The organism is Pseudoalteromonas nanhaiensis (assembly GCF_051235485.1).
In the GTDB taxonomy this organism is placed as follows: Bacteria; Pseudomonadota; Gammaproteobacteria; order Enterobacterales; family Alteromonadaceae; genus Pseudoalteromonas; species Pseudoalteromonas lipolytica_C.
The window spans coordinates 1-57,671 of sequence record NZ_JBPNYQ010000004.1 but is presented as its reverse complement, the minus strand read 5'-3'; the positions used below and the strand labels follow the sequence as shown (position 1 = coordinate 57,671).

At 39.7% G+C, this 57,671-nt stretch carries 58 protein-coding genes; 16 read left to right on the top strand and 42 right to left on the bottom strand.

Annotated elements, in window-relative coordinates; translation table 11 throughout:
• Positions 1-42: 42 nt before the first annotated feature.
• Positions 43-861 (bottom strand): DUF6279 family lipoprotein, encoded by an 819-nt coding sequence (locus ACSFVZ_RS05570; RefSeq protein WP_435558308.1) that lies wholly within the window; start codon positions 859-861, stop codon positions 43-45.
• 582 nt (positions 862-1,443) lie between these two features.
• Here ACSFVZ_RS05570 and ACSFVZ_RS05565 point away from each other — a divergent pair.
• Complete coding sequence (locus ACSFVZ_RS05565; RefSeq protein WP_135926527.1) at positions 1,444-2,166, top strand: tetratricopeptide repeat protein; 723 nt, start codon at positions 1,444-1,446, stop codon at positions 2,164-2,166.
• 71 nt (positions 2,167-2,237) lie between these two features.
• Here ACSFVZ_RS05565 and ACSFVZ_RS05560 read toward each other — a convergent pair whose 3' ends face one another.
• The 15 genes from ACSFVZ_RS05560 to ACSFVZ_RS05490 form a co-directional block, all read right to left on the bottom strand.
• Positions 2,238-3,650, bottom strand: coding sequence for a coniferyl aldehyde dehydrogenase (locus tag ACSFVZ_RS05560; protein WP_421966525.1), 1,413 nt, complete (start codon positions 3,648-3,650; stop codon positions 2,238-2,240).
• Between the two features lie 139 nt (positions 3,651-3,789).
• Entirely contained in the window at positions 3,790-5,220 is a 1,431-nt protein-coding gene (locus ACSFVZ_RS05555) for an SLC13 family permease (RefSeq protein ID WP_235403882.1), read from the bottom strand.
• A 57-nt stretch (positions 5,221-5,277) separates the two neighbouring features.
• Complete coding sequence (locus ACSFVZ_RS05550; RefSeq protein ID WP_435558307.1) at positions 5,278-6,237, bottom strand: porin; 960 nt, start codon at positions 6,235-6,237, stop codon at positions 5,278-5,280.
• A gap of 213 nt (positions 6,238-6,450) precedes the next feature.
• Positions 6,451-7,821: a sigma-54-dependent transcriptional regulator gene (locus ACSFVZ_RS05545; protein WP_135926524.1), complete on the bottom strand. Its 1,371-nt coding sequence runs from the start codon at positions 7,819-7,821 to the stop codon at positions 6,451-6,453.
• A complete protein-coding gene (locus ACSFVZ_RS05540; protein WP_435558306.1) occupies positions 7,818-9,557 on the bottom strand; it encodes a sensor histidine kinase in 1,740 nt (579 codons plus the stop codon). The genes ACSFVZ_RS05545 and ACSFVZ_RS05540 overlap by 4 nt, the downstream gene beginning before the upstream one ends.
• Before the next feature lie 23 nt (positions 9,558-9,580).
• Positions 9,581-11,563 carry a TonB-dependent receptor plug domain-containing protein gene (locus ACSFVZ_RS05535; RefSeq protein ID WP_435558305.1) on the bottom strand — a complete coding sequence of 661 codons (1,983 nt, stop codon included), beginning with the start codon at positions 11,561-11,563 and terminating at the stop codon, positions 9,581-9,583.
• Positions 11,564-11,738: 175 nt separating this feature from the next.
• Positions 11,739-12,008: a CBU_0592 family membrane protein gene (locus ACSFVZ_RS05530; protein ID WP_135926521.1), complete on the bottom strand. Its 270-nt coding sequence runs from the start codon at positions 12,006-12,008 to the stop codon at positions 11,739-11,741.
• Between the two features lie 158 nt (positions 12,009-12,166).
• Positions 12,167-12,634, bottom strand: coding sequence for a hypothetical protein (locus ACSFVZ_RS05525; RefSeq protein ID WP_295511934.1), 468 nt, complete (start codon positions 12,632-12,634; stop codon positions 12,167-12,169).
• A gap of 1 nt (position 12,635) precedes the next feature.
• Positions 12,636-13,061, bottom strand: coding sequence for a hypothetical protein (locus tag ACSFVZ_RS05520; protein ID WP_295511936.1), 426 nt, complete (start codon positions 13,059-13,061; stop codon positions 12,636-12,638).
• A gap of 51 nt (positions 13,062-13,112) precedes the next feature.
• Positions 13,113-13,364, bottom strand: a complete 252-nt coding sequence (locus ACSFVZ_RS05515) for a hypothetical protein (protein ID WP_055021979.1) — start codon at positions 13,362-13,364, stop codon at positions 13,113-13,115.
• Between the two features lie 41 nt (positions 13,365-13,405).
• The gene (locus tag ACSFVZ_RS05510) at positions 13,406-13,810 is read right to left on the bottom strand and encodes a DUF1761 domain-containing protein (RefSeq protein WP_135926519.1); all 405 of its coding nucleotides are present in this window, start codon (positions 13,808-13,810) and stop codon (positions 13,406-13,408) included.
• A 153-nt stretch (positions 13,811-13,963) separates the two neighbouring features.
• Positions 13,964-14,497, bottom strand: a complete 534-nt coding sequence (locus ACSFVZ_RS05505; protein WP_138558287.1) for a response regulator transcription factor — start codon at positions 14,495-14,497, stop codon at positions 13,964-13,966.
• Positions 14,494-15,705, bottom strand: a complete 1,212-nt coding sequence (locus ACSFVZ_RS05500; RefSeq protein ID WP_435558303.1) for an ATP-binding protein — start codon at positions 15,703-15,705, stop codon at positions 14,494-14,496. The genes ACSFVZ_RS05505 and ACSFVZ_RS05500 overlap by 4 nt, the downstream gene beginning before the upstream one ends.
• Before the next feature lie 17 nt (positions 15,706-15,722).
• Entirely contained in the window at positions 15,723-16,127 is a 405-nt protein-coding gene (locus ACSFVZ_RS05495; RefSeq protein WP_295511941.1) for a nuclear transport factor 2 family protein, read from the bottom strand.
• 8 nt (positions 16,128-16,135) lie between these two features.
• A complete protein-coding gene (locus tag ACSFVZ_RS05490) occupies positions 16,136-17,446 on the bottom strand; it encodes a metal-dependent hydrolase family protein (protein ID WP_435558302.1) in 1,311 nt (436 codons plus the stop codon).
• 151 nt (positions 17,447-17,597) lie between these two features.
• Between ACSFVZ_RS05490 and ACSFVZ_RS05485 the strand changes: the two genes are divergently transcribed.
• Both ACSFVZ_RS05485 and gloA2 read left to right on the top strand, forming a co-directional pair.
• A complete protein-coding gene (locus tag ACSFVZ_RS05485; protein WP_138558284.1) occupies positions 17,598-18,671 on the top strand; it encodes a ketoacyl-ACP synthase III in 1,074 nt (357 codons plus the stop codon).
• 75 nt (positions 18,672-18,746) lie between these two features.
• Complete coding sequence (gene gloA2, locus ACSFVZ_RS05480; protein ID WP_135926513.1) at positions 18,747-19,133, top strand: SMU1112c/YaeR family gloxylase I-like metalloprotein; 387 nt, start codon at positions 18,747-18,749, stop codon at positions 19,131-19,133.
• Between the two features lies 1 nt (position 19,134).
• Here the strand turns inward: gloA2 and ACSFVZ_RS05475 are convergent, their stop codons facing one another.
• Entirely contained in the window at positions 19,135-20,496 is a 1,362-nt protein-coding gene (locus ACSFVZ_RS05475) for a leucyl aminopeptidase family protein (RefSeq protein ID WP_135926512.1), read from the bottom strand.
• Between the two features lie 88 nt (positions 20,497-20,584).
• The gene (locus ACSFVZ_RS05470) at positions 20,585-20,995 is read right to left on the bottom strand and encodes a hypothetical protein (protein WP_135926511.1); all 411 of its coding nucleotides are present in this window, start codon (positions 20,993-20,995) and stop codon (positions 20,585-20,587) included.
• Positions 20,996-21,101: 106 nt separating this feature from the next.
• Here ACSFVZ_RS05470 and ACSFVZ_RS05465 point away from each other — a divergent pair, with 106 nt between their 5' ends.
• From ACSFVZ_RS05465 to ACSFVZ_RS05455, 3 genes are all read left to right on the top strand, one after another.
• The gene (locus ACSFVZ_RS05465) at positions 21,102-21,257 is read left to right on the top strand and encodes an oxidoreductase-like domain-containing protein (protein ID WP_138558283.1); all 156 of its coding nucleotides are present in this window, start codon (positions 21,102-21,104) and stop codon (positions 21,255-21,257) included.
• A 286-nt stretch (positions 21,258-21,543) separates the two neighbouring features.
• The gene (locus ACSFVZ_RS05460; RefSeq protein ID WP_435558301.1) at positions 21,544-24,129 is read left to right on the top strand and encodes a TonB-dependent receptor plug domain-containing protein; all 2,586 of its coding nucleotides are present in this window, start codon (positions 21,544-21,546) and stop codon (positions 24,127-24,129) included.
• Between the two features lie 144 nt (positions 24,130-24,273).
• Positions 24,274-25,758 (top strand): tetratricopeptide repeat-containing sulfotransferase family protein, encoded by a 1,485-nt coding sequence (locus tag ACSFVZ_RS05455; RefSeq protein WP_435558300.1) that lies wholly within the window; start codon positions 24,274-24,276, stop codon positions 25,756-25,758.
• Here the strand turns inward: ACSFVZ_RS05455 and ACSFVZ_RS05450 are convergent.
• The 6 genes from ACSFVZ_RS05450 to ACSFVZ_RS05425 form a co-directional block, all read right to left on the bottom strand.
• A complete protein-coding gene (locus ACSFVZ_RS05450; protein WP_435558299.1) occupies positions 25,691-26,593 on the bottom strand; it encodes an alpha/beta fold hydrolase in 903 nt (300 codons plus the stop codon). The two genes, ACSFVZ_RS05455 and ACSFVZ_RS05450, sit on opposite strands and share 68 nt — an antisense overlap.
• 1,018 nt (positions 26,594-27,611) lie before the next feature.
• On the bottom strand, positions 27,612-27,896 hold the full coding sequence (locus ACSFVZ_RS05445) for a hypothetical protein (RefSeq protein WP_135926506.1): 285 nt from the start codon (positions 27,894-27,896) through the stop codon (positions 27,612-27,614).
• Between the two features lie 142 nt (positions 27,897-28,038).
• Positions 28,039-28,437 carry a FosG/FosC2-related fosfomycin resistance glutathione transferase gene (fos, locus tag ACSFVZ_RS05440; protein WP_135926945.1) on the bottom strand — a complete coding sequence of 133 codons (399 nt, stop codon included), beginning with the start codon at positions 28,435-28,437 and terminating at the stop codon, positions 28,039-28,041.
• A 125-nt stretch (positions 28,438-28,562) separates the two neighbouring features.
• Positions 28,563-28,982 (bottom strand): hypothetical protein, encoded by a 420-nt coding sequence (locus ACSFVZ_RS05435; RefSeq protein WP_138558990.1) that lies wholly within the window; start codon positions 28,980-28,982, stop codon positions 28,563-28,565.
• 117 nt (positions 28,983-29,099) lie between these two features.
• Complete coding sequence (locus ACSFVZ_RS05430; RefSeq protein WP_135926504.1) at positions 29,100-29,303, bottom strand: hypothetical protein; 204 nt, start codon at positions 29,301-29,303, stop codon at positions 29,100-29,102.
• 178 nt (positions 29,304-29,481) lie between these two features.
• Positions 29,482-29,649 carry a hypothetical protein gene (locus tag ACSFVZ_RS05425; protein ID WP_421966538.1) on the bottom strand — a complete coding sequence of 56 codons (168 nt, stop codon included), beginning with the start codon at positions 29,647-29,649 and terminating at the stop codon, positions 29,482-29,484.
• 386 nt (positions 29,650-30,035) lie between these two features.
• Between ACSFVZ_RS05425 and rlmF the strand changes: the two genes are divergently transcribed.
• Together rlmF and ltaE are read left to right on the top strand one after the other, a co-directional pair.
• On the top strand, positions 30,036-30,941 hold the full coding sequence (gene rlmF, locus ACSFVZ_RS05420; protein WP_435558297.1) for a 23S rRNA (adenine(1618)-N(6))-methyltransferase RlmF: 906 nt from the start codon (positions 30,036-30,038) through the stop codon (positions 30,939-30,941).
• Between the two features lie 10 nt (positions 30,942-30,951).
• Positions 30,952-31,959, top strand: a complete 1,008-nt coding sequence (ltaE, locus tag ACSFVZ_RS05415) for a low-specificity L-threonine aldolase (protein WP_435558296.1) — start codon at positions 30,952-30,954, stop codon at positions 31,957-31,959.
• Here ltaE and ACSFVZ_RS05410 read toward each other — a convergent pair.
• The 10 genes from ACSFVZ_RS05410 to ACSFVZ_RS05365 all read right to left on the bottom strand — a co-directional run bounded on the left by ACSFVZ_RS05410 (position 31,942) and on the right by ACSFVZ_RS05365 (position 41,099).
• The gene (locus ACSFVZ_RS05410) at positions 31,942-32,526 is read right to left on the bottom strand and encodes a thymidine kinase (protein ID WP_135926501.1); all 585 of its coding nucleotides are present in this window, start codon (positions 32,524-32,526) and stop codon (positions 31,942-31,944) included. The two genes, ltaE and ACSFVZ_RS05410, sit on opposite strands and share 18 nt — an antisense overlap.
• Before the next feature lie 108 nt (positions 32,527-32,634).
• On the bottom strand, positions 32,635-33,102 hold the full coding sequence (locus tag ACSFVZ_RS05405) for a methylated-DNA--[protein]-cysteine S-methyltransferase (protein ID WP_435558416.1): 468 nt from the start codon (positions 33,100-33,102) through the stop codon (positions 32,635-32,637).
• 2 nt (positions 33,103-33,104) lie between these two features.
• Positions 33,105-34,454: a DNA-3-methyladenine glycosylase 2 family protein gene (locus ACSFVZ_RS05400; protein ID WP_253040102.1), complete on the bottom strand. Its 1,350-nt coding sequence runs from the start codon at positions 34,452-34,454 to the stop codon at positions 33,105-33,107.
• Positions 34,455-34,529: 75 nt separating this feature from the next.
• On the bottom strand, positions 34,530-35,144 hold the full coding sequence (locus tag ACSFVZ_RS05395) for a superoxide dismutase (protein ID WP_435558295.1): 615 nt from the start codon (positions 35,142-35,144) through the stop codon (positions 34,530-34,532).
• 15 nt (positions 35,145-35,159) lie between these two features.
• Positions 35,160-35,666, bottom strand: a complete 507-nt coding sequence (locus ACSFVZ_RS05390) for a DUF2753 family protein (RefSeq protein WP_435558294.1) — start codon at positions 35,664-35,666, stop codon at positions 35,160-35,162.
• A gap of 122 nt (positions 35,667-35,788) precedes the next feature.
• Positions 35,789-36,274, bottom strand: coding sequence for a GNAT family N-acetyltransferase (locus ACSFVZ_RS05385; protein ID WP_054552102.1), 486 nt, complete (start codon positions 36,272-36,274; stop codon positions 35,789-35,791).
• A 127-nt stretch (positions 36,275-36,401) separates the two neighbouring features.
• The gene (locus tag ACSFVZ_RS05380; RefSeq protein WP_435558293.1) at positions 36,402-39,512 is read right to left on the bottom strand and encodes an efflux RND transporter permease subunit; all 3,111 of its coding nucleotides are present in this window, start codon (positions 39,510-39,512) and stop codon (positions 36,402-36,404) included.
• Between the two features lie 9 nt (positions 39,513-39,521).
• A complete protein-coding gene (locus tag ACSFVZ_RS05375) occupies positions 39,522-40,646 on the bottom strand; it encodes an efflux RND transporter periplasmic adaptor subunit (RefSeq protein ID WP_435558292.1) in 1,125 nt (374 codons plus the stop codon).
• 58 nt (positions 40,647-40,704) lie between these two features.
• The gene (locus ACSFVZ_RS05370; protein ID WP_435558291.1) at positions 40,705-40,884 is read right to left on the bottom strand and encodes a hypothetical protein; all 180 of its coding nucleotides are present in this window, start codon (positions 40,882-40,884) and stop codon (positions 40,705-40,707) included.
• Positions 40,885-40,907: 23 nt separating this feature from the next.
• Positions 40,908-41,099: a hypothetical protein gene (locus tag ACSFVZ_RS05365; protein WP_435558290.1), complete on the bottom strand. Its 192-nt coding sequence runs from the start codon at positions 41,097-41,099 to the stop codon at positions 40,908-40,910.
• 169 nt (positions 41,100-41,268) lie between these two features.
• Here ACSFVZ_RS05365 and ACSFVZ_RS05360 point away from each other — a divergent pair, with 169 nt between their 5' ends.
• The 6 genes from ACSFVZ_RS05360 (at position 41,269) to bfr (ACSFVZ_RS05335) (ending at position 47,142) form a co-directional block, all read left to right on the top strand.
• Positions 41,269-42,129, top strand: coding sequence for a cation diffusion facilitator family transporter (locus ACSFVZ_RS05360; protein ID WP_062567993.1), 861 nt, complete (start codon positions 41,269-41,271; stop codon positions 42,127-42,129).
• 64 nt (positions 42,130-42,193) lie between these two features.
• Positions 42,194-43,264, top strand: coding sequence for a PepSY-associated TM helix domain-containing protein (locus ACSFVZ_RS05355; RefSeq protein WP_435558415.1), 1,071 nt, complete (start codon positions 42,194-42,196; stop codon positions 43,262-43,264).
• 26 nt (positions 43,265-43,290) lie between these two features.
• Positions 43,291-43,626 carry a DUF3703 domain-containing protein gene (locus ACSFVZ_RS05350; protein WP_435558289.1) on the top strand — a complete coding sequence of 112 codons (336 nt, stop codon included), beginning with the start codon at positions 43,291-43,293 and terminating at the stop codon, positions 43,624-43,626.
• Between the two features lie 221 nt (positions 43,627-43,847).
• The gene (locus ACSFVZ_RS05345; protein WP_435558287.1) at positions 43,848-45,983 is read left to right on the top strand and encodes a TonB-dependent receptor; all 2,136 of its coding nucleotides are present in this window, start codon (positions 43,848-43,850) and stop codon (positions 45,981-45,983) included.
• 209 nt (positions 45,984-46,192) lie between these two features.
• A complete protein-coding gene (bfr, locus tag ACSFVZ_RS05340) occupies positions 46,193-46,666 on the top strand; it encodes a bacterioferritin (protein WP_130052506.1) in 474 nt (157 codons plus the stop codon).
• An 11-nt stretch (positions 46,667-46,677) separates the two neighbouring features.
• Complete coding sequence (gene bfr / locus ACSFVZ_RS05335) at positions 46,678-47,142, top strand: bacterioferritin (protein ID WP_062567995.1); 465 nt, start codon at positions 46,678-46,680, stop codon at positions 47,140-47,142.
• 57 nt (positions 47,143-47,199) lie between these two features.
• Here bfr (ACSFVZ_RS05335) and ACSFVZ_RS05330 read toward each other — a convergent pair whose 3' ends face one another.
• Positions 47,200-47,673, bottom strand: coding sequence for a mechanosensitive ion channel family protein (locus tag ACSFVZ_RS05330; RefSeq protein WP_135926491.1), 474 nt, complete (start codon positions 47,671-47,673; stop codon positions 47,200-47,202).
• A gap of 59 nt (positions 47,674-47,732) precedes the next feature.
• Positions 47,733-48,188: a hypothetical protein gene (locus ACSFVZ_RS05325; RefSeq protein ID WP_435558286.1), complete on the bottom strand. Its 456-nt coding sequence runs from the start codon at positions 48,186-48,188 to the stop codon at positions 47,733-47,735.
• 183 nt (positions 48,189-48,371) lie between these two features.
• Here ACSFVZ_RS05325 and ACSFVZ_RS05320 point away from each other — a divergent pair, with 183 nt between their 5' ends.
• Positions 48,372-48,803 carry a DUF2541 family protein gene (locus ACSFVZ_RS05320; protein ID WP_062567998.1) on the top strand — a complete coding sequence of 144 codons (432 nt, stop codon included), beginning with the start codon at positions 48,372-48,374 and terminating at the stop codon, positions 48,801-48,803.
• Positions 48,804-49,257: 454 nt separating this feature from the next.
• Here the strand turns inward: ACSFVZ_RS05320 and ACSFVZ_RS05315 are convergent, their stop codons facing one another.
• From ACSFVZ_RS05315 to ACSFVZ_RS05290, 6 genes are all read right to left on the bottom strand, one after another.
• Positions 49,258-49,815 (bottom strand): YbhB/YbcL family Raf kinase inhibitor-like protein, encoded by a 558-nt coding sequence (locus tag ACSFVZ_RS05315; RefSeq protein ID WP_435558285.1) that lies wholly within the window; start codon positions 49,813-49,815, stop codon positions 49,258-49,260.
• 75 nt (positions 49,816-49,890) lie between these two features.
• On the bottom strand, positions 49,891-50,703 hold the full coding sequence (locus tag ACSFVZ_RS05310) for a helix-turn-helix transcriptional regulator (protein ID WP_435558284.1): 813 nt from the start codon (positions 50,701-50,703) through the stop codon (positions 49,891-49,893).
• A 294-nt stretch (positions 50,704-50,997) separates the two neighbouring features.
• On the bottom strand, positions 50,998-51,360 hold the full coding sequence (locus ACSFVZ_RS05305; RefSeq protein WP_435558283.1) for a hypothetical protein: 363 nt from the start codon (positions 51,358-51,360) through the stop codon (positions 50,998-51,000).
• 26 nt (positions 51,361-51,386) lie between these two features.
• The gene (locus ACSFVZ_RS05300; protein ID WP_135926485.1) at positions 51,387-51,779 is read right to left on the bottom strand and encodes a hypothetical protein; all 393 of its coding nucleotides are present in this window, start codon (positions 51,777-51,779) and stop codon (positions 51,387-51,389) included.
• Positions 51,780-51,868: 89 nt separating this feature from the next.
• Entirely contained in the window at positions 51,869-52,279 is a 411-nt protein-coding gene (locus tag ACSFVZ_RS05295) for a GFA family protein (protein WP_135926484.1), read from the bottom strand.
• Between the two features lie 153 nt (positions 52,280-52,432).
• The gene (locus ACSFVZ_RS05290; protein ID WP_135926483.1) at positions 52,433-52,915 is read right to left on the bottom strand and encodes a GAF domain-containing protein; all 483 of its coding nucleotides are present in this window, start codon (positions 52,913-52,915) and stop codon (positions 52,433-52,435) included.
• A 69-nt stretch (positions 52,916-52,984) separates the two neighbouring features.
• On the opposite strand from ACSFVZ_RS05290, the gene ACSFVZ_RS05285 reads away from it, so the two are divergent.
• The gene (locus tag ACSFVZ_RS05285; RefSeq protein WP_435558282.1) at positions 52,985-57,610 is read left to right on the top strand and encodes an ATP-binding protein; all 4,626 of its coding nucleotides are present in this window, start codon (positions 52,985-52,987) and stop codon (positions 57,608-57,610) included.
• Positions 57,611-57,671: the final 61 nt, after the last annotated feature.

The window sequence follows — 57,671 nt, the reverse complement described above, 5'->3', positions numbered from 1 at the left end:
AGTTATTTATTAAAAATACGACTATGAGCGAGGTGTGATTATTTAGTCATTCATTAAATCTGTAACATCATCGATTAGATCATCAAGCTCTTCACGAACATTTCGACGCTGTTTGTCTGTAAGAGTTGGTTTTAAGGCAAGCAGTAAGGTTACGTAGTCATCTAGATTTTTATCGTCAGCTTTGATTAATTCATCACTCATAAAAGCCAAACGATTATTAATGATCACCGCTAACTGTTGATCAAAATCCGCAGGCTTAGTTTTTTGCATAAACAAAGATTTTAAAGCATCTAAGCGCTTTTGTTTGTACTGCATCCAAAGTAAAAATGTACTAATGCGAGTGTTAGATGCCGATTCGATCAGTGCTTTTTGTTCAGCTGATAACTTTGAGCCAAACCACTCTTTATAATTCTCAAGATTTTCATCTAGACGTTCTTGTTTGTGCTGCTCAGCAGATTTTTCTTGATGCTCTAAATATTCTTCATTGATTTTATCTTGCAGTGCCGCTACAAATTCAACTCGTTGTTCATAACTCAATGCGTTAGCTAAATCGATCAATTCTGGTTCTAGCTTATCAACTAGTGTTTGCCAATGTTGCTTTGCTTGGCTGAAATGCTGTTTTAATTGAGCGTGATTAACGTCAGTTTCTAACATTAGTTTTAAACTTTCTAAGTCCTGTTTATAAAGAGGCAGTTGAGTCTCTCGATGCCAATCACGGCTGGTTTTAACTATATGTTCAAACTTTTCAGCTTGCTCATTGTTTAAGTCAACATAATCATCAATCCAGAATCCTGACAGCCAACCTAAATTGTTATAAGTGAAGCTAGGAGAACAACCAGCAACTCCTAAAAGTAAACTCAATGTGATTAAACACTTTGCTATTTTTTTCATCATGCTCAATTTATTAATCTAATTTTAATTAGTACCTTATTAAGTTAACACTGAGAATAAATAATCAGCAACACCCTCTAAATGAAATTAATTATCATTTAAGTATTGATGCCCACGTTAATCTAAGTAATAATCGTTATCAACAAGTTCAGGTAGGCTATTAATCTCACAACAATATCAATGTCTATAAGGCTTTGATGGTGTTTTTCTGGATTTGTTCAAGATTTAACACTTGATTGTTTGCAGCTTCCTCGACCCAAGCAGCGACATAAAACGTTACACTTTACTTGCTACATTGCTCATATCGGTGACGGTAGATATGACACTAAAAAGCCCATCATGGGCTTTTTTTATTTCTTTAATTTTTCTGTAAAATCTGTATCTTGTGTCTACTTTTTTAATTATGTACTTGCTATTGCCTTCAAATTGGGCATTTAATACTGTTGGGTCTAAACTAAAAATAATGTTTTGCCCTTTTGCGAGTTTGGCAATGCATTTATCAATATCTAAGTTTGTAGCTGTTGATAACTAACACACATTTGGAGGCAGACAATGATCAAGCCTAACTTGAAATCACTATTGCTTACTAGCGCATTAATCCTCTCACCTTTTGTACATGCTAGCCTAGAAGATGCTCAATTGGCGGCTAATGAAGGTCGCTTTGAAGAAGCATTAAAAGAATACAACTATTTAGCAGATCGGGGCTTTGCGCCGGCAATGTATGAACTTGCTAAAATGTATGAAGGTGGTTTTGGTGTACAGCGTAACTACCAAAAAGCAGCTGAGCTTTATCAACAAGCCGTAAAAAAAGTTCACGCTGATTCGATGTTTGCACTTGGAGTTCTTTACCAAGAAGGCAAAGGTGTAAAACTCGACAAAGAAAAAGCTATTTCGCTGTTTGAGATGGCAGCTAAGAAGAATCACCCCGCAGCTCAATATAACCTAGGTGTTATGTATGCAAATGGTGAAGGTGTATTACAAGATTACCGCACTGCACTTAGCTGGTATCAAAAGGCGGCAGCTAATAATTTCACACTTGCCCAGTTTAATATGGCTCTGATGTACTATGAAGGCCTTGGCGTTCCAAAAAACCTTGAGAAATCTTATATTTGGAATACCATTGCTGAATACAACGGCAACATGGATGCAAGCCATAGTCGCAAGCTTGATGAACGCAGTATGTTACCTGCAGAAATTGAAGCCGCAAAAGAAAAAGCTGATGCAATTTACGCAAAAATTCAGGCAGGTTTATATGCCCCTGATGGCCGCTTATAAGTGTAACTACTTGCTTAGTTCAGTGATAACTAGTTAGCTAAAAATGAGCATTAAATGTTTTGTACTTGCCCCTAAGGGCGCAAGTACATCCATTTTAATATCTTAATAAGCCACTTATTCTGCTTTAATAACAAGTGTGTGCGTGGGTTGAATTTACCCGAAACCAAAGTATTGCGCGCATGACTGAAAGTTTTAAACCCTTCAATACCGTGGTAATTACCCATTCCAGACTCACCAATTCCGCCAAACGGTAATTGATCAGCTGTCACCTGCATAAGTAAATCATTAATTGCTAAAGTTCCACTGCGAATAGATTGACTGACTCTTTTGATTTGTTCTTTATTATGGCCAAAAATATACAGGGCTAAAGGTTGAGAGCGGTGATTGATGTAATCTATGACTTGCTGCTCTGTTTCGTAGGTCATAATTGGTAACAGAGGGCCAAAAATTTCATCCTTCATAACTTGCATATCGTCATTCACTTGTGTGATTAAATGCAAACCCATACGATGTTTTAAGTCATCATGTTGATCATCATCAAGTGGGCTAAACAGTTGCGCCCCCTTTTGCTCTGCATCGTGTAGGTATGACTTTAAACGTTGATACTGAGCATCTGATATTATTGAAGTTAAGTTTTTGCCCTCAACACCTTGCTTATAAACTTTTTTATACAGTTCACATAGCTGCAATACCAACTGGTGCTCAAGCTTTTTAGGTACAAACACATAGTCTGGGGCAACACATATTTGGCCTGCATTGTTGAGCTTTCCAAATAACAGTGTTTTTGCCGCCATCTTAATATTTACGTCATCGAGAATAACAACGGGTGATTTTCCGCCAAGCTCTAAAGTAACAGGTGTCAAATGCTTACTTGCTGCTTGCATGACTTTACGACCAACAGAAGTTGAACCTGTAAATAACAAATGAGCAAAAGGGATATCACAAAAATTTGCGGCGACTTGGGCATCTCCTTCAACAACAACGCAGTGCTGTGCTAACTCATCAGTCATTATTGATTTGATTACCTGGTTAGTGTGGGGTGTAAACTCACTAACCTTTAACATTACCCGATTACCTGCTGCTAAGGCACTTATCACAGGTACTAAAGATAATTGAATAGGATAATTCCACGGTGCTATTACCCCTACGACACCTTTTGGCTGGTACTGAATATGTGCATTTGAAGGCCATAAACTAATACCAACTGCACGCTTTTCGTTACGTGACCATTTAGGTAAACGTTTAATTATGTCGCTAATTGTTTTAACCGTTGGTAATAAATCACCAAGTACGGTATCAAAGGAAGTACGATAACCAAAATCTTTACTCGTTGCAGCGACCAATGCTTGTTCATTTTCAATAAGCCGAGTTTTAATTTGTTTTAACAGCTTAATACGACTGGCGATAGGTAAATAAGGCTGGGCTAAAAATGCCTCATCAAGTTGTTTAAATTGTATTTGCAAAGGTACATCTGTGTCAGTCAAAACGTCATCTCTTTCAAAGCGATTTTATCAACTATAACCAGCAATGCATGTATGGGCAACATTAGTCGTATCAAAAAAAACAGCGCTCACTAGGAGCGCTGTCGGTGGTTGGAAAATGGTTGAGAAAATAATCTAGTTATTAAAAACCAAATACTGCTCCTGCAATTGTCATTGTGACAAGAGTGATCATAACAATCGCAATAATATTCAGTGCAAAACCAGAACGAATCATATCGCGCATTTGAATTTGCCCAGAGCCAAAAACAATCGCATTAGGCGGTGTCGCAACTGGCATCATAAACGCACAACTACACGCAATCGCTGCCGGAATAACCCACACAAGCGGCGTACCAAATACAGATTCAGCTACCGGGCCTAATAGTGGTAAGAAACCTGCTGCTGTTGCTGTGTTACTAGTGATCTCAGTTAAGAAGGTAATTAAGGTAGCCACTGCTAGTACACTTAAAACCAATGGAATTGCACTTGCCCCTTCAATCATATGGGCAATGTATTCCGCAAGGCCTGATGATTTGATTTGTGCAGCCAGTGTTAAACCACCACCGAATAGAAGTAACACACCCCATGGCACTCTAGCTGCGCTTTCCCAGTCAAGAATACGCTCACCATCACCTTTGTTTGCTGGTAACACAAATAATAATAAGGCTGCTGCGATAGCAATACCGGTGTCAGAAATTTTTAAGCCAGAAAGATCAGCCAGTAACGGTCTGAAGATCCAACAAACAGCTGCCAAAACAAATACTATTGCTACACCTTTTTCTGCACGCTGCATAGCACCGAGCTCTTGTAACTGTGATAAAAATAGCGATTTAGTATCTTTACTCGCTGCTTTTGCACATTGTGTATCTACTTTATAAGCAAATTTAGTTAACCAAACCCAGCATAAAATAAGCATAACAGTCGCAAGTGGTACACCTACTTTCATCCATTCTGCAAAACCAATATCAATCTTGTAGCTATCTGATAAATACGCAGCCATAAGTGCATTTGGTGGCGTACCAATTAGCGTTGCAATACCACCGATACTTGCGCCATAAGCGATTGATAATAACAATGCTTTACCAAATTGGTCATTGTCAGGGTTAGACTGTTTAACCAACATAGTAATCGACATAGCAATAGGTAGCATCATTACTGCTGTTGCAGTATTTGACATCCACATTGATAAGAATGCTGTTACTAACATCATGGCTAAAATTTGCAGGCTAGGTTTAGTTCCGGCACGAAGCATAGTGTTAAGTGCAATACGCTTGTGTAAACCCCAACGCTCCATCGCGATTGAGATCAAAAAGCCGCCTAAGAATAAAAAGATCAAAGGGTGTGCATATGGTGATGCGACCCCTTTGATTGCTGCAATATCAGCAAGAGGTGATATTACAAGTGGCAATAATGAAGTCGCAGGAATTGGCACAACTTCACTGACCCACCAAGAAGCCATCCAAAATGCAAGGCCTGCGGTACGAAGTGCAGCTACACTCATACCTGCAGGAGGCTCAATAATACAGGTTAATAACATCACTAATGGGCCCAGAAGTAACATTACTGTGCTCATTAATGGGCGTGGCTGTGAGCCATCTTTTGTTTGATTTACTAATGACATACCGACTCCTTAGAACTTGTATTTAAGACCAATTGCAACGCTGTTGTCTGATTCAAGTTCTAAATCTAAATCAGTATAGAATAAGTATGCTGTGGTTTGTTTATCAAAATTATAGTCAACACCCGCTGTCCATTGTTTACCTTCTTCAGCATGGCGAATTTTTGAGTCATCTTTAACGTATTGCAGTTTAGGTACCCATTTATCAATTGCATAGCTTGCACTGAGTACATAGCCATTGCCTTCTTTCGTGCCATCTGTTGACTCGCTGCGCTGGAACAAACCCGCAAGCTGGAGGTTTTCAAGTTTCCATGCTGCAACCACACGGCTTGCCGTCAATTTGTTAAGTGCATCGACATGGCTAATAGCAACATAGTAGTCTTTTGATTTTAATGCACGGTCACCATAAATAACCGTTGCCGCAAAACCATCTTCATCGTTGCTGCTGTCATCTTTTGGTGCATAAGTCAGCGCAAGTGATGCGCCACCGTATGTTTTTGAGCTATAGGTAATGGTATCGCCGATACGGTCTTGACCTGGGATCAGCTGAGCGATATCTGCTTGTGTTTCATTAAAGCCGTCTAGTTTACCTTCAGAGTATTTAAAACGAGTGTCGTTACGACCCACAACGACCTCACCAAAATCTCCAGCAAGCCCTAAATAAGTATTACGCGCTGAAAATGGCTCGTTTGTGTCATCGTGCTCAAAGCCTTTTACTTGTACTTCATATTTAAATACCGCTTTAAGCGATTCTGTTAGTTTGTGGCTGCCTTTAATACCAATTCGCGAAAAAGGTGCCTCAATTTGTGTACCTTCGTCAGCATAGCGCATAACGCCGGTATCTGTGTTTGCTATTTGAACTTCTGCTTTACCGTATACAGCGTACTCTGCTGCCATTGCTGAGCCTGTTGTGCTCGCTAAAATTACAGCCGCTGCTACGCGTGTTTTTGTATGAGTGAATATTGTTGTCATTATGCGCCCCTTATTAGGTTCAAATTGTTGTTCCTAACAAGTAAGGCAAGTTGGTTGCCAACTTAGTTAATTTTATAAAAACTAATAAATAACAATACGTTAGACTTATTTATCTATATAAGACTGGCTTTTATGGGTGGATATCCACACATTTTTAAAAACATGCTGTCACCAGTTCCACCCATTGTGAAGAGTTTAATCTGAGAGGGTTGTTTAGTCTTTGAACATTTCGCGATTAATACCGTATTTGGTCATCTTGTCGTAGAGAGTTTTACGTGCAATTTGTAAGGTGACCATGGTGTCTTTGATGCTACCGTTGTTACGCTCAAGGGCTTCTTCGATGAGTGATTGTTCATAAAAGCTAATTTTTTCGGCTAGGCTTAAGTCCTGAGCAAGTTCGTTCTCATTATTTGAATCGCTGTATGAGGCAAAGGCTAGATCAGAGCCCAGCAATACAGCACGCTCGGCTTGATTTCTAAGCTCTCGCACATTGCCAGGCCAATCATAAGCAAGTAGTCGTTGTTTTGCCTCACTACTCAACGGTGCCGGTGGTTTATGAAAACGTGTAGCCGCTATTGAGCTAAAATGTTTAAAAAGTAATGGAATATCGGCTTTTCTGTCGCGCAATGCCGGAATACTCACTTTTACTAAATTTAGGCGGTAATAGAGATCGGCTCTAAACTCCCCTGCTTCGACCAGTGTCATTAAGTCTACTTTTGTGGCCGCAACTATGCGCACGTCTAAATCAATGGCGTGGTTATCACCTACAGGCGTTACTTTTCGCTCTTCAAGCACCCTCAATAACTTGACTTGTAAGCTTGCAGGTGTTGACTCTATTTCATCTAAAAACACAGTGCCGCCTTTAGCAAATTCAAACTTACCTTGGCGAGATTGCGTTGCACCAGTGTACGCGCCACTGGCTGCACCAAAAAGTTCACTCTCAATGAGTTGCTCAGGGATAGCGCCGCAGTTTATGGCAACAAAATTAGCCCCAGAACGATTACTTTGATCATGCAAGTAACGGGCAACTAACTCTTTGCCTGTGCCTGTTTCACCTTCTATTAAAACATCGGCGGGAGTGTCAATTACCGCATTGAGTAAATGCATCATTTGTTGCATTTGCTCTGTTTCACCTAAAATACGCACACCGGGCGCAGAGGTTTTCTCTACTGCTATTTTTAACGCGCGGTTTTCCATCACTAGAGCACGCTTTTCTGAAGCGCGAGCGATACAATCTAACAACTGCTCTGTTAGAGGCTTTTCAAATAAATCATAAGCGCCAAGCTGCATAGCTTTCACGGCAACAGATACATCAGCAAAGCCGGTAAGAAAAATAACCGGTAACTCGCTATCGAAGGCTTTAACTTGTTCTAAAAATGCCAAGCCATCCATTTTTGGCATGTTTATGTCGCTTAATACAATCCCCTCAAAACGACGACTCAATTTTGAAAGCGCCGCCGTTGGCTCACTAAAACACTGAACTTGATAACCTTCAATCTCAAGGAGTTGCTTTAATGAATCGCGGATCACCGCTTCGTCATCAATAACGATTACCTGATTACAGGTCGCTGCAACTACACTCATGATGGTTCCTTATTTGTTTGTAAGGTTATTATAAATTGTGCGCCGCCTTCAGGGCGGTTGTGCGCAGATAATCGACCGTTAAATGAGTCGATAATTTGCCGTGAAATCGATAAGCCCAAACCCAAGCCATTGCTGGTTTTAGTACTGTAAAATGGCTCAAAGATGTTACCTAACGCGTGTTGATCAATACCCGGGCCCGTATCAAGAATAGAGAGTTTTACGCGGTCATCGAAAAGTTCGAGCTCAAAACTCAATTCGCGTTTTTCAGATTCACTCATTGCTTGGCTGGCATTAGTGATCACATTTACCAATACTTGTTCAAACTTAACGCTGTCAACCCACACGGTTATGTGTGCGTCAATATCAGCAGCTTTTACCTCGATATCGTCTTGCTTTAACTGGGCGCTGGCGATCATTAACGCATTTTTTAACATGCTCGCTAAGCTTTGCTGCCTAAGTTGGGTTTGTGCGGGTTTACTAAAATGCTTAAGCTGAGCGACAATTTTGTGAACACGCTCTATTAGGGATTGCACCAGCACTAAATTTTCGCTGGCTTGCTCAATATTGCCTTTAATAAGCAGCCTCTTTGCACTTACTAAATAAGTGTTCATGGCACTTAAGGGCTGATTGATTTCATGGTTAATGCCCGCACTTAATTGACCTATCGTTGCAAGCTTGGCTGTTTGGATCAGTGCTTTTTGCGCTTTTTCGAGCGCTTGGGTTCGTTCAATTACTTCTTGCTCAAGGCTATGTCTTGAAAACAAGAGCTTTTTGTAGCCCGCAAAGCGCACCATCGCCATATGAATAAGCACAACAGCAATAGCATAAAACACACTAAACCAAAGCAGTCGAGGTATTTGCGCAAGCTCCACATTAGTTACATCCACCAGCACACTGGCTTTGGCGTTTATAATGTCTATTGTTTCTGTGGCACTGATAAAGCGCGCTTCTTTGCCATCAAGTTGAATACTTTGCTGAGCGGTTTTTTCACTTAATGGCTTGTTGGTGTACATGAGCAAACTTGGTTTATGTGATAAGTATCGGCGTGACTTAACCAAAGCGGCCATTTGTTGATCACTTAGTGTATTAAGTGACTTTAAACGCCAATCGGCGACATCCGACATCACAATCACGCTATCTTCTAGCGCGATATAAAAATGGGTGCTGTCTGATGCATTAAGAAGCTGGCGGTCTTGTTCAAACTTTTTAGCATTCACTTTTAACGTGACAACGGCAATCACTTTGCCCTTCTCTATAACGGGCTCTGAAAAGTAAATGCCCCGCTCACTTGAGCGCATACCTAAAGCAAAATAAGCAACTTTTTCACCTTGCTTGGCTAAATAAAAATATGGCCGAAATGCAAAATTACTGCCCAAAAAGGTGTAATCAACTTGCCAGTTACTACTTGCCACGACCGAGCCTGTTAAATCCATTAAATAAACATCAGATGCACCGCTGGCTCGTTGAATATCTTCGAGGTAATAGTTAACAGCCTGTTCGCCAGTACCTTTATTAACCAAAAATGATTTAACCAAATCATTGGCGCTAACTAAGGTAGGAATAGTTTTAAAGCGGGCTAACTCGCTTGAAAAATAATGACTTAACTGAGTAGCTTGAACACGACTTTGTTGCTCTGCTTGTTGATAATCGTGAGCACGTCCAAGGTAAAAAACTAACACAAGCAACAATAAAAGCATTGTACCTGCAAAAACTAACTTTTTACTTAATGACGACATTCAAACCTTTGAGATAAGCGCAACTAGAAATTGAACTGGTAGTGTAACGATAAATCTTCAGTTGTACCAGCAACTGCGCCATTGTCCATGCGTGGATCAAACACGTTATATTGTTTGCCTAACAGGTTTTCTGCCTTAAGCATTAGCTGGCTTTTGGCATTTAGCTGCCACTTTAAGCTACCGCCTAGCAAGGTGTAGGCTGACTGTTTAAAATAGGCACCACTCACCGAGCTCACCTCAACTTTGTCTCGCCACAATACATTTAAACTTAGTTGCCAACTGTCAGATAAGTTATAACTAGTTACTAAACTTGCAAACCGCTTGAAACTTGCATTAATTGGGTCTTCAAAGTATTGAGTATAGGTGCCTGTTACAGAGAACTCTTTATTTGATTGCCAAGTACCATCAAGTTCAATACCGCTGTTTTGGCTATTAAAGGAGTTTGCAAAGGTAAATAAGGCATCATTAGATTGTGTAGGTTCAATGTTTATAAAGTCGTTTAATTCATTATAAAAAAGCACTGCATTAGCTTGTAACTCAGATGTTTGAAAATGCCAAACCAGCTCAGTGGTTTTTACTGACTCAGAGCGAAGTGCCGGGTTGCCTACTGTGACATCATCATTTGAAAAAAGCTCGTTAGTAACAGGTGTTCTGAATGACTCGCCATATTGTAACTTAACGGTATGCTCTGGGTTTATGACATATACACCAGCAAGACGAGGCGAAAGTTTGCTGTCGATGTTGTTCACATCGTCATAGCGTGCTCCAACATATAAAGTAAATGCTTTTGTGTAAGGGATTTTTAGTTGCCCATACGCACTATATGTTTCAAAGGTGTATTTGAGGGCCGCAAACTCAGGAAAATCCATAACAGTAACAATACCTTGCTGATAATAGCTAGGTTCTATAATTATCAGACCTGATTGGTCGTCGTAATAACTGGTGCGAACTCCAGCTTCAACTTGTTTAGCCTCTGAGTACTCTACTCCTGCAGCAAGCTGCCATTGATTATTAAATTGATAACTCAACTCAGTTTCAAACTTACTATCTGTAGTTTGCCAAGCTGGGCCAACTAAAAAGTCAGGCATATCATCAAATGCAACGATTAAACCTGCGCTAGAAATATTATGCTCAGTGTATGAATAACTTGAGTCAAGCTTTAGCTTATCGTTATTAACCCAGTTATATTTAATACCAACAAAGGTGTTATCACTAGTATGTTGGTTTTGCTTTGAGTAGCCAGCAAGGTTTAAAAACTCATCGAGTTCTGTTTTGTTGTAACGAGCACTTAGTTTGAGCTTTTTGTAATTGACACCCGCTTCGAGATAAATTGCTTCAAGTGGATCTTTAACCCCTTGCGGATAGCTTTCACCGTCTTTTTGATCATAAGAAAATGTCGCATATACAGCGGTACTGTCATTAACAGTGCGGTTAAACTGCCCTGTTGCCCCATAGCGACCATTATTGCCAACCACGAGTTGCATAGCATTTCGCTCTTTAGAGGTAACAATATTCATCACCCCTAAAAACGCATTACTACCATAAATCGCTGAGCCTGGACCGCGGATAAACTCTATTTTTTCGATGACTTCAATAGGAATATAAGGCATGTAAACAGAGGCTTTGCCAAATGATGACTCATTAACTCGCTCACCATTGATCATCACTAATACATTACCGCTATCAAGATAAACGCCTCGTGCATGGTCTTTAGGCACGGCGCCAACCCAGTCTCCACGAGTTGATTGCATACCTGGTACGAAGTTCATTATCTCATACGCATTATCGATACCAAGTGCTTGAATTTGCTTGCGGTTAAACACCGTCATAGTAGAAGGAACTGACGACAAGGTCTCAGTAGTTTTAGTTGCCAGATCAACATGTACCTCAAGCAAGTCCTCAAAACTTAAAGAAAATAAGTCTTGTTCTTCAGCTGAATGAGCAACCGAAGAGATGGTTGAAGCAACTACAATTGAAAAAAGTGCTGAACATCTTAATAGCTTCACGCTGCGAGATACCTGTACTAATAGCCCATGCTGCAAAAGCAACACATTGTTTACACTATTAATACAAAAGATTGGCAAGCTTGCAATGTTTTTATAATTTTAGTTGAAGAGTTCTCGAAAGTAGATACAAAAAAACCCATTTTAAACTAAAAATGGGTTTTAATATGAAGCTTAATTAAGCTGTTTCAATATTACCTGTCCGCTTTGCTTTGATGTACTTATATAAACCAATAAGTGACGCTGCTATCCAGAAAATTTCGATAACAAAACTAGCAAGGTTAAAGTTATAACAAAGACTAATCAGTAACAGAATTGCCCCTGTTAAGTTCATCATGTTATACACAAGGCCGGTTGGCGATGCTTTATTCAATTGTAATAAAAAGAAAGCACCAACCACTAAGAATGTGCCTGTCATGCCAATAATATCAAATAAAAGTGCTATCACGTGCGTGAATCCATTTTGTTCATGTGTTTATACCCATACAACTGGCCCAATCCCTGGGGAGGGTTGTTTTCATTCATTGAAACAGCAAACCGGTCAATATTATCAGAGCATGAGGGATAAACGAGGATAAATGTCCGTATTTTAATTACAGTTAATATTTACTCAAAGCAAATACTCAGATCTTCATGGTTAAGCTGCTCTAACTTTGTCAAAGATGATTGACAAAATTCAGTGGTATACATGGTTTTAAACTCCGCAGGCACTTCATTTACCCACCAAGAGGCTTGATCAGCAATAGACAAAGAAAGGTAAAAAACATCAAACTTTAGACCATCTGCCACATAAAAGGATGATTTGCCTAAATGAGTAGTGTCACTTTCTATTTTCAGTTTGCTGTTTGGGGACTCGACAGTAATCCAATCAAATTGGACGACATTAGCTTCATTTTCTAAAGGTTCAAGTCTAAATGCGCCATATTTGTATAGGTTATCGCTCGGGTTTATTGCTCTTACGAACACATATTCATTGATGTTTATTTTTGTATGAGTAGCTACCTCTCCACATGAAGTCAAAATGGGCAAAACGCCAAAAATCATAAACAAAGCAGCAAATGCATGTTTAACCAAATTAATCTTTTCCTTCTTGATTATGTTTCCAGTAAGGCCCATCCACAGCAATAGTATTAATACTCGGCTTAAATTTTTGATTGCTGACAAGTAATTCCGGTAGGTTCGGATAGGTAGCAGCGATCTTATCTGTTAAGTGCTTTGTAATTCGGTACTTATCCTCACAGAAATCTGTATATTGTAAATAAATAAATTCTGAATTTTCTCCCTGCACTGCAGAACTAGGAGGAGGAGTAGAATGACCGTAAATTTCAGTATATTCTGTTACGAATGCATTCATGAAAATTACAATGACTCGGTTTTTATCTCTGTTACTTTCAGCTAGCCAAATAAACTCAATCCGCGATATGCAGTATTCTTTATTTTCTATTTGATCACTACAGGCACTAATAAAAATAAGTGCAAAAAATAAAAATACCTTCTTCATCCGTGAATAATTTCCTTTAAATTAAACATCAAAAATGTGGCAAATACTAATCTACTTATGCGTTACCTTACCACCGATGATTTTTAGAGCAGGTGCGCCACGGATCATGGTCTCGCGGGCAAATTGACGTTGGCAGTCAGGGCAAATACCTGTTTCATTGGTAAAGTCTTGGCTAATACGCTCAACAAAGCATTTAACCAAGGCCCCTTTTCCACCTTTGCGATATTTAAATAATTGGCTTTTACATTGTGAGCAAAAAATATCGACTGTTTTAGTTGGACCTTTTTTATTTGGTTTAGCCATTAACTACCCGATTTTACTTCTAAAAGGCTGATCCTACCATGTTAAGACCACAGTCCCAAAACAAGGCCAATAAGAGAAAACTGTAATATAGAGTAACTTGCATTCACCAAAAAAAGCTTTAATGGACGCTGCTCAAAAATATAACCAATCCCCAAGGCACAGCTAACCCAACATAAACCAATAATAAAGCCAGTACCTACTGCCACTCCTACATTGACGTGCGAGCCAATGAATAAGGATAAACTAAAGGCGATTATGCAGCATAAAATAAAACTACCACCAAAGACTTTAATTGGATTGATACTTTGTAAATCAAGCTCTGTTAAACCACAGCTTTCCATCCAAATTCGCTTAAATAGCCAAGGTGAGTACCACAGCGCGCCTAGAAGAAATGAGGCAAGGCCAGCAAAAAAAATAGCAAAAAAATTAAGTTCTGAAAAATGCATATTGCAAACTCATACAACGAACAGTACTAATTTGACTGTAGTTAAGGATCTGCGATGCAGCAAACCAAAAAGACTTAGATTTATACCTGTCTATATCAAAATAATACTTTAGGATGTCACTTAACACGCGTTCCCACCAAGGAAACAGCTTATTTATTGTTGAACTGGTTTTTTTTGTAATTTTCGCTGCAAAGTTCGCCTGTGCATATTGAGTTGTCGTGCTGTTTCGGAAATATTGCCATTATTACTATGGAGTACATGTTGAATATGCTCCCATTCTAATCGCTCTGGTGACATAACTTGGCTCGGCTTTGTATCTTCTAATGATGGGTTTGCTTCAGCGTCACCCAATAATGTTTTTAATAATGAATTAAAATCAACAGGTTTTGGTAGGTAGTCGTTAGCACCTAAACGAATTGCTTCAACAGCACTAGCGATACTAGCAAAACCGGTTAATAGCACAATGCGAGCAGTTGGAAACTGTGTTCTTATCGGTTTAATTAAGGTTAAGCCATTGTCGTCACCAAGTTTTAGATCAACCAAATAGTGGCTCGCATCAACAGCGTTTAGTTTTTGCATTGCTTGCTCTTTATTATGGGCAAGCTCACATGCAAAGCCATGTTTTGTAAAACGCCTTGCCAGTGTGGTGGCAAGGTTTACATCATCTTCGATTATTAACAGTTTCATACGATCTTAAGACTTACGGTGGCAATTGCACCCAGCTGTTGGTGATTACATAGCGTTAATGAACCATCTAAACGCTCTAAAGTTACATTTGATAGCAGTACTGCCATACCCATACCGCTTTTGCTAGGCATTAACTGCCCTCCTAGTGCGGACATTTGTTGCTCACTAAAACCTGGCCCAAAATCTCTTAAAGAAAGCGACAGTTGTTGGTTATCTATTTGCCAGTTAGCTTCTATGGTATTTTGTTGGTTTTTTATATTCGCTAAAACTGCATTTTGTAACAAGTTCAAAATTGCTGGTAATAACATAGCATCACTCAAAATGGAGCACTGTGGCGCATCATTGAGCCACAGTAAGCTTTGCTCAGGAAAATGCAATGTCATGGCATCTTCAATTGTATGCTGTAATGTTTGAGCGCTGATCACCTTTTGTGTTTCACCGGTTCTTAAGGCATTTGATAGTGCCCTAAAATGTTCAAGTTGCTGTTTACACTGTGCCAATGGCTTAGCCATTTCTTGCACAATGGGATCATCAGCTTGTTGTTCTTGCAACTCTTCAAATAAAAGCTGCAAATTTGCAAGAGGTGTTGCTAATTGATGCGTAACTTGCGCGGCAGCACCGTCGAGTGTTAATAGCTGCTCATGCCTAAGTTGCTGTTCACGGGCCTTTGCAATAGTAGCTTCTCTGGCCCTTAACGTGCTATTTAATGTGCCAATAACAAATGCGATAACAATGGCGCTGATAACAAAATTAATCCACATGCCAATAAAATGATGAGTCATTTGCATTTGGTGCATGGTGTGTTCAGGCATCTTTATCAATAAAAAGCTATAAGCTGCAATTGCCAGCACAGCGGTATAGGCAAGTCCTTTGGCATTAACAGATACCGCAGCTATCATAATTGGTAACAACAATAACGACACAAACGCGTTAGTTGCCCCACCACTCAATGACAAAAGTATCGTCAAAAACAATAAATCAGCAGTTAACTGCATTAATACAGCAGAAGGTTTCGCTTTTGTTACTTTTCGATAAGCAAATATGCTCAACAGCTGAAAAATAGCTTCAATTAGAATAACGGATAGTAAAGGCAGTAAGGCAATTTGATGTTCAAATAAGAAGTACACAACCATTACAGCAATAAATTGCACTGCAATTGCGGCACTTCTTAACACCAGTAAGCGGCTAAGAGCCGGATCAGTTTGCATAGCAGAGGTGTTAATGATTATTCATCATCCATAGAAATTGTAAAAACAGCACATGGCGTGCCTTGATGAAACACCATTTGCCATTGTTTACCGTTAAAACGCCACAATGACATACGAATTGAATAGTTAAATTCTGAGCGAGCAGAACGTCTAAAGGCCGCCTGATAGCTCAATTGCGCTATGTTCTCGCTAAGCATACGGCCTTTAAAATGTTGGTTGTAAAACTGCGGTACCACCTCAGTCGGCAAACGGGTTAATACTTGGAACTTATTAAAAGACGTGCCATCTGCTGCAATTTCGATGAAGTCATCATCTAGCAAAGCATCAAGTGCTTCTGCAGATTGTCTTACCTCAGGCTCTAACAACTGCCTTTCGGCATCAATCAAATGATTAAATAAAGTTTCTTTAATTTTGCCGCCCATAGTAACCCTTACTGTTTGAGCACTTTACCGCCCTTCATAACAAAGTTAACTTGTCTAAGTTCACTAATGTTATCAAGCACATTCATATTAACGCTGATAATATCTGCTTGTTTACCAACACTCAAGTCACCTAGGTTATCACTTTGGCCTAATAGTTTAGCAGCTTCAACAGTTGCGGACTTAATTGCCTCTTTAGGTGTCATACCGTATTTAACCAGTAATTCAAATTCTTTGGCATTATCACCATGCTTAGACACCCCTGAATCAGTACCAAAAGCAATTTTCACGTTATTTTTAAGCGCTAACTTAAACGATGCTTCCATCTTGGGCGCTACAACTTCGACTTTATCAGCAATTGCTTTTGGCATATTTGGGTTATTCTGCACTTCTTCTTTTACTGTTGCGCCAGCGAGTAAGGTTGGAACTAAATACGCGTCTTGCTTTTTGAAAAGCTTAACCGTGTCTTTATCTAAAAAAGAGCCATGTTCGATTGAATCAACACCTGCTCTAAGTGCTGCTTTTATACCTTCTGTGCCATGAGCATGAGCGGTCACTTTGCGGCCTAAATGATGAGCAGTGTTAACAATGGCACTGAGCTCTTCATCAGTAAATTGTTGATTCACACCCGCTGCGGTATTACTTAACACACCACCTGTCGCGGTAATTTTAATCACATCGGCACCACTTTTGATAACATCGCGTACCGCACGAGTACAATCATCAGCACCATCACACACACCCAAGCCACCGCCTTGTGTTGCTTTGGTAATATCACGACGATAGCCATGCATGTCACCGTGTCCACCGGTCGGTGTGATCATGTCTCCTGCAGCAAAAATACGCGGACCAACAATGTCGCCACGTTCAACAGCTCGCTTTAATGGGAAGATAACTTGATAGCTGCTACCAAGGTCGCGCACAGAAGTAAAACCGGCATCGACCGTGTGCTGTAAATATTTTAGAGAACGAAGTGCATAATCTGCTTCGTATTCAGTTGCCCATTGGTGTGGGTTACGCTTTGCATCACGCTCAAAGGTAACATGAACATGCATATCAATCAGGCCTGGTAAAACCATCTGATTTTTTAAATCAATAACATCTGCATTACTAAGGTTTAACTGCTGTTTTGTTAAATAGCCTGCTTTAATTGCAGTAATTTTGGTATCGTCAATAACCAGTGTTTGCTGCTCTTTGACATCTTGCTCTGTGCCTACCAGCATTTTTCCAGCGTGAATAATGGTGGTTTGTGCATTAACCGTAAACGAAGATAATAAGGACAGTACCGATAATGTGCTTATTTTTAAGTTTATTTTTTTCATAATCGCCTCTTTTTTATACTAGGTTTAACTTAAATATCGAACAAATGCCATTATTTGCGACGCAGTAAAGCGTTAAGCTAGTGTTGAGAGGTGATTTTTGGTATAACTTTGAAAAATTTTAACAAGTCTGACCACATAAAGAGAACACATTATGTCTTATGCCCAAATTACTGGCTGGGGTAAATGTATACCACCCGCTAGCATTAGCAACGATGAAATAAGTAACATTGTTGATACCAACGATGAATGGATCACTACACGTACAGGCATTAAATCTCGCCGTGTCAGCCATGTTTCTACTGCTGAACTTGCTACTGTTGCTGCAAAACATGCTCTAGCTTGTGCTGGCGTTGACGGCAAAGACATAGACTTAGTGTTATTAGCAACCTGTACACCATCAACGATGGTGGCAAATACTGCTTCATTAGTGCAAAAAAACATTGGCGCTGTTGGCGCTGCAGCAATGGATACTAACGCTGCATGTTCAGGCTTTTTATACGCTTTACAAGCTGCCACAGCACAAATTCGTGCCGGTATGATTAAAAAGGCCGTGGTTATTGCTGCTGAGCGCATGACTTGGTATGTCAACTGGTCACGTCGAGACAGTGCTGTACTGTTTGGTGATGGTGCGGGTGCCGTTGTGTTAGAAGCCTCAGATACGCCATCAGGCTTACTTGCGACTAAAACAGGCTGTGATAGTGAAGACCGCGATATCCTGCATATTGAGAACTTTGGTAGCGATTTAAATAAATATGAACCAATTGGTCCATCAAATTTATTATTTGAAGGTCGTGAGATATTTAAGCGTGCAGTTAAAGGCATGAGTGAAGCCTGTGATGACGTGCTAAACCAAGCGCAATTGCAACTTGATGATATTGATGTATTAGTTCCTCACCAAGCTAATTTACGTATCATCCAAGCCATTCAGCAACGCTTAAAAGTAGCTGACGACAAAGTCATGGTGAACATTGCCGATTACGGTAATACGTCTGCAGCGACAATTGCAATTGCAATTTGTGAAGCTGTTGAGCAAGGCCTCATCAAGCCTAACTCAAACATTATGTCAGCAGCCTTTGGTGCTGGTTTAACTTGGGCTGCAAGTTATATTAAATGGGGCGATCGTGTGACACCAATTGCGGTATCTGATGCTGCTCTACCTGAGTGTGATAAAACAGGTCTTGAACTTGTTGCACCAGCTGTTGCGGCATGTAAAGCGGCAGAGTAATACCCTACACTCATTAATAGAAAAGCGCGGCTTAGTCCGCGTTTTTTTATGAGCATAACATAAAAGGATTAGACCATGGAGTTATTAGGCATACATCACGCTGCAATCATCTGTAGCAACTATGAAAAGTCAAAGCACTTCTATAGTGAAGTTTTAAAACTGCCGATTATTCACGAACTATACCGCGCTGAACGTGACTCGTATAAATTAGATTTAGCGCTTCCTGATGGCAGCCAATTAGAGTTGTTTTCGTTTCCTGGCGCGCCACAAAGACCAAGCTACCCAGAAGCTCAAGGACTTCGCCATTTAGCGTTTAAAGTTGCCGATATTGCAAAATCAAAACACTATTTAGAAACACAAGGTATTAGCGTAGAAGAAATAAGAGTGGATGAAATCACCGGGAAGCAATTTACATTTTTTGCCGATCCCGATGATTTACCGTTAGAGCTATATCAACTCTAAATTATTGAAAACGATCTTGTAGATAATTAAACACGGCACGAATGCCCAATGCTTCACCGCCTGCTGGACGACCCGGCAATGAACGAACGTTCCAAGCCATCACATCAAAGTGAACCCAAGGCGTGCTTGGTTCAATAAACTCTTTTAAGTAAAGCGCGGCAGTGATTGCACCACCAAATGGCGTTGAAGCACAATTGGCGATATCTGCTACATCACTTTTTAATAATGCTTTGTATTGATCAAATAAAGGAAGTTGCCAAACAGGGTCATGACAGCTTTCGCCTGCATCTATTAATTTGTTCGCAACATCACGATTATTGGCGAAAAAGCCCGGTAATTCAGTACCTAATGCTACTCTACAAGCGCCTGTTAGGGTTGCAAAGTCTACGATTAGATCTGGATTATCGTTTTGTGCTTCAGCAAGTGCATCACACAGAACTAAACGGCCTTCGGCATCGGTGTTATCAATTTCAACAGTGATCCCTTTACGTGTTTTGATCACATCACCTGGTCTAAATGCATTTCTAGAAACCGCATTTTCAACCGCAGGTACCAATACACGTAAGCGAATTGGTAAGTTGGCAGCCATAATTAACTGTGCAAGGCCAATAACATGCGCGGCACCGCCCATGTCTTTTTTCATGTTACGCATGCCAGAACTTGGTTTTAAATCTAAACCGCCAGAATCAAAGCAAACACCCTTACCAACTAAGGTAATCTGCGGAGCATCTTTTGCACCCCAACGTAAATCAAGTAAACGCGGTTTGTTTTCCGAAGCACGACCAACCATGTGAATCGTTGGGTAATTTTGCTCTAATAATTCATCACCCACCCATTCGCTGAACTCACCATCAAAGGTGTCAGCTAAATCAGCCATCACTTGTGATAAATGTTGTGGCATCATATCTGCAGCAGGTGTATTGACTAAATCACGCACTAAATTAATTGCGCTGGCATGCTCAGTTAAACGCTTAACTAGGCTCTCATCAGCAATAGCAAGCTGCGCTCGCGGTGAAGCTTTTTCTTTATATTCACTAAACTCGTACCCACCTAACACAAAACCAAGTGCAACTTGCTCAACGAAAGTGTCATCACCCTGGATTTGATAGCAACCTGCAGGAAGCTTCGTAGATAGGTCGCCTGCTAACCAAAAGTCATTAAGATCATTGACTAAGCAATAAACATGCTCCAATGAACCCGACTCACTATCAGCAATAAGGGCAATGCCTTTATTTTTAAAATCACAGTTTGATAACCAGTTTTGAAGTGATTGTGGTTGCTCAGTTAACCAATCGGTAAGATTTGCTTTTGCAATAAAAGAAAGGGGAATACCCGTTGAAGAATGGCGAATTAATGCACTCATTAAACGACTCGTTATAAAGAAAAGATAACTAAGCATACCAATATCTTGGTACAAAAGGTATAGGCAAAATCAGATTGCCAAACCCAAATCAGTGTTTGTTTTGCTTCTCTTTTTCTTCTTTTTCGACTTGTTGGTCTAGCTCTTTAAGTGACTTATTAATATTGAATGAACTTGGTAATACATCAACACCAACCCACTGCCCTAACTTAACAACAAGGGGGATGGTAATGGGTGCAAATGGCAATACAGCAAATACACCCAAACCTAAGCCTTTCAAGATATCTAAGAATTGTTCATTAGCAGTATGTAACTCTTCTTTACTAGCTAGGCCTTGAGTGTACCGCCTATATATATGAAGCATTTCTTTGGTTTCTTGCTTTTCTTGAGCAAGCGCGATTTTAAGTGCTACCATAGCGCGCTTAAAACGTAATGTTTGACGCTTTTTGGTAATTTTGGCTACTCTGAATGGAGCCCTATGAATAACTTTGTATAATCGCATTTAGGTATTTTCACACAGCATACGAAGTTCACAAAGCATAATTTACTTATATTAGTTTTTGACTTATCCTTAGCACTCTATTATTAATTATTTTTCATTAATTCAAATGAATCAAAAACAACTAAAGGACGAGCAAAAACCAACAAAGCCCGCTTCTGATGAATGTTGCGGTGGTGGTAGCTGTTGCCCATGCGTGTGGGATGAATACAAAGAAAAGCTTCAACAGTGGCAACTACTGAACGATAAGCAACAAACAAAATAGACCGTTCCAATTCCTTTTTTGCCTACATTTCACTCAAAACTTTCTGTTTTTAAAATTTTTTTAGATATTTTATATAAATTTTCACAAAAAAATGAATCGCAAAGAATAAATTATCCCCTTAAAATTCATATACATAATCCAAATAAAGTGAATACCAGAATAACCAACACAACCAAAACAACATTAAATTAACAATTTGCAAATTATTTTCACAGTCTGTATAAGTTATTTACACCAATTTAGAGTTGGTGACCTAATCATAACTATTCTAACTGGGGAAGTCAGAATGAAATTCAAAAATAGCGCGCTGCAACAAGCAATTAAATTTGCTTTAGCAACAACAACTGCAGGTCTGTTTGTATCTGGATCTGTAATTGCGGCAGAAGAAGCAACTGAAGAAACAAAGGTTAATAAAAATGTAGAGAAGATTGCGGTAGTTGGTACCCGCTCTGCACCTCGCTCAATCGGTGACTCACCGGTACCAATCGATATCATCGGTGGTGAAGAGCTAGACAAAGGTGGTAACACCGATATGCTTGAGCTACTAAAAGGCTCTGTACCATCTTTTAACGTTCACCAAAACCCAATCAGTGATGCTGCATCACTTGTTCGTCCAGCAAACTTACGTGGTCTTCCTTCTGACAGTACACTTGTGCTTGTTAACGGTAAACGCCGTCACCGTGCATCAGTAATCGCTTTCTTAGGTGGTGGTATCAATGATGGTGCTCAGGGTGCCGATATCTCAGTTATTCCAAGCATTGCCTTAAAGCAAGTTGAAGTACTTCGTGATGGTGCAGCAGCTCAATACGGTTCTGATGCAATCGCCGGTGTAATGAACTTTGTATTAAAAGATGCCTCAGAAGGTGGCTCTTTCGAAATTCGTCAAGGCGAATACTATGAAGGCGATGGCGATACAACGCAAATTTCAGGTAACGTGGGCTTACCATTTACCGATAGCGGCTTTGCTAACTTAAGCTTCCAATATAAAACAGCTGACGCGACAAGCCGTTCAGTTCAACGCCCAGATGCTGCTGCACTTAACGCAGCGGGTGTACCAGAAGTATCTCCTCTTGCGCAAGTTTGGGGTGCACCTGAGGTTGATGACGATATCTCTATCTTCGGTAACATCGGTTTAGATATAAGCAACACAGCGCAATTCTATATGTTTGGTAACTACTCTGAGCGTGATGTACGTGGTGGTTTCTACTATCGTAACCCACATACTCGTCCGGGTGTTTATTCAAATGATGGCGGTGAAACACTACTTGTTGGTGATTTAACTGGCGATATGAGCGGTAACTGTCCTACCGATATCATGATTGATGATAACGTTTTAGATAACCAAAGATACATCGATCTAGTTGCTAACAACCCAGATTGTTTTGCGTTTAACGAAATGCTTCCGGGTGGTTTTACACCTAACTTCGGTGGTAACATCACAGATACTGCACTAACAATTGGTACTAAAGGTGAAATCACATCTGGTTTCCTTGAGGGTGCATACTATGACTTAAGCGGTACAGTTGGTTACAACGAATCACGCTATTTCATTTATGACACAATCAATGCGTCATTAGGCCCAGACAGCCCGCGTGACTTTAGCCCTGGTAAGTACTCACAATTAGAGAAAAACTTTAACGCTGATTTATCAAAAGGTTTTGACTTTGGTTTAGCGTATGACGTTAACGTTGCTGGTGGTCTTGAATGGCACGAAGAAACGTTTACAGTTGTATCTGGCGACGTAGCTTCATTTACTGCGGGCCCACTAACAGAGCAAGGTTTTGGTATCGGTTCAAATGGTTTCCCTGGTTTCAAACCATCTGATGCAGGCGAATATACACGTCGTAACTATGCAGCGTACGTTGATGTTGAAGCACCATTCACTGACGACTTCCTAATGGGCTTAGCGCTACGTTATGAAGATTACGATACATTCGGTTCAACAACTAACTATAAGTTAACGGCTCAATACCACTTAACTGAAGACCTGAATATTCGTGGTTCAATCAGTACTGGTTTCCGTGCTCCTACAGTTGGTCAAGCTAACGTAAGTAACGTACAAACTAACTTAAGCAGTGGTGTACTAGTTGACTCAGCACTATTACCACCAACAAACCCAATTGCTGTGCAATTAGGTGGTACAGAACTTCAACCTGAAGAATCGCAAAGCTACACTTTTGGTGCTGTATGGACAATTGGCGACTTATTCTTCACTATTGATTACTACAACATCCAAGTTGATGATCGTATCAGTCAATCAGACAAAATTGAGTTAAGCCAAGCAGACAAAGACACGCTTGAAGCGGCTGGTGTACCAAACGTACAAAACTTAGCGCAAGTAAGCTTCTTCACAAATGACTTTGATACAACAACACAAGGTGTTGACGCTGTTGCAAACTATTCAACTGAATTATTAGGTGGTAGTTCAACATTCAGCTTAGCGTATAACTGGAACGACACTGAAGTAACTAAGTCGAGCCCAATTACAGGTGAATTTAAAGTAAGCCGTTTAGAAAATGACTTACCAAATCACCGTGCAACGCTTAGCTGGGCACAACAGTGGGAGAACTTCTCTGCATTTACACGTGTTAACTACTATGGCGAATACCAAGGCGTTCACGTAGATTACGATGCAACAGCTAAAACAGCTGATGCAGCAGTAACAATTGATGCAGAAGTTACTTACTTCCTAACTGAAGAAATTAGCTTGTCAGTTGGTGCGACAAACTTATTCGACCAAGAAGCAGAAAAGCTTGATTTCTTCGACCGTACTGGCATCCCTAATAACAACTGGGGTGGTAAATACTACGAGACTTCACCATATGGTATTAACGGTGGCTTCTATTACGTGAAAGCTACATATACTTTCTAAATAGAGGTGCTTTCTAGGTTGAGAGATCAACCTAGAGAGTCTATACCCCAGACTTTTCTGGATATTTATAGTTAATCAAGGCGAAAGACATTTCGCCTTTTTCGTTTTATAGTAAATAAAAATAATCAACATCGCCCCATCATTATGCTGTTAGAAAAAGCGAATCAACTACTTGCTGAAAACAAACTAAAAGAAGCAGAGTTTCATTTTAAAACGATTCTTGATGCTGAACCCGAAAATGGCGAAGCATTATTTGGTTTAGGGCGAATCGCTCTGCGCCTAGAACGCTATGATGCGGCAGTATATCTATTACAGCGAGCTTGCGAGCGACTGCCGCACATGCTCGAGCCACTGCATGCCTTAGCGGATGCTTTTAATGGCGTTCACTCACCGCAAGATGCAGTGACTGTACTTGAATACGCAAAATCAATTGCCAGCCATAACCCTGAACCACATTATTACTTAGCCCAACACTATTTGACTTATGGCGAACTCGATAAAGCCTATAACATCTTAAAACATGCGCTAACTATGGGTAACTACCCTGTAAAAGCTTATATTTTATTTGAGTTGGTACAGTTTGCTCGGTTTAACAACGAACAAAACTACATAAACGAACTCCACCACTTCTTAACGTTAACCGATAACGTCCGCTTAAAAATGGTCTGTTACTACGCCCTCGGCAAGAGTTACGATGTACTTGGTGATACACAACAGGCGTTTGATTATTACAAGCTTGCAAATAAGTTTCAGTCTAAATTGACGCAATTTAAAACCGCTGAGCTAGTTCCATTTTATCAACGTGTTATTGAACAAAGTCACGCCCAATTAATTGCCTCACGCGATAAAACTTTTAAAGGGACAGTTACACCAATATTCATAATTGGTATGCCACGTAGCGGCTCTACACTCATAGAGCAAATGCTAACAAGTCATAGTGACTTTGCGAGCCTCGGAGAAGATGCCAGTATCAGTAATCAGGTTGTTGCTTATATTGAACAAAAAACTCAGCGCCCCTACCCTGATTGCTTAGCTGAATTAGATCAAGGGCTTATCAACACAGCCCGAAATATTTATATTGAACGCTTAAAGCAAGCACCAGTGGTGCGCCCCTTTATGATCAATAAGCTACCTTCAAACTATCAATCACTTGGGCTAATTTATTTATTGTTTCCAAACGCTAAATTCATCAATATGCAACGGGATTACAATGCCATTGCTTGGTCGGTGTTTAGCAACTACTTCGCAGAAAATGAACCCTACTTTTGTTCTCTACCCGAGTTTAAACAATACTATGATTTATATCAGCAGTTAATGGCACATTGGCACAACGTAATGCCAGAAGCTATTTTTGATTTAAGCTATGAGGAACTAGTGAGTGAAAGCGAACAAACATTAACAGCGTTGTGTAAATTCTTAAACATTGAGTACAACAAGCAATTTTTAAATTTTTATAAATCGAAAAAACCAGTGGCAACGCTCAGTAAAACGGCTGTAAGACAGCCGCTTAACGACAAAGCAATTGATAAATATAAACGCTACGAGAGCGCTATACACACACTTATGAATGAGCCTCAAACCAGTTCAGCAGATCAACAAACTGATCAAAACGCGCCTGTGGGTGAGTAAGCATATTTATGTGATCATAATCGACCTTATGGCCAAACTTACGGCCATAAATGGTCATGGTTTGCTTGCCAGTGCCCGACTCTTCCATAAACTTTGCAATATCAATTGGCTGACATAGTGCTTTATCTTTGATACCCGCAACGTGCATGATAGGTGGTAGCGCTTTATCGGCTAATGCTTTGGCGTAATCAAAGCCATCATCGGTGTCGACCCAAGGTTTACGTTTAGCCCATTGCATGCTTTGGTAATGCGATTTACGGGTTTCATCATCACTGCCCCACTTCAGCTTTTTAGCCGGAACAAAGCCATGCTTACGGGCAACTAAGGGTGCCAAGCCATACCAAATTAAATTACCTTGAATATACTTACTAGGATGATGATTATACAAAGACCGTTTAGAACCAAAATAGCCGCAAGCTTTCACATCATTAATCAACTCGGGAAAACGGGCAAACACACTGTTCATCAACACCCCGCCCCATGAGTGAGCAACCCAATAACGGGCAGGCTCGCCTTCAAGCTGTTTAATTTTATCTAGAAATGCAGGAATATCTTCTAAAATGGCCTCGGTCTGACCATACTTTGCATGCTTTGAAATCGCAGGCTTACTCTCACCACGACCGCGCAAATCAGCTACATAGCAAACATAACCATGCTCAGCTAAAAATGGCGCCAAGCCTTTATTGCTGTGGGTGTAAAAGATTTTGCCATTTTCAACTGCACCATGCATAAAAAACACCGCAGGGCCTTTCGCATCAGTCTTACTGATACGACGTAAATGTAGAGTTTGGCTTTCGGCGAGTTTAATAAACACCGATTCTTGTTTAATCGTCACGTTTGACCTTTTTATTCTTATAGACTCATCGTACCAGTATTAAGTTACGCCAGTCTATTAGGCAAAGCAAGTGTGAATGTGGCGATTGCCATTCAAATTGAGAATCTCAGGCACGATGAGATTTTGACTAAATTGTAACACCAGTGCAGAGCCATTATTTATCGATGTTAGAAGTTCGACTTGCAGGAGCCTTTGGCTAAATGAGCGCTAACAAAAAGGCTATGAAATGTGCTGAAGTCTTTATAGCTAAAGGGACAAAATTTTATGTAGGGAACACCAAAACAAAACGTGAGGGCATGCCTCACCAACAAACATTTTTCGTGGGCTTCACTTATAAGTTCTAGCAATCATGATGCACAATAAAGTAGGCATTATATGCTTTATTGCTTGCTTTATTAGGCATTATTTAGGTTTATTAATATCTTTAAGCTATCAAAGTTTGGTATTTCCTTTACTAACCAGTAACGATTATTTCTGACGAAAAACTTTCTCTAATAGGCTTTAAGACCTTCATCAATATTATGGAACAATGGAGCATTGAACCAAAAAATCAAAATGTTATTTTAGGCCTAGATATTCAAAACATACTGAACGAGAAAGCTTCTGGATTTAAAATAAACTTACCGGAGCCTTTTTAATTCGAACTTCTCATCGCATCCGAATATACAAATCAATACGAATTATTTTCCGTCCAGTACATCAAGCAAATACCCTTCGGGCTATGGTACCAAGAATGTAGAGAAGCAACGTGTGCACACAAAGATTTTGATGAAGGTCGTTCCGTAACAAAACGCTCAAGAGGGAACCTCAATGTTTAGCTACCTCTGAAGAATAGATCCTTAGAGCATTTACGTTAACTCGCTTTGTGGCAGTTATATTTATAACCCATCTTTGGACAAAAACACGTTAGAGTATTTAATCAATAACGCCCACAATAAGGGGCTGATTAATAGTTTGCTAAAATGTGATGCGGAGAGGAACCGAGCAAACTTTTAACAGTCCCGCTTTATTTGCCTTGTTATGTTGCTATTTTAAACCGCTCGTATTTTGTAGCATGTTCAGGTCGGTTCATTAAGTTTGCGGCATTAATCATATGCTCCCAAAACAAAACACCAGGGCTGATGTTGTTTTCCATTACACCATCTAATTCTTCCATAGCCAAACGAAGCTCGTTTACTGATAAGTAATGTAAAAAATCTTCTTTACTGTAACCAAAATCAGACTCTTTAATATCTGAGGGCAAAAGTTTATACGCGGCTAGTAACTCTTCTGATATTAGCTTCCACTTCTCAGTAGTACTCATAACTCTCCTAGCAACATAACGCCCTTGCTAAGTGGCTGACAACGCATAGCTACTCTACTTGAACAAACCACCGTAAACACTGTATCAAACTAGAATCAAAATTGCCGAGCGTTGACAGTCCATCTTGAGCAGTTTGTTATGTTTAAAGCCAAACAAGCCCACTATATGGTTTCGTTCTTAGAGATTCTAACCTGCTTTCCAGCGAACCTGAATGTATCTCTAGCTTGTGGCCATCAGGGTCTAAAATGTACAGTGATTGCCCTTCACTTTTGTTCTCTTTCCAAACATCTACCCCCAATGAAACGATGCGCTTCGCAAAGGCGTCAAATTCTTCAGATGCAATATCAAAAGCGACGTGGGTATAGTCGGCTTTTAGGCAAGGTTCATCGAGTGAAAGACAAAACCAGAGTTCACCTACAGATAAGTAAGCTCCCTTGTCCCATTTAGCATGAGCAGTGAACCCCAAAATATCTCTATAAAACTCAAGAGAGGATTCCAAGTCACTAACTGCAATAGTGATATGATTTAGTCCTAAAATCACCGCTTTCTCCATTAAACATAACGCCCGCATAATGGGCGGATAAAGCTTGGCTAAAATCGCGAAGAATGAGCGCCAGCCAAACTTTAGACGTCCATTTTTAATGCGCTTGTTAGGTGTACTTACACTCAAATGTTTTGTGTATATGCATTAATACCAATTAATTCGGAAACACCATTACCCGATTTTAAAGCGAAATTTATTGAAGAAACAAACATATCCAATGATAAAACTTCAAATTGAACCGTAAATTTTGCTGAATTCGATTCGCCATCTGAAACTGAAATAAATACAGCAGTATGGCCAGCAGAATCGATGCAATAAAACTTAAGAAAACAGTGTCCATAAGATGAGCCGACTTCACCTACTTCGAAGATTATTTCATCCGAATTAGACTTGGGAAAACTAGACAAATTTTCTGCGAGATCACGCAGCGATTGAGCATTAAAATACTGCTCCGTTTCTCCTGCGAATCGCTCATTGCATGCCTTAACCCATATTTTGGATGGATCATCTTGCAAAAACTCGAGCTCTAATCTGGGTTGCATCTATATGTACACCTAACATGTTTATAGCGAGCTAATCGCGCGTTTTTCTACCACAGCGTAGCTCGTTTTTCTTATTAGATTATTTCTAACAAACTTGTTAACTAATTACCAGTGTTATTAAAATTTAGGAGTTCTCGCTTTTACCTCAGGATAAAAACGAGCGATTGGGTCGTTTTTCTGACTATGCAAGCAATATATTTTGACAAAATAGAAAAGCAATTGCGGACGTTCGAAGCCCGCTTTTTTGAGAAATTCGCCAAACACGTCTTGGGGCAGAAACAAGTTAGCTTTTTCATCTGTCCGCTTTTTAAAATCAGACAAAATAGTACCGCGCGATCTAAACTTTATGTTACATAACACCCTTATTGCTCAATTACTTGTACTATTTTCTTTTCTGCTTCCTTCATAGTTTAAACTAACGTCTTACTCAAAAAGCATTATTTAACGCAGCGGCTGCTGTTTCGTATTTATAATATTAATCAGCTGTCACTTACCTCAATTAGTCTTTACACTCAAAACCTTTAGAGTCAACTTTGGCAATGTTGTCTTTATTGCCACACGCTTTAATTGCCATTTCAGTGTGATTGCGCTCATTGTATTGTTTAGCAATTGCGCCAAGGCTTAGCAAAATTACTACAGCTATCACTATTTTTTTAAATTTAGACATAAACATTCCTTTGAAAACAGACTACTTAAAACACAACGATTTTGCTCTTTTGATGGGGCATAGAGGCTCACATTACCAGTTGCTTAAGACGTAAAAGGTAAAAGAACAAAGAAAAATACTATTAGTCATTTTTTATAAGCTTCCTTGTTGTTTTTAATATTCAATTAAAATACACAGAAGCTCGATTCCTTCGATTGTCTTTTACAAGATAAAGTGCTTCATCTTCATTTTTAATTATTTTTTCTAACTATTTCAAGTTAAAAATGATTTTTGCATACCATGTTATTAATGAGACTAAGCAAAAATATCCACCGCAAACTAACTCAGAACAAAGATTTATTTGGTACAATCAGCCTTTGATATGGCTAACAGATAGGTTTTCCTTAATGCATCCGCGAAATCGCCACTTAAATGGCTACGACTTTACTTTGCTATGCAAAGATACTCCTGCCCTAACACCTTATATAACGCAAACGCCAGCGGGCACTGATACCATTGATTTCACCAATGCATTAGCGGTTAAAACCCTCAACCAAGCGTTATTAAAAAGCCATTATAAAATCGATTTTTGGGATTTGCCCGACAACTACCTTTGCCCACCGGTTCCTGGCAGAGTGGATTACATTCATCACTTGGCCGATTTATTAGCAAACGATAACCAAGGGCATATTCCGACGGGTAAGCAAGTAAAAGTGCTTGATGTAGGCACGGGTGCAAATGTGATTTACCCGCTTACTGGTAATCACGAATATGGCTGGCACTTCACAGGCTCCGATATTGATGCCTTGTCTGTTAAAATTGCCAAACAAATCGTGCAATTCAACCGCCTCAAAATTAATGTTAAGCAGCAAAACAACGCCGATAAAATGTTTAAGGGCGTGATATCGAATAAAGATGTTTTTCACCTAACTTTATGCAACCCACCGTTTCATGCCAGCGAGCAACAGGCCAAAGCAGGTACTGAGCGTAAATGGAAAAACCTTAACAAAGCGCCACAAAAAGCGCTTAATTTTGGTGGCCGCCAAAACGAGCTTTGGTGTGAAGGCGGTGAACGCGAATTTATCAGTAAAATGTGCATTGAGAGCCAAGATTTTGCAGAGCAATGTATTTGGTTTACATCACTTGTTTCAAAGTCTGACACTTTACCGCATATAAAAAAGTTACTTAGCACACTTGATGTGAAAGAATTAAAAGTTATAAAAATGGCACAAGGCCAAAAAATTAGTCGCTTTATTGCTTGGAGCTATTTTGACCAAGCTGACCGCGAAGCCATTCTTAACGAACTAGTATAAGGATAATAAGATGATCGACTTTCGTTCAGACACAGTTACAAAACCAACAGCAGCTATGCGCGCGGTCATGAATGACGCCCCAGTAGGCGACGACGTTTATGGTGACGACCCAAGCGTTAATCAACTTGAACAATTTGCTGTTGAGCGCCATGGCTTCGAAAGCGCCCTTTATTGCAGCTCTGGCACGCAAGCAAACTTACTAGCATTGATGGCACATTGTGAGCGTGGCGACGAATATATTTGTGGTCAACAAGCGCATAACTACAAATTTGAGGGTGGCGGTGCTGCTGTATTAGGTTCTATTCAACCACAACCAATTGAAAATAATGCCGATGGCAGCCTAGATTTAAACAAAGTTGTGGCTGCAATTAAAGCTGATGACTTTCACTTTGCTAAAACCAAACTACTTAGCTTAGAAAACACCATTGGCGGCAAAGTTCTCCCGCTAAGCTATCTTAAACAAGCTAGAGAATGTGTTGATAAACATAACCTTGCTCTGCACTTAGACGGTGCCCGCGTGTATAACGCTGCGGTTAAGTTAGGTGTTGATATCACTGAGATCACCCAGTATTTTGATTCAGTATCTATTTGCTTATCAAAAGGACTCGGCGCGCCGGTTGGCTCACTATTATTAGGTAGCAAAGCACTGATTGATAAAGCGCGCCGCTGGCGTAAAGTACTTGGTGGTGGTATGCGCCAAGCGGGTATGCTGGCAGCTGCTGGCCAGTATGCACTTGAGCATCACGTAGCAAGGCTTGCTGAAGATCACGATAACGCGGCGTATTTGGCAGAGCAGTTAAACACGTTAACTGGTTTTGATACGTCAACTTTTCAAATCGATACCAACATTGTTTACGCAGATGTTGCCGAACATATCGATTTAAAAGCAGTGGCACATGCGCTCAAAGAGCAAAACATGCTGTTTTCACCGGGTAAACCACTGCGATTAGTGACCCATTTAGGCGTCACTAAGCAAGAAATTGATAGCTTTATCTCGGCATTAGCGGCCGAGATTTAACGCTTCTTTATAATGTTTGCGGCACACCGATACATATCGGTCGTTGCCGCCAATTTCTACCTGATTACCGTCTGCAATCGCTTTGCCATGCTCATCAGTACGCAGTACATGGTTAGCTTTACGACCGCAATGACAAACTGTTTTTAACTCAATAAGTTTGTCAGCCCAGGCAAGTAGGTATTGTGAACCACTAAATAGCTCACCTCTAAAATCGTTACGTAAGCCATAACACAGCACCGGAATACCAAGCTCATCAACCACATCTGTTAATTGCATTACTTGCTCTTTTGATAAGAACTGGCACTCATCAACTAAAATACAATGGCGCTTTTGCTCTGCGTTTAATGATTTGATCAATTCAAATACATCGATATCAGCATCAAAAATATGGGCATCAGCTTGTAAACCAATTCGTGAAGACACCTTGCCAACACCTGCTCTATCATCAATAGCCGCAGTTAAAATAACCGGTTCCATACCACGCTCGCGGTAGTTAAATGCAGATTGTAAAAGTGTGGTAGATTTGCCTGCATTCATTGCAGAATAATAAAAGTACAGCTGTGCCATGATGTTGCCCAAATTTTAAAGTCGCAATATGCTACCCTAATCGCGCGGCAACATCATCTATTACCTTACTCTTATTACTTGAAACCTTGTCCCAGTAAAATTGCTGTTTTATAACAAGCCTTCGTGCTTCAGTAACCACTCTTTTCTTTCAAGGCCACCCGCATAGCCTGTGAGTTTACCGTTTGCGCCAATAATCCGATGGCATGGCACAATAATACTAATGGGGTTTTTACCATTTGCAGCCCCCACTGCACGCACCGATTTTGGGTTATTAATCGCAAGTGCAATATCTTGGTAACTCTTGCTTTGACCAAACTCAACTTCTATCAGTGCACGCCATACTTGCTTTTGAAACTGGGTACCTCGGGTATCTAGCGGAACAGTAAAACGCCTACGCTCGCCGTTAAAGTATTCATTAAGCTCACTTATACATATTAAAATGGGTGTAAGGGTGTGCTCATCAACAACCTCTGTTTGCATCTCAACCACCGGGTAGAAGCCAACGTAACTGACGCCTTTTGACGTACTTTGAATGGTAATATCGCCAATCGGGCTTGGCATAATAACTTGTTGCATACTCATAATTGTTGCCATAGTTGAAAAGTTAAATAAGAGCGAAATGGCGCACAGTGCTCGCTATTAAATTCGCTTATTCCAGCGAGGGCTTTTTTAACCCCTAAGTCGCCTGCCAATAAAATATCGGGGTGGCTTTGACCGCGTAGTTTGGCGTAATTAACTGTCCATGGGCCAATGCCTTTGAGCTCTAACCAATTATCAAGCTCTTGATTATCTGGGTTTTGCTGACAATAAGCACTTAAACGACGTAGCGCATCTTTGCGTGATTGTGGCATTTTAAAAAAATCGAGTTCAGAATTGGCAACCCATTCAGGGCTTGGAAAATAGTGGTTATTACTTTGCTGATTAAACTCATTTACAAGCTGTGTTACTAGGTTATGAGCCGCTGTAACACTCACTTGCTGACCAAGTACCGCACGAATACCGGCTTCATACTCAGACCAAATTCCCGGCAAACGAAGCCCAACACAAAGCGGCATTGCGCCTTTTAGCTCTGCATTTAAATGCTGTTCAATAGTGTGCGTGTCGGCATCTAAATCAAGCACACGACGAATGTTATGGATCACTTGCTGTAAATAGCGGGTGTTATCGATATCAATAACCACTTTAAAATGGTTTTTATGCTCAACAAAATGCGCGGTAAATTGCCCTTGGCAATATTTATCTTTAAAAGTGCGACCATAGCTCGTTGCGCTTAGCCATTCTAGACCACTAATTAAGCGGCGCTGTAAAAAGTCATGGAGTGCTTGCCAGTTATAAGGCGGCCTAAATGCCAGTGTTAGAGTTAATGTTGATGCTGGTTTTTTATCTGACTTGCGTAACTTTGACGGGGCGATATTTAACTGCTTTAAAAAAGCATCATTAAAACGACGAATACTATTAAAGCCTGCCGCAAATGCGATATCAGCTACCGACAAATCAGTTTGTTGTAATAGCTGCTTGGCAAAATTGCATTGGTTAAATAATCGATATTGGGTGATCGACAGTCCAAAATGTTGGTTAAACAAACGGCGTAAATAGCGGCTCGACACCCCTAGCCTGTCTGCTAAAACCTCACAGTCGTAAGCCTCGCCTTTATCAATCAGTTGTTTTGCGCGTAATGCGGTTGTTTTAGTACCTAGCCAAGCTGGGCTATTCGGAGCACTGTCTGGGCGACAGCGAATGCAGGGCCGAAAACCATCTTGCGCAGCCAAGTGCGCATATTGATAATACTCAACGTTCTTTTCTTGTGCCGTTGGTGCAGGGCAAATGGGTCTGCAATAAATGCCAGTGCTTTTTACAGCAACAAAGAACACCCCATCAAAGCGTGGGTCGCGGCTTTGCCTTGCAGTTTGCCATTGTTGGCTAGTCATAATTATTCTCGTTACACGCTAATACCGTTAGCTTAACTGAATATTATTTTTTGACTAGCCAGTTTCGGACCTTAACTATTTTTTAATTGCTGCTAAATATCGGCGCTCAACTTCCGGCCAATTGATCACTTCGTAAAATGCCGCAATATATTCAGGACGACGATTTTGATACTTCAAGTAATATGCATGCTCCCACACATCAAGCCCTAAAATAGGCGTGTGATTTTGCATCAGTGGGCTATCTTGATTAAGGCTACTTTCAACAACCAACTGGTTATTATCATCAACACATAACCACGCCCAGCCACTGCCAAAGCGGCTTACCGCTGCATTAGTAAATTGCTCTTTAAACTCATCAAAGCTACCAAATGTATCAACAATGGCTGCATTTAACTCTGCACTTGGCATACCGCCGCCATTAGGTGACATAACTTGCCAAAATAATGAGTGATTATGATGGCCACCCACATGCTCTTGCACTGCTTTTTGTAATGACTCAGGCATTGATGAAATAGTGCGCAGTAATGTTTCAGCATCTTGCTCAGAGTAATGACTGCCCTCTAGTGCAGCATTTGCTTTATTGATATAGGTTTGATGATGCAAGGTGTGATGAATTTCCATGGTTTTCGCATCAATGTGCGGCTCGAGTGCATCATAGTCATATGCTAAATCGGGTAATGTAAAAGGCATACTGATTCCTTATCGTTAGTGTAATAACTGCGTTTTGTGGGGATGGTCAGCTAATAGCTGATTGATTCGGTTAATAAGTGCCGGAAATGCCGATGCCATGCTGGCAAACTTAACCAGTTCATAATAGGTTTTATGATGATGGTGCAGCACCAAGGTGCAAACATGTTGCTCTGGGTGATTCAAAAGCACGCTTAATCGTTGATGAGCATGGCAAAGCCACGTACAGGCTTTATCGGGTTTTTGCATGACTTTAAAGGTGTCAGCTAGATTCAAAGTAGCAACAACAAATGCTGCAATACAATGTTCTAGCGAGCGTGTTACCGACTGGTTGATCGGGATATTAGAAAATTGCGCAAGAAGTGTTTCGGCGCAGCTGCTTGCAACCGTGTAATGATCACGTGCAGTAATAAGCTCGCCAGTTTCAAATGCTAAGTTGCCTTGATAAATTGCACTTTGCCAAGGGGCAAGCGCATCATCAATGGCGTTTGCAGTTAAAGGTGTGTGGCGTGTTGTTTGAGTCATAAAAATCACCTGCACTTATACCAATCTTTGTATGTGTATTTAAACTACACACAGAAAAGGTTAAATGCAAATGATTTTTATTTATATTGGTATTTGTTGATTTTAAGCTATATCAAAATTACTTATTGATGCGCAAAGTCAATAAGCTCTTGACCTGTCAGGCGATAAATAATCCATTCGTTTTGTGGTTTAGCACCAATGCTGTCGTAAAAATCAATGGCTGGCTTATTCCAATCAAGTACCACCCACTCAAAACGACCACAGTCTTTTTCGAGTGCTTGCTTAGCGAGATATTGCATAATTTGCTTACCGGCACCTTTACCACGGCTATCTGCACTGACGTAAAGATCTTCTAAATACAAACCATTTTTGCCAAGCCATGTAGAGTAATTATAAAAATACACTGCAAAACCAATTGGCGTGTCGCCCTCTAAACAAATAACACTATGAGCCGTAGCACCTTCACTGAATAATGTTTTTAAAATAGCTTGCTCGTCTGTTTTAACTGCGTCGGGTTCTTTTTCGTAAATAGCAAGTTCGGTAATAAAATGTAGGATTGTTGCAGCATCACTCGCGACTGCCGGACGAATTGTAATTGCGTTACTCACTCTGTATTCCTTTTTTACATCATTATTGTAACGCCCAGTTTATAAGGGCTTTAGTATGGTGTAAACGCCCTTTACAGAAATACACGGCATTAAAAAAGGGGCTACTAAAAGTTAGCCCCATTTTGCTTTATTTAGTCATCGACTTATAAAGTACCGGCAGTACAAATAAAGTTAAGAATGTTGCACTGACCAAGCCGCCAACAATAACCGTTGCAAGTGGCTTTTGTATTTCAGCCCCTATGCCTGTGCTTAATAACATCGGAATAAGTCCAAGCATTGAAGTAAGCGCGGTCATTAGTACGGGTCTGAGCCGTGAAACAGCCCCTTCAAATACCGCTTTATCTTTGCTATCGCCGTGACCCACTCGGTGATTAATGCTTTCAACCATCACCACACCATTCAATACAGCAACACCAAACAGCGTAATAAACCCTACAGAACTAGGTACAGATAAGTATTGCCCAGAGACATACAATGCAATCACCCCACCAATCACAGCCAAAGGAACATTGACAAGAATAAGCACCACTTGCGATAAGTTACTAAAGGCAAAATAAAGCAATAACGTGATGAGTAATAAGGCCACTGGCACCACTATCATTAGCCGCTTTTGTGCCCGTTGTTGGTTTTCGAACTGGCCGCCAATCGCCACGCTGTAACCACTTGGTAACTGCAATTTATCAGCAATCGCAGTACGAATATCCGCAACCACAGAGCCCATATCACGCCCTTGTACATTCGCTTGAATGACTATGCGTCTTTGAACATCATCGCGACGAACTTGCGGAGCGCCAGACTCAATCTGTACATCGGCTACATCACCTACCCTAACAATGGCACCCGCGGGGGTACGCAGTCGAAGATCAGCAATCACATTTGGGTTTTGGCGATAACTTTGCGCTATACGCACATAAATATCATAGCGCTCATTGGCATTAATAATTTGCCCTGCTGATTGCCCACCAATACCGTGCTGGACTACATCCATTAAATCAGCTACCGATAAACCAAAACGCGATAACGCCAAACGGTTGGGTTTAACTATAAGCTGTGCTTCGCCGCCTATTTGCTCCATCGCGACATCTTTAGCGCCAGGTATTTGCTGAACTAGCTGCTCAATTTGTTGGCCTTTTTCACTTAAAACAGCCAAATCACTTCCGAACAACTTAATGGCCAATTGAGCTTTTACCCCCGATAAAAGCTCATCTACTCGGGTTGCTATGGGTTGTGAAAAGTTAAACAAAAGCCCAGGGAATTGCTCCAGCTTGGCTTCCATTAGCTGTTGCAATTCGACACGTGAATTCGCGTTAACCCATTGATCATGTGGCTTTAAACCTAAATAGATTTCTATGTTGTTAACCGGTTCAGGATCACCCCCTACTTCTGCCCGACCGATTCGGCTCAGCGCATATTCCACCTCGTTAAATTCAAGCAACATGGCTTCAAGCTTTGGAGCCACTGAGATTGCTGTTTCGAGACTTGCAGATGGAGCAAGAGTCACACGTAGATTAATCGTGCCTTCTTCAAGTTCTGGCACAAATTCAGTACCCAGCTTTGGTAGCATAACAGCCGCTACAATTAGTAATAACCCTGCAATAGCTAAAACGCTGCGTTTAGCCTGCAATGCTTTTTGTAAAGCCCGTTGATAAAGCATATCGATAGGTTTTAGTAAGATACTTTGCTTTACTGTCACGCCCTTAGCAAATAAATAAACACACAGTGCTGGCACCACAACTAAGGCAACAATTACAGCGCTAATAATCGCAAGCATAATACTCACAGCCATTGGCTGAAATAACTTAGCCTCAACGCCTTCAAAGCTAAACAGTGGTAAAAATACCGTAAGAATAATCAAAGAGGCAAAAAAGATAGGCCGTGCGACTTCTTTAGCAGCAATTGCAACCAGCTCGGCGGGTGGCTTATGTTGATTGTGCTTCATCCCTAAGTGCCTAAATACATTTTCTACCATAACAACCGAGCCATCTACCAGCATGCCGATGGCAACAGCTATACCCCCTAATGACATTAAGTTAGCCGATAAGCCAAGCCATGCCATTACACTCAATGCTAAGCCAATCGAGATAGGGATTGACAGTAACACCAAAAATGTTGCTCTTAAATCCAACAAAAATAGCGCTAATATAATGATAATAAACACAAAAGCTAAAAGCAGTGCATCAATAACCGTTTGTACCGCTTGGCTAATAAGCTCTGCTTGGTCGTAAATGGCTTTAAATTCAACCCCCTTTGGCAGTGCTTGATTTATCATCTCGACACGCGCGTTAATGCCATCAATAGTTTGCTTGGTATTAGCGCCCATTCTTTTCAGCACGATACCAGTCACCACTTCACCACGATTGACTATTTCGCCTTGTTCATTGCGTTTAGATAAGGTGACAGCGCCTTGGCGAATTTCACTACCAAGCTCAACATTCGCAACATCAGCCACTTTAACGACCGTCCCATCAATGGTTTTGATAGGTGTTTGTGCTATCTCAGCAAGCCCTTTGTCTTCTGGGGTAAACCAACCTGTACCACGAATAACAAGCTGCTCTTGACCACGATTCATATACCAGCCACCCACATTACTGTTGTTAGCATCTAGAGCGTCACTAACATCTTGCTGTGTTAAGTCATAAGCAAGTAACTTGTTGGGGTTTATGTTCACTTGATACTGCTTAACCTCACCGCCAAATGACAGAATATCGGTCACACCATCAATAGGTAATATAAGTAATTTAACCACCCAATCATTTAAACTGCGCAGTGCCATGCTATCTATGTTGGCATCTGGCTTTGCTTCAAGTAAATACTGATAGATTTGTCCAAGTCCTGATGTATTAGGGCCCATGGTTGGCATACCCACACCAGCTGGGATCAACTCTTTAGCAGACTGCAAACGTTCAAAAACCAGTTGCCTAGCAAAGTAAATATCAACACCTTCTTTAAACACCACAGTGACGCCCGATAACCCCGTTTTAGAAATAGAACGCACCTGCTCTACATCGGGAAGTGAATACATCACTGCTTCTATCGGGTATGTGATCAGCTCCTCAACTTCTTCAGCCGCAAGCCCTGGTGCTTCGGTATTCACCGCAACTTGCACATTTGTCACATCAGGAAAGGCATCTAAATTAAGTTTTGGGATCATAAATGCACTCACTGCAATCGCTGCAAGTAAGGCCAATACCACCAGTAAACGGTTCTTTATCACCGCCTCTATTAATAAATTAAACATGCGTCACCTCTAGTGATTATGCGGATCAAATCCGCCTTTAGCTAGCTGTGATGCAATAAAAAAAGCACCTTGGGTGACAACTTCAAGCCCGGCTTTAATACCTAACACTTCGCGATAATCACCAAAACTTCTGCCAAGGGTTACTTCTTGTGCGACAAAACCACCATCGTCATCAACAACAAATAATTGCCAGTCACCATCTGCGCTGCGAGTTAAAGCATTTTCTGGTACAGCAAGAACCGCTTGGTCTGTTTCAAAATGAAAATACACATCGGCAAACATGCCCGGATGCAAACTATGCTGAGTGTTTTTTACTTCGAGCCTAACGGTTCGTGAGCGTGTTTGTTCATCAATGGTATGTGCTTCTTGAATGACTGTTGCTAGATAGCGATTACCGTTTACTTCTAACAGCGCTGTCGAGCCATTATTAATAATACGGTCTTGGTTCGATGAAAGCTGAGCTGCAACCCAAAGCGCTGATTCATCAGCAATCAGCATCAACTCAATCCCCGAATCAACTCGCTGGCCTTGGGCGAAGTTATCGGTTAAAACAGCACCGGATGTTTGTGCAAATAAGGTATATTCGCCGAGTTTTTCTGGGCTTATAGTCAGTGTTTGAGTTATGGCTTGTTTTGATAAACCAAAGGCAACTAAGCGGCTATAAGCTACTTCATACTCGGCTTTGGCAGTCAAGATTTGCTTTTTGCTCACCGTGCCTGGTGTCATTTTAGTTAGCCGTTTTAACTCTGCTTCGGCCAATCTAAATTCAGTTTGCTGGCTGGCAACTTCGCCACTAAATAAGGTGACTAAAGAGTCACCTTTATTTACATGCTGCCCTAACAAGGCATGGCGCTTTACAACGATTGAATCAACGCGCGGTGACACCACATAACTGGCATAACCATTGGCTTTAATTTCGCCCGGTGCATATAAGGTTTGATTGTGTTTTTTCAGTACAAGGCGCTCAACCTTGATATTAGCTAGTTGCTGTTGCTGCTCAGTTAAATTGACTTCATTAGCATGCTCAGCTTGTTCATTTTCTTGATGTTCATGTGCTTCTTTCGCAGAATTATTTGTCACATACATAAAGCATACGCAAAGTAATGCGTAACGCATAAAATTTCTTAAAAACATATATCGTCTCTTACTTAAAATGGGCTAAGCCCAAATAAAATCTAAAAAGGGTTTTGGATTAAGTAAGATCTAAAATAGGTGGGCGATGTAACGGCGCTAAATCTGCTGATGTGAAGTTTAAATCGAGAGATTCAATTTTAGTAAAATAGGTATCAGCAGGCTCGGTCAATTGCAGCGAATCGACAAACACAGGGCTGTGACAAACATGACAATGGCCTTTTTCGGCTGAATCAGACAACTGTTTGCTAAGTTCGGTGTGCTCTAATTGGTGTAGCTGATGATCGCCATTGATAGCGCAATGGGCTTCAAGATCAATTTCTTCAGATAATCAATTTCTTCAGATAGTAGTACCGAGGTGTGATTAAACGCAGCATTATGATCGGCCACATCAAAGCTATCCAGCAGTGGCTGGAGCAATAATACGCTAATCAAAATAAAAAATGCAGCTTTCACATTGAGCCTAAAATTAGAACTAAAAATTGGTACAACGGCGTTAAATTAACAAATCCATCAGCATTTGAACAGAAAATTATAATCTGTACACGAACAAATCATTATAAACTTTTCAATACCACAGCACGCATGGTATAAAAATAAAGCAAATCAATAACTAGGTATTTTTATGGGACACGGACACCACCACCATCACGATACAAATAACCAAAGCACCCGCCAACTCATGCTGGCAGTGGTAATTAATGTGTTATTAACCGTCGCTCAGGTGATTGGCGGACTCGTTTCTGGCAGCTTATCGTTAATTGCTGATGCGCTGCACAATTTAAGTGATGCCTCATCGTTATTCATTGCCATAATTGCCCGAAAAATAGGTGCCAAACCTGCCAATGATCGTTATCAATACGGTTATAAACGCGCTGAAATTTTAGCAACCTTATTTAACAGTTTAAGTTTAATTGTGATTGGTGGTTACCTAATTGTTGAAGCCATCTCCAACTATTTAAACCCAGAGCCCATAGACGGCTGGATCATCATTTGGGTTGCAGGTTTTGCACTGGTTGTTGACTTATTCACCGCGCTTTTAACTTACAAAGCAGGTGCGAAAGACAGCATGAATATTCGTGCTGCGTTTATACATAATGTGTCTGATGCATTAGCGTCTGTGGTGGTGATCATTGCGGGTACCTTAATTATTCTTTATCAATGGTATGTTGTTGATTTAATTGCCACCATGCTGATTTCGGTATACGTCATTTACCATGGTATTTTGCTGCTAATAGCGAGCAGTAAAATTTTAATGCAGGCAGCCCCCGATAGTTTTGCGCTACCAGAAGCTATCACTGAACTTAAAGCCCAATTTGCAATCACTGATATTGATTACCTTAAAACATGGCAGATAGATGACCATCACATTCATTGTGAGCTTAAGTTTAGTGCCAAGCAAAGCATTCAAAACGATGAAATACGTCACTTTTTACATGAAAACTTTGCTATTGAAAGCTGCACCATAGAACAAGTTTTAGTGTAAATGTATCGCGTTATCATTTACAATTCAGTTTTGTTTTAACAGCAAACTGAAGGAACAAACTTTGTTGAAGTTGTGGTTACGTCGTACGCATTTCTTGCTTGCCTTAGTAAGCGGTTTATTTTTAATTTGTTTAAGCTTGACCGGCGCGTTGCTTATTTACGCAAAAGACATTCAATACCTTACTCAAAGCGATAAATGGACAGTAATGCCAGCACCTTCAGCACTAGATTTCGATGACCTCATCCAACACGTTTCTGCTACAACAAAACAACCCGTTACCCTGTTAATGCCTGAGCAGCGAAGTGATCTTGCTTGGCAATTACAGTTGGCCAATAACAAATATGTCAGTGTTAATCCATACAACGGTCAAGTGTTACATGAGTACGATTACTACAGTACGATTTATGGCTTTACCATGGCTTTGCACCGCTGGCTGCTTTATGAAGATGGCGATAAAAATCGCCCGCTAAGAAACTGGGTATCGGTGTGTGCGCTGATTCTTATTATTGAAATTCTGCTTGGCTTTTATATTTGGGTAAAGCCAAAAAATCGTATTAAGCGCTTGGCTATTAAGCGTAAAGCAAAGTTTAGAGTGCTGATGTATCAACTACATACCGTTCTAGGTGTGTATTTTTTAATTCCACTCATTTTAATTGCCTACACAGGTATGGCATTTAACTGGAAAGAACAAACCAAAGCCGTATTAGAATTTGTGATGCAAGGCACAGTTGAAGATAGACCTAAACCACCAGCAGTTATTTCCCCTTCAGCTGATACGCCTTTTCAAGTGCAAAAAGCGTTTGATAACGCACAAACTGTATTTCCTGAGGGTAAGTTATTTAGAATTTATTTACCGAAAAAACCAACTGATAACATAGGTTTTAGAATAGAGAACCCGGGTGAAAGCCATGCCTATAGTTGGGTATGGGCAAACCCATATTCAGCAGATATTGTTGCAAGCTATGATGCCAGCCAAAGCTCATGGACCACGCAAACATGGAACTTTAAATATAAGTTTCATATTGGTGATTTTGCAGGGCCTATTGTGCAATTACTATGGTTACTATTTGCTTTATCACCGTTATTTTTCACGATTTCGGGTGTTTACTTTTGGTACAAACGGCATTACAAATGAACAACTTTTATCAATAAAAAATTGCTATGAACAATGAGCTCAAACATGCCTTTAACACTGAAATGATATTGGCTAAAACTAGTTATGCAAAGACGGATTACACAAGCGCTTTTTATCACTTAGAGCGGGCTCATATTCTTGGCCAAAGCTATATCATTGCGCATACTTACTCACATTGGTGGATGTGTAAAATTGGTTTTAAAAACCATAATGCCAAGGAAATAATTGGTCAGTTTGCTCGCATGGCTGCTTCAATTGTGTTTTCGCGCATATGGGTTCCACTCGGTAACACCGGCGGCACTAATGTTAGCCCCTTCAAATCAATGCCTATACCTGATGACTTGAAACGTTTTTTAAGCTAAAGCCGCTTTAATCTGCAGTTACTTGTTTGCTATTAAACACGACAATCCACTATTTATCATGACTCTCCATTTAAGCCCTTTGGCTTAAGCATGCAAACACAAATGACTAAAACCTGCCAATTTATTATTGCAAATAATTATCATTAGCCTTGCCTTTACACTTCTTTACATTTAGACTGCCGCACAATCAAATAATAAATACTGATTTAACAAGGACAAGCATGTTAAAAACTTCACTGACTCTGGTCGCTCTTGCACTAAGCAGCCAATCTTTTGCTGATGATGCCATTAATAAAAAACTCACCGCAGAAGAAATGGAACACGTTGTTGTATCAGGCAGCCGTGTATTTGAAAGCATTGATGAAGTACCCGCTTCAGTCACGATTATTAGCCAAAAGCAAATTGAAGAGCATTTAAAAGTTAATCCAGAACTACAAAGCTTATTGGCGCAAATGGTACCCGGCCTTGCACCAGATACGGGTAGTTCTAGTAACACAGGTCAGAGTTTACGTGGCCGTGCACCACTTGTGATGATTGATGGTGTGCCACAATCTACACCACTGAGAAACGGCTCTTTAGGGGTTAAAACACTCGACCCAAGTGCCATTGCTCGTATCGAAGTGATCAAAGGTGCGACTTCAGTTTATGGTAATGGTGCATCGGGCGGTATTATTAACTACATCACAAAACAAGCAACAAGTGATGGTGCGCCAGAGGGTGAAATCAGCCTTTCGTCACGTTTTAGTGCAGTAAAACTAGAAGAAAGCGCTGGTGCGCGAGTCTCTGCGGCAATTAATGGTCGTGCTGATAAAATTAGCTATTTATTTACCGCAAGTTACGAAGAAAATGGCGTTCAACGCGACGCAGAAGGCGATATTCTTGGCTTGCAATATGGTTTATCTGACGCAGTAACAGAAAACTACTTCACCAAACTGGGTTATGATTTTGATGATGAGAAGCAGCTACAATTTAGCTATAACTACTTTAGCTCTCAGCAAAAAACCGATTTAGGTGATGTTGTAGGGGATCTTAATGATGGCGAAAAAACCTATGCCATTCATGTACCTAAAGAGCTGCAAAAGCAAGGTAAACCACAAGGCCCAGATGGTAACGAAAACATTACCTTAAAATACACAGACTACGCCCTATTTAGTAATACTCAAATGACTCTCGACCTTTACATGCAAGATATCGAGAATGTATTTTTCTTTTCTACAAGCTTAGCTAACCCAGACGAAGGCTACGAAGGCGGCCAATCAATTATTCGCTCTGAAAAGAAAGGTGCGCGCACTACCTTTAATACCCTTGTTGATTTTGACAATGTTGAAGCCACTTTCATTTATGGCCTAGATGCACTTAATGATGTGACGTCTCAGCCGCTAGTAGATGGCCGTGTTTGGGTACCAGAAATGGATATGGAAAGCCTTGCAGGCTTTTTACAAACTAAGTGGGTAATCGATAATGATTTAGTTATTAAAGCGGGTGTACGCCAAGAAAGCATAGATCTTGCTGTAGAGGACTATGAAACCTTAAAACTGTGCCGCTCAGCAACACAATGCTCAGTACCACTTAGCGTAGAAGGTGACACCATTGATTACGATGCAACCACTTACAATGTAGGTGTGAAATACAATTTACTTGAGGCCTTCAGCCCGTTTGCCAATTACTCGCAAGGATCTGATATCTCTGATATTGGTCGCTTATTACGCTCTGCAACAGTAAACGATATTGGTCTAATTCAAACAGAAGCATCAATCATCGATAACTATGAAGTTGGTTTTACCTCACAGTTTGATGACTTGCGTTTTGAATTTGCAGCTTACCGCAGCACATCAGAATTTGGCACCACGAATAGCTTCAATGAAGCAACGGGTGTTTATGAGCCAGTACGTGCGCCGCAAGAGATTTGGGGTTACGAAACACTGGTTGATTATAAAATTAACCCAACCCTAAAACTGGTTGCAACTTACAGCTATGTTGAAGGTAAAAACACCGAAGACGATATTTACTTAGGTTCTCGCCAAATCAGCCCACCAAAAGGTACAGCTAACTTAAACTGGCAGCCTAATGATGAATTATCACTTACGGTGAGTTATTTATATGTGGGCTCACGCAAACGCTTTGAACCAAATGCAGACGGTGACTATGTTGGCGATCAAGGCCCTATTAGCAGTTACAATCTATTCAACCTAAGCGGTCGTTATAACTTTAGTAAAAACTGGCAAGCGTTTATGGGTGTTGAAAACCTATTTAACAATGATTACTACCCTGCCCGCGCCCAGTCATACACCTACGGTGGCTATAACATTAAAGGTTTAGGTACCACTGTAACACTTGGTGCTACTTATCGCTTCTAAATTAATTTTTATTAGAACAACAAGCCCTTCTTAGTAAGGGCTTTTTTCATTTAAGAATAAAAACGATAAATTGTTCATTTATCAACCATTAACGCAAACTTAAACGAGAATCACACTCAATAGTAAACAACTGATTTACAAAGGAAAAAGTTTGCAATCTTGTTTTTATATACTACAATTACCGCAACTTGGAATTCGAGGACAGCATTATGAAAGGTAACCAAAAAGTCATCGATAGTTTTAACAAACTACTCGCAAACGAATTAGCCGCTATAGATCAATACTTTATTCATTCTCGTATGTATGACGATTGGGGCCTAAATAAGCTGTATGAGCGTCTTAACCACGAAATGGAAGAAGAAAAAGACCACGCTGATTGGTTAATTAAACGTATTCTATTCTTAGAAGGCGTACCAAACATGACTAAACGTCGTGATTTATTAATTGGTTCAGACGTTAAAAGCATGATGCAGAACGATTTAACACTTGAACTAGAAGTTGTTGATTGTGTTAAAGAAGCAATTTCTATCTGTGAACAAGAAAAAGACTATCAATCACGCGAAGTGCTTGAAAAGCTATTATTTGATACAGAAGAAGATCATGTGTACTGGTTAGAACAACAGCTTGGTCTAATCGACAAAATTGGTAGCCAAAACTACCACCAATCTCAAATGGGCGAATAGAGGCTAATTGTATGAAAGGCGATAAAAGCGTCATTGCTGCACTTAATAAAGTATTAGCGAATGAATTAGTGGGTATCAACCAATACTTTTTACACGCTCGTATGTTTAAAGATTTTGGTTTTTCAAAATTAGACAAAGCTGATTACAAAGTATCTATTCAAAAAATGAAAAATGCCGACCGTTTAATCGAGCGTATTTTGTTTTTAGAAGGTTTACCAAATTTACAAGATTTAGGTCGACTACGTATTGGTGAAAACTCTGAAGAAATGATCGAAGCTAACATGAGCTTTGAACTTGATTCATTACCTGATCTTAAAGAAGCAATTAAACTTGCTGAAGAGAAAAAAGATTACATCAGCCGTGAAGCGCTCGATAACATCTTAAATGAGCAAGAAGAACAGATTGATTGGCTTGAAACACAGCAGCAGTTAATCAAAACCGCAGGGCTTGAAAATTACCTGCAATCTCAAATGTAATTTGCTAAAACTTCAAAAAGCAGCCTAGGCTGCTTTTTTTATAGCTAGTTTTTGCTATTAATCGTCTTCACGATCAATGATTGACACTTTATTACTTAAAATTAAAGAGTTAGGGATTAAATGCACAGCTCCTTCGCCTTTAATTGTGATATAGCGCAAATTAAGATCAATCACAGTGCCCTTTGAATTACTCACTTCTATGTAATTACCAAGCTTAATAGGTTTATAAAGTACAATCATGACACCAGCAACTAGGTTTGAAATAGCATCTTTCAACGCAAAACCCAGTGCAAAGCCCGTTAAGCCTAAGCCTGCGACCAACGCCGCAACATCAAAACCGAGTTTCGATAACGCAAGCACAATAGCAATGAATAATAAAATAGCGCGCTGCGAGTTAGAAATTAGCCGGAAAGTTTCAAGTGCAGTTGAATCAAACCGACGTTGAAACTGTTTAATTGCCCGGTCAATTATGAGGCTTGCTATATAAAAGGCAGAAAGCACTAAAAATGCTTGAATGAGTTGGCTAGTCATAAGGTTTTCAATTAAAAAATAAAGCCCATCATAGGCTTAAATTTGCATGAGGAAAACATTTATTGTTTTTCAAACACACATGAAATGTCAGGTTTATCCAATGTATAAGTGATATTGCCATTATCTTTAAAACGCAAATCTTCAGTTGTTGAGCCATTATCGTCTTCATTATCACAGCGAAAGTAGCGCTTGGTTCTAACAATACCATTTACAAAGTACTTTAGCTTCGAGCTAACAACACAAAAGTTTGGGATTTTTTTTACCTGCGTACCGTTATGCAAATCACTAAAGTCAATTAGCGTGCCTAAACTAAAACCTTGTGTGGGTGTTTTGATTAATGAGAATGATGCATTTTGGCACACTGCGTCACTGCCCTCTTTGGCTGCATACTCCCCTTGTTTATCTTTAATTAAAGACAAAAATTGGGTTTTATTACTCGGCTTAACATCTAGCAATGCACTTGCTAACGTTGAGTTTGAGAACAAAAAAGCAACTATCCAAAAGTAAGATCTCATTTAAATTCCATAAACTATAAACACTTAATTAGCATAGCATGCCATTTAAGCTTGGTGAATCTAAGAACCATATTGTTAATACGACTAAAATATGAATTTGGTTTTATTTAATCATTTCTAGATAAGCAATTACTTTATTTATGTGCTATATCTTTGAATGATCATAATTTTGGAGGGAATCAAATGAAAATAATTAAACTATTAGCTTTAACTACTTTACTAACATTAGCCAGTACACATAGTTTTGCTGGTGATGACGAGTGGAAAACTATCGCTGAGAAAAAAGTTAGTTACAAGAGCGAAACTGATACCGTAAACCCTATTACCAGCAGCCGTTATAGTCACATTAAAGTTAAATGCACGCATGGCACAGTGAACCTTAAAAGTATTAAAGTCATCATGAATAATGGTGAAGAAAAGGTATTTGAAAACCTGGGTGTTCTAACCAAAGGGATGTCATCACGTAGCTTAAGTTTACCAGACAAAAACGACGCGAAACTCGATAAAATAAAACTTGAATATGAATCTGTAGGCAGCACAGCACTTAGTATGGCAGGTGTGACCGAAAAAGCCGAAGTTGAAATCCTCGCGAAAAAAGCAAAGAAAGATGATTAAAGTTGCGAGTCAATGATGTTTGAGGCCATACTCTTTCTCAAGTAGCGGCCTCTTTCTGCCGCTACTTTTTTAAGAGCAGATGCGCGAAACAAGTTTCACGCCTTCGTGTGCCCTTGTAGGTCGCCATTTATGGCGACAAAAACCGTGGAGATTTTCACGTAGGAACGGCTTCAGCCGTGAACCTGAAAACTTCGGCGTTGAAACGCCCTTGTAAACTTGTAACTCGATAACTTTACCCTTTAATCGCGCTAAAGCACGACCTACATAATATCGCGCGAAACAAGTTTCACGCCTTCGAGTGCCCTTGTAGGTCGCCATTTATGGCGACAAAAACCGTGGAGATTTTCACGTAGGAACGGCTTCAGCCGTGAACCTTAGTGTTCGGCGTTAAAACGCCTCCTACAAGCTTTACCCTCGAAACTCGCTAACTTTACTCTTGCAGCTCGCTACTCTCTCAACGCTTATAAAGCGCCTCAATTGTTGCTGAATCAAGCGAATAAGCATTGATCATATAACCTGCTAACGCACCTGATGCGTTCTCTGGTAATTCAAGCTTTTGTGATAACGCATGCAGTGTAAATTGATATCTGTGAGCGCCATGACCTTCTGGTGGGCAGGCACCGCCAAAGCCTTTAAAACCATAATCATTTGTTATTTGTACACTCCCTTTAGGCAAAGCATTCTTGTCAGCATTTCCAGCATCGCTCGCTAAGCTTGATACTGATTTAGGAATGTTTACAACTTGCCAATGCCACCAGCCACTGCCTGTAGGGGCATCAGGATCATAAACGGTCAATGCGAATGCTTCAGTCCCTTTCGGAGCATTTTGCCAAGCAAGTTGTGGTGATAGGTTATCGCCGTTACAACCAAATCCCTTGAACTCTTGCGAAGTACTCATAAACTCACCATGAGCAATGTCTTTACTTGTTAAGGTAAAAGACTCAGCGAATGTGGTGCCAGACAAACATAGCAGGAATAATGGCGTGGCAATTTTCAATGTTGATGATTTCATAATATTCTCCGATTAATAAGAATAATCATAATACCTAGCAAAGAGAGATCAAATTAGTACCAAAACTGTCAATTATTAGCCTACTTCGCTCATTATTGTTTTACGAAGAGCTGTTGGAGTCGTATTAAACAACAGTTTAAATTTATCTGTGAATCTAGATTGCGACGAAAAACCACATTGCTGCGCAATAGCTCCAATAGGCTCTGAGCTGCTTTGAATTAAATGTAGCCCATGGCTTAAACGCGCTTTATCTTTAATTAACTGAAAACTACTTTCTTCTGCGGTTAACTTTCTTCTGAGTGTAGATTCGCTCATCGCTAACGTAGCTGCAATACTGTTTGCATCCCAATCACGCGTTAAATCACTCGCGATGATAGTATGTACTTTATGAGTCAGTGTTGGTGGCTCAATGATTGAACCTAAATCAATAAAGCCCTGCAAAAATAACACCTGTAGAAGCTCTTGCCTTCTATTTGGCCATAATTGTGGTGGTGTTACTGCAGCCCATTCAATAAATTGTTTTAAGGACATTTGAAACAAAGAGTCTACTTGCCCATTAATGAACTTTTTCTTTGCTCCCGATTGATATTTCAAACACTCAAAGTCTGTGTAATCAAACTCAATCAATAACGCCATATAACCAATATTTTGCGGAATGTTGCGCATGGCGACCTTAGGTGTATTTGCCATAAAGACAAAATCGCCTGCATTGCAGTTAACTTCTTCTGTATCAATTAGTCTTTTACTGCCAGACAACACAACGACAAGTAATGGTTTTGCGATAGGCACATTAACTATGTGCTGTTCATCATTAGCGCAATAAATCGAAAACGGTAAAGACTGATGTTGCTTTACTGCGCTTAAACCTATCTCTATCAATTCATTCATATTTTTCAGTGTTTTTTATTGAACTCGAAGGAACGGATTGGACCGTGATTCTTAGTTATTCGGCGTTAAAACGCTACCGGCTAACTTTACACTTTAATCGCACTAAAGCACGACCTACATAATATCGCGCGAAACAAGTTTCACGCCTACGGTAGGATACATTAGGTACTAGGGTTTAGGCTCTAGGACGCGATGTAAAATCGCTGCTACTTGCTCGACGTTGAAACGCCTCCTACAAACTTTCCCCTTGCAACTCGCTAACTTTACTCTCGTATCTCGATAACTTTAACCCAATCAAACAAGCATACTGTTTAATATCATTCCTGGCATTAAAAATACCATTGCAAAAGAAAATGATCCGGTGAGTGCAACTGCAAGACAGCAAAATGCAGTTTGCATTAAAAAGACGTTGGGTTTACCAGAGGCACTTTTTTGAAATGACACATAGGCAAGTAACAGGTTTTCTCTAATTTTTTGAAGGTAAGAACACGCTACTCTGATGATTGGCAAGCTGTAAATTGCTAAAAAAGCAAATACAACTTCTATTCCACCAAAATGAAATAACAGTGCAATCTCAGGTGAGAACCAACCAACAATAGCTATCAAGCACCAAAATGCAGCTTTTTGATATTTAGTTAGTTCTTGCCATTTGATCATCGTTTTCTTTGTATTCCCAGTTACATTTAAATTAAGTGAGCAGCTGATTTGTCTAATTTAGTTACATAAGCTTTGAGCTCTGCAAGCTGAAGTTTTTCGCCTTGGTGAGCATTCATCGCTTTGGCAAAATAGCTATTGGCTTGCTGCTGATCACCTGCATGCTCATGAATGATTCCAATTCGAAGATAAGTAAAAGCAAGATTATTTGGGCCTATTTCTGTTTGCAGAGTTTTAGCAGTATCAAGCTCAAGAATTCTTGCAAGTGAATTTAACGCATAGAGCGCACTATCATGTGAGCCATTTATGTACTGAGAATGAGCAAGTTCTAGCTCTTTTTTAAGAAACTCAGCTGTAATTTCATTTGCGTTTGTAGGTACTGCTAACGAGACTAAAGCAGCTAAGGTTAAAACTTTAAACATATTAAACCTCCCTTTAAAATGTGTTTACAGATTAATCAAACGAGATTAACTGGTCAAACTTTATACAAGAAAGCAAATTATCAACGAGCTTAATCGCGACCAAAACCAATCAACTTTTTGCCATTTAGGCCATTTTTATGCCATTCGGTTTGCTCTTCACAGAAAATCTGCGCATCTAATTCTTTACTTGGCTCTTCGTTTAGACTGCCTGCAGGAACAAGCAAATAACTGTTATCTTTTGCAGTGAATGGCAAAGCGGAACCACAGGTTTTACAAAACGCCCGTGATAACGCACGACCAGGGTAATTAAATCGCGTAATGTGCTGTTGGCCTTTTACCCATTCAATAGCATCCGGCGAGGTAAACAAATTTGCGGCATGTGCTGTGCCTGATAATTTTCGACACTGCTCGCAATGACAAAAGAAAAAACGTTTAAAGTTGTCAGTTACTTTGTAGCTTACTTCACCACAACAACACCCACCGGTTAGAGTTTTTGCCATTATATGCTCCTTATTATTGTGTTATAAAACGGCGTTTAACAATGCGCTAAAAATTAATTTTAGGTAATAAAAAAGTTTATACTGACATTCAGTATAATCTATGTGATTGATACAGATTAGAAAACAATTTACGACGAAAAACAATAAAGATAATTAATTTTCAATTAGTTGCATTACATCTGATGCTAGTTTGACTAAAATTTGAGTATCATTTTCAGAAAAATCTCTTGGCTGTGTATCAATAATACAAAGTGTCCCGAGTATAACACCAGTCTTAGCAATCAAAGGTGCTCCGGCATAAAAGCGGATATAAGGCTCCCCAGTAACAAGCGGATTATCTAAAAAACGTTCATCAAATAGAGCATTAGTAACTATCAAGGGTTTAGTATCAAGGATTGCATGACCACAAAATGATATATCACGAGGGGTTTCGCAAACATCCAGCCCTACTTTAGATTTAAACCATTGACGGTGTGAATCTACAATACTAACTAATGCGATCGGAACACAAAACAGTTTAGCTATAAAATCTGTAATTCGATCTATATCAACATTTTCTTCTGAATCTAACAAGTTTAACGAATTCAGATATTCAAGCCTCAAAGTTTCATTTTCAGGTTGTATTGGAACCTTCATTTTCTCGCCATTAGACAGATTGTATTAATAAACTATAGTTTCCATTAACCGTTTTTGTTAGGACCTGATGTGAATTATTTTATTAAGTTCATTCTGTACTTTCTTTTATCAATTATTGGCATATCACTCTTTTATGTCGAAATTAACGAGTACAACCAACAAAAGGTCTTTAACAAAAGCCTTAATCAATACATTGTTAACCTTGAAGGGCTAGCTAAAGTAAATAACCTTATTTTTTCCCTGCAACGTGAACGCGGAATGTCAACTGGGTTAAAGGGTGAAAAGGATTATTTAGAGCGACTTAACACCTATATCAAGGCAACTAATTTTAGCATTGATGATGTGAAAGCGGCCGATCAGTCAGATTATTTTAAGGAGTTTGCGACGCAAGTTGAAAATGACATAAGGTCTATTAGAAATGAAAACCAACTAGCAAGTAAAAGCAAAGAAAGTATTTTTAAAAGCTACTCGGTTTTGATTACCCTGCTATTAAAAAAAGTACGAATTGTTGAAGCCGAGCAGCAGTTTTTTATTCGCCAAAGTAATGATAATAACCTTGAAGCGTTAGATTTATACACTTTACTAAGAGCAATTGAATTAGGTGGGCAGCTCAGAGCAAAAGTTGCAAGATACATAACATCTGAAGATGAACAAGTTAAATTAGTAGTCTTACGAGAAGCACTTAATCTTCATTCTCAACATAATTCATTGATTAAAAATTTATTTAATGACCAAGATGCTAATATCTACAATAATCAAAACAAGCTATTAATAGAAAATTTAATCAACTCACTATCTCAAGGCAAAGCAACTGGAAAAATCACCAAGTTTGAATGGTGGGATATCAGTACAGCTTATTTGAATGAGCTTATAGAACACAGTAATACCATCATCTCTGAAATGCGGTTGAGTGCACAAAAATTGAAGACGCAAGGTGAAGAAAAGACTTTGCTTGCACTTTGCTTTGCCGTTATTGGCGGGATATTATGTGTTGCTTCAATATGTATGATTATTCGGCTATTATCGCTAAGCAAGGACAAGCGTTTAAACTACAGTACTGCAACCACAATTCAACTTATTATTACCTTTGTGGGAATAACCTCTGTTTTGTTTGTTGAACACTATGCAAGTCAAAAACTTTTAAAATATCAATCAAACATTGAGATATTAAGAAACCTAAACCTTCAAGCGATAGATAATATCTATACATTTGACCAACTTTGGCAAAAGCAGAAAGCCAATCAAATGTTGAGCGCACTTTCCTCCATACAACATCAAAATCATTTAGATTTTAACGAAATGGATCTAGATGAGCCCCGTGATCTTCAATTTCTTAATAGTATGAACCTGCAAAGTATCATCCAATCTGAGCGTGAAGCTATCAATGAAGGTCGAATTATTTCAAAAGCAATTGAGACACCTGCAAATGGTGTTATTTACCTCATCGCAGGTTTAAAAATCTCGCAAAGTGGATTAACTAATACACTCATAGTCTATGAGGTGAGTCTTAACCATTTGATAGCTAAAGCGCGAGAGAAAATAATCACATTAGAAAATATGCCCAGAGCTGGTTACTTTGTAGAAGACGACTTACTTTCATTTAAAAGCCTGATAAATAAAAATTCTAATCAATATGATAAATCAGAGCTACTCAGTGCATATGTATGGGATCAAGAGCTAAATTTAGGGAGCTACTCATATGAAAGCTCAAAAAATAAAAATGCGTTTTTATCTACTATTCAAAGTAAATTTATCTGGCAAGTTAGTTCGTTGTTTTTCTTATTTCTACTAATCCTATATGTAAGTAATAAGTCACAACAAAAAAATAGAAAACAAGCAATACTCGCACAAGACAATATAAAAACAAGACAGCTATTTATGAGTGCTTCCGAACAGCTCGCTTCTATTGGCAGTTTTGAAGTAGACATAGAGACAAAATGGGTAAATACATCTGAAGGATTTAGAAACTTATTCAATCTTCCTTTAGATACTGAATTCGTAAAAATAAAAGCTATCCTAAAGCGGTTTGATCAAACTCAGCGAAACAAAATTATTAACCAATTAAAAAACCAAAATTTAATGCAAACCTCTGAGTTACAGTTAACGCTTGCAGAACGTCAAACAAGGCACTTCAACCTTGTTTCAAAAATACGCTTCAAAGAAAGCTCTCAAACATACACATTAGTTGGTGTTGTAAAAGAGACAACGACTCAAGTTTACGAGTCCGAAAAACAAAAAAGGATCCAGCTTGAATTAGACTCAGCTCGCAAAGAAGCTCTTAACAAAATGAGTGAAGCTGAAAAAGAAAGAAAAGAGACACAAAAACTACTGACAATTAAACGCTCTACAGAGAAGCTGCTACAAGAAGCAATAAATGCTTTTCCGGCTTCGATAATTATGCTTAATAGTGAGCAAGAAATTACGATGAAAAACCTTTACCCTGATCCGCTTGTTACGAGCCAAGTTAATACAGCTACATTCATGGGGGTTGAAATATCAAAAGGAGATAACGTACTAAATATTATTAAAAATTTACCTTTAGTTGAAAAAGATGAATTACTAGATATGTTACATAGCAGTTCTGCAGCAGAAGAATATTGCTGCGAATTAAAATGCAAGTATCTCGTTGACTCTTTTGAGTATTGGTTTGAAATCTTATTAAAGAATATTGCCACTGATTCGGGAAAATACACCTTAATTTACCAAACGAATATAACCAGTAATATAAATTCAGCTAAAGAGTTACAAGCTGCTAAAGTGAATGCAGAATTAGCAAGTGAAGCTAAATCACGTTTCTTAGCAACCATGAGCCATGAAATTAGGACACCTATGAATGGCGTAATTGGAATGTTGGATATGTTGGGTGAGTCACATTTAGACCCTGAACAACAACATTTAGCACATGTAGCGAAAAGCTCAGCATTAATTTTACTTCGTATAATCAATGATATTTTAGACTTTTCTAAAATTGAAGCGGGTAAAATGCAATTAGAATACTTAGCATTTGATTGGCTAGACATAATTAAAGAGTTAGCTGAGCTGCTGGCCTACCAAGCTAATAATAAAAAATTAAAGTTAGCCTTTTACTTTTCTTCTGAATTAGCAATTAAACAGCTAGGTGACCCTGTAAGGCTAAGACAAATTTTACTTAACCTAGTAGGAAATGCGCTTAAATTTACTAAAACAACAGCGACTTTATCTGGGTTAATAGAAGTGTCTATAACGCCAAGTGAGCAGCCAGGCTTCTATTTAATCGGTGTAAAAGACAATGGTAAAGGCATGTCGAATCAACAAGTAGATAAACTTTTTACACCTTTTGAACAAGCAGATAACAGCATTCAGCGCCAATATGGCGGCACAGGTTTAGGGTTATCTATCACCAACAAACTGGTTGGCATGATGCAGGGTGAAATTGATTGTCAAAGTCTCGAAGGTGTTGGTAGCCAGTTTGTTGTAAAGTTACCACTTAATGCGCAGCAAGAAGTCGCAGACTTTTCGTTCAAGCTTACAGAAATAAAAATTGCCGTTGTCGGTGATGAAGATAAGTTTGAAACCGACTTAAATGCTCACCTCACTAGACTGCAAGCTAATTGCGAAGTGATCCCAAGAGAATTATTCAATGCGCAACTAGTCGATAGTCAAAGATATGACTATCTTATTATCACTGCAGAGTCTTTCCAGCAGCTTACTACAGAAGGCAAAGACGTATTCATAGATGGTAGTCGTTGCCATTATATCTTACTTGATAATAACCAAGATAAATTACCTAAACCAAGCAATGTTAATATCTCTAGTCTGCCTTTATACCCATACTATGCCTCAAAGGTGAGTACACACATAGCACAATTAGAAAATATCATCGCTAAAGAAAATGAAGACTCCCGAAGCTTAAACTCAGCAATGTCACTACCAAGTATTAAAGAGGCTGAGCGCTTGCAAGAGCTAATACTTGTTGTTGAAGACAATGTTTATAATCAAGACTTATTTAAACGCCAGTTAGCAACTCTGGGCTTTCAATGCGTCATTGCGGACAACGGCAAAATAGCACTGCAATTGCTAGAGCAATTTGATTTTGCGCTAATTATTTCTGATTGCCATATGCCAGTGATGGATGGTTATGAGTTCACAAAACAAAGGCGCATCATTGAAAAGCAAAATAATCTGCCTGCATTACCAATTATCGCCGCAACTGCTAATGCTTTAGATGGCGAAGAGCAAATTTGCTTGGCGTGTGGCATGAATGACTATTTAGCGAAGCCAATATTACTGCAAGAATTGAATAAAAAATTAAAACGTTGGTTAAATGGTAAATCGACACAACCAATTGAGAAGGAAGATCAAGCATCTCAAATTAGCAAGTTACACACTGAGTCTAGAAACAAAGCTCCTTTTATACAATTAGACGTGCTAGAAAACTATGTAGGAACAGATAAAAGCCTACAAAAATTGTTTCTAGAGAAATTTGTTAGCGACTCAGAGAAGCTAATTAACCAGTTGAATCTTGATGAGCCTAATAATATTAAAGATATTGCCCATCAGCTAAAAACTTCTGCTAAAACGGTAGGGAGCAACCAACTAGCTGACACACTTCAAGAATTAGAAGAGGTGAGTCAGAAAGGATCATTACAAGAAATCGAAATGTTAATTAAGCAGTGTAAAATGCTGTTCAGGAGTGCACATGTAGTGGTCAACTAATTTTGGCCACAGTTTTAGAATCTTGGTATCTAACCTCTGATTCATTTGGCGCTAAACCAGC

Bases quoted from the DNA above. Each gene is read 5' to 3' on its own strand.
- ACSFVZ_RS05395 (WP_435558295.1), bottom strand. From the start codon at position 35,144: ATGCCTTTTACATTACCCGATTTAGCATATGACTATGATGCACTCGAG.
- ACSFVZ_RS05565 (WP_135926527.1), top strand. From the start codon at position 1,444: ATGATCAAGCCTAACTTGAAATCACTATTGCTTACTAGCGCATTAATC.
- ACSFVZ_RS05445 (WP_135926506.1), bottom strand. From the start codon at position 27,896: ATGAGTACTACTGAGAAGTGGAAGCTAATATCAGAAGAGTTACTAGCC.
- ACSFVZ_RS05410 (WP_135926501.1), bottom strand. From the start codon at position 32,526: ATGGCACAGCTGTACTTTTATTATTCTGCAATGAATGCAGGCAAATCT.
- ACSFVZ_RS05475 (WP_135926512.1), bottom strand. From the start codon at position 20,496: ATGAGTGCATTAATTCGCCATTCTTCAACGGGTATTCCCCTTTCTTTT.
- ACSFVZ_RS05360 (WP_062567993.1), top strand. From the start codon at position 41,269: ATGGGACACGGACACCACCACCATCACGATACAAATAACCAAAGCACC.
- ACSFVZ_RS05425 (WP_421966538.1), bottom strand. From the start codon at position 29,649: ATGTCTAAATTTAAAAAAATAGTGATAGCTGTAGTAATTTTGCTAAGC.
- ACSFVZ_RS05290 (WP_135926483.1), bottom strand. From the start codon at position 52,915: ATGAAGGTTCCAATACAACCTGAAAATGAAACTTTGAGGCTTGAATAT.
- ACSFVZ_RS05460 (WP_435558301.1), top strand. From the start codon at position 21,544: ATGAAATTCAAAAATAGCGCGCTGCAACAAGCAATTAAATTTGCTTTA.
- ACSFVZ_RS05470 (WP_135926511.1), bottom strand. From the start codon at position 20,995: ATGCGATTATACAAAGTTATTCATAGGGCTCCATTCAGAGTAGCCAAA.
- ACSFVZ_RS05555 (WP_235403882.1), bottom strand. From the start codon at position 5,220: ATGAGCACAGTAATGTTACTTCTGGGCCCATTAGTGATGTTATTAACC.
- ACSFVZ_RS05515 (WP_055021979.1), bottom strand. From the start codon at position 13,364: ATGGCTAAACCAAATAAAAAAGGTCCAACTAAAACAGTCGATATTTTT.
- bfr (WP_130052506.1), top strand. From the start codon at position 46,193: ATGAAAGGTAACCAAAAAGTCATCGATAGTTTTAACAAACTACTCGCA.
- ACSFVZ_RS05325 (WP_435558286.1), bottom strand. From the start codon at position 48,188: ATGAGATCTTACTTTTGGATAGTTGCTTTTTTGTTCTCAAACTCAACG.
- ACSFVZ_RS05310 (WP_435558284.1), bottom strand. From the start codon at position 50,703: ATGAATGAATTGATAGAGATAGGTTTAAGCGCAGTAAAGCAACATCAG.
- ACSFVZ_RS05300 (WP_135926485.1), bottom strand. From the start codon at position 51,779: ATGTTTAAAGTTTTAACCTTAGCTGCTTTAGTCTCGTTAGCAGTACCT.
- ACSFVZ_RS05485 (WP_138558284.1), top strand. From the start codon at position 17,598: ATGTCTTATGCCCAAATTACTGGCTGGGGTAAATGTATACCACCCGCT.
- ltaE (WP_435558296.1), top strand. From the start codon at position 30,952: ATGATCGACTTTCGTTCAGACACAGTTACAAAACCAACAGCAGCTATG.
- ACSFVZ_RS05320 (WP_062567998.1), top strand. From the start codon at position 48,372: ATGAAAATAATTAAACTATTAGCTTTAACTACTTTACTAACATTAGCC.
- ACSFVZ_RS05545 (WP_135926524.1), bottom strand. From the start codon at position 7,821: ATGAGTGTAGTTGCAGCGACCTGTAATCAGGTAATCGTTATTGATGAC.
- ACSFVZ_RS05435 (WP_138558990.1), bottom strand. From the start codon at position 28,982: ATGCAACCCAGATTAGAGCTCGAGTTTTTGCAAGATGATCCATCCAAA.
- ACSFVZ_RS05380 (WP_435558293.1), bottom strand. From the start codon at position 39,512: ATGTTTAATTTATTAATAGAGGCGGTGATAAAGAACCGTTTACTGGTG.
- ACSFVZ_RS05505 (WP_138558287.1), bottom strand. From the start codon at position 14,497: ATGAAACTGTTAATAATCGAAGATGATGTAAACCTTGCCACCACACTG.
- gloA2 (WP_135926513.1), top strand. From the start codon at position 18,747: ATGGAGTTATTAGGCATACATCACGCTGCAATCATCTGTAGCAACTAT.
- ACSFVZ_RS05305 (WP_435558283.1), bottom strand. From the start codon at position 51,360: ATGATCAAATGGCAAGAACTAACTAAATATCAAAAAGCTGCATTTTGG.
- rlmF (WP_435558297.1), top strand. From the start codon at position 30,036: ATGCATCCGCGAAATCGCCACTTAAATGGCTACGACTTTACTTTGCTA.
- ACSFVZ_RS05550 (WP_435558307.1), bottom strand. From the start codon at position 6,237: ATGACAACAATATTCACTCATACAAAAACACGCGTAGCAGCGGCTGTA.
- ACSFVZ_RS05375 (WP_435558292.1), bottom strand. From the start codon at position 40,646: ATGTTTTTAAGAAATTTTATGCGTTACGCATTACTTTGCGTATGCTTT.
- ACSFVZ_RS05465 (WP_138558283.1), top strand. From the start codon at position 21,102: ATGAATCAAAAACAACTAAAGGACGAGCAAAAACCAACAAAGCCCGCT.
- ACSFVZ_RS05455 (WP_435558300.1), top strand. From the start codon at position 24,274: ATGCTGTTAGAAAAAGCGAATCAACTACTTGCTGAAAACAAACTAAAA.
- ACSFVZ_RS05400 (WP_253040102.1), bottom strand. From the start codon at position 34,454: ATGACTAGCCAACAATGGCAAACTGCAAGGCAAAGCCGCGACCCACGC.
- ACSFVZ_RS05350 (WP_435558289.1), top strand. From the start codon at position 43,291: ATGAACAATGAGCTCAAACATGCCTTTAACACTGAAATGATATTGGCT.
- ACSFVZ_RS05405 (WP_435558416.1), bottom strand. From the start codon at position 33,102: ATGCAACAAGTTATTATGCCAAGCCCGATTGGCGATATTACCATTCAA.
- ACSFVZ_RS05490 (WP_435558302.1), bottom strand. From the start codon at position 17,446: ATGAAAAAAATAAACTTAAAAATAAGCACATTATCGGTACTGTCCTTA.
- ACSFVZ_RS05500 (WP_435558303.1), bottom strand. From the start codon at position 15,705: ATGCAAACTGATCCGGCTCTTAGCCGCTTACTGGTGTTAAGAAGTGCC.
- ACSFVZ_RS05315 (WP_435558285.1), bottom strand. From the start codon at position 49,815: ATGAAATCATCAACATTGAAAATTGCCACGCCATTATTCCTGCTATGT.
- ACSFVZ_RS05345 (WP_435558287.1), top strand. From the start codon at position 43,848: ATGTTAAAAACTTCACTGACTCTGGTCGCTCTTGCACTAAGCAGCCAA.
- ACSFVZ_RS05495 (WP_295511941.1), bottom strand. From the start codon at position 16,127: ATGGGCGGCAAAATTAAAGAAACTTTATTTAATCATTTGATTGATGCC.
- ACSFVZ_RS05390 (WP_435558294.1), bottom strand. From the start codon at position 35,666: ATGACTCAAACAACACGCCACACACCTTTAACTGCAAACGCCATTGAT.
- ACSFVZ_RS05295 (WP_135926484.1), bottom strand. From the start codon at position 52,279: ATGGCAAAAACTCTAACCGGTGGGTGTTGTTGTGGTGAAGTAAGCTAC.
- ACSFVZ_RS05520 (WP_295511936.1), bottom strand. From the start codon at position 13,061: ATGAAGAAGGTATTTTTATTTTTTGCACTTATTTTTATTAGTGCCTGT.
- ACSFVZ_RS05510 (WP_135926519.1), bottom strand. From the start codon at position 13,810: ATGCATTTTTCAGAACTTAATTTTTTTGCTATTTTTTTTGCTGGCCTT.
- ACSFVZ_RS05540 (WP_435558306.1), bottom strand. From the start codon at position 9,557: ATGTCGTCATTAAGTAAAAAGTTAGTTTTTGCAGGTACAATGCTTTTA.
- ACSFVZ_RS05330 (WP_135926491.1), bottom strand. From the start codon at position 47,673: ATGACTAGCCAACTCATTCAAGCATTTTTAGTGCTTTCTGCCTTTTAT.
- bfr (WP_062567995.1), top strand. From the start codon at position 46,678: ATGAAAGGCGATAAAAGCGTCATTGCTGCACTTAATAAAGTATTAGCG.